Here is a 57,671-nt window from a genome sequence, read left to right as displayed (position 1 = left end):
AGCGGTGTTATTTGGTACCACGGCTATGCTAACTGCCTCAATGATTTTGAGCTTTTATGCCATCTTAGCTGGATGGTTAATAGGCTTTGGTGTTTCCCCAATTATGAAGTTGATTGGATTGCAGTCGTTATCGGAATGGTTGATTACTTTTGGAACGGGAAGAAATGTACTGCTGACGGTCATATTCATGTTGATGACAGTATTTGTAGTACGCCGTGGTGTTGCAGACGGTATTGAAAAGTGGTCATCACGATTGATGCCAGTGTTGTTCGCCCTATTCTTAGTGCTCATTATCTACATTTTCACCCAACATGGGGCGATGGATGGCTTAAAAATGTACCTTGTTCCTAATTGGGAGCATGTGAACGGTGGACTGGTAGTGAATGCAATGGGACAGGCGTTTTTCTCGTTGTCACTGGGAGTGGGTGCAATGATGGTGTACGGCTCTTACCTAAGTAAAGACGTCAATATTCCAAAGACGGCAGGTCAAGTGGCCATTATTGATACTGGGGTGGCGTTTTTTGCGGGCTTACTCATTCTTCCTGCGATGTTTGTTGCAAAAGCAAATGGTGTGCAGATCTTTAGTGAGACTGGTGAGTTAATCAGTTCAGGGAACCTTGTTTTCACTGTGTTACCAAGCCTGTTTGACTCTATGGGGCTGGTCGGAGAAATTGTCGGTGTCGCTTTCTTTGCGCTGATGGTAATTGCTGCACTAACTTCTTCAATTGCCATGCTAGAAGTACCAGTCTCCTGTTTGCAAGAAGAAATGAAGATCAAGCGAGAGAAGTCCGCGATCATTTTGGGTTTAGTGATATTGGTGTTCAGCGTGCTTATTGCAGCGAATTTTGACACCTTGTTTGATTGGGTTGCTACCGCGTCGACTATGTATATGCAGCCTTTGTTAGGGGTAGTTTGGGCGATCGTTATCGGTTGGGTCTGGAGTCGAAACGCTCTGCTTAAAGAAATTCAACAAGGTTACCCTGAAATAGAGAAGACGTGGTTTTGGCGGATCTGGCCAATTTACGTCAAAGTGGTGTGTCCTATTGCCATCATAATGGTGTTTGCTTACCCATTCTTATAATGAATGGGTGAATTATTGCTAACTAGAAGCTGCTCATTGAGCAGCTTTTGTGTATTATCCCTGCCCATTATTCCTTAGCGATAAGGTATCGTATGTTCGATATTCATTATGAAAATGACGATTTTGTGGTTATTAATAAATATCCAGGAGTGAGTGTCCATAAAGATGATGGTGATACCATGTTGGTGTCAGAGGTTGCACGTGCCATTAGCACCTCATCACTTCATCTAGTACACCGGCTCGACAAAATGACATCTGGATTACTTATTTTGGCCAAGCGAGCGGAGATTGCAGCGCAGTTTTCACGTCTGTTCGAACAGCGCCAGATAGACAAATACTACCTTGCAATCGGCAGTAAAAAACCGAAAAAGAAGCAAGGAACGATTGTCGGTGATATGGAGCGTTCAAGACGCTCGTCTTGGAAATTGGTCAACTCAAAGAATAACCCAGCAGTCACGCAGTTTTTTTCAGCTGCAGCGGAAAGTGGCGAGCGGCTCTTTTTATGCAAACCTTTGTCAGGCAAGACGCACCAAATTCGTGTTGCCTTGAAATCCATAGGTTCACCGATTAAAGGTGACGCTATCTACAACGTAAGTGATGATGCAGACCGAGGGTACTTGCATGCTTACGCACTGCGTTTTGAACTCTGCGGCGAGTTATTTCAATTTCGATGTGACCCAAGAGGGCGCGATCTTGGTGAGAAATGGCAAGCGGCAGAGGTTTCCGACGCTATCGATAAATGGTCGCAACCTTGGGAGTTAGCATGGCCGAAAAAATAGAACAACAAAACGGTGATAACGAGGCAATGCAAGCGAGTCAGCTAGCGGTTTTCTTCGAGCTAGTTTCAAAAGGGCTATCTCATTCTAATGTTGAAGTGAGGCGTCTTTTTCATGGTCGAGGCAAGTGCTGGCCTGGTTTGGAGCAACTGACGTGTGACTGGGTTGCCAGTCAATTGTTAGTGAACTTGTTCAAACCGGTCGATGAGACGTTTATGTGTACGCTCAAGCAGGGGCTTGAAGAGTTATCCACCAGCGACGTTTGGCGAAACGCTCAAGGCAAGGCCATTGTCTTACAGCACCGATACAGTGATGGCGCGCCAACAGAAGTCTTATGGGGGGAGCTTGATAGCAGGCCAGTTGTTTTAGAACTCGGATGTAAATATCAGCTGGATATTGGTCGTAACCAGAATTTTGGACTGTTTCTTGACATGCGAAATGGTCGAGAGTGGGTAAAAGAGCACGCGAGAGGGAAACGAGTATTAAACCTGTTTGCCTACACCTGTGGATTCTCCGTAGCGGCAATCGAAGGTGGAGCAGAACATGTGGTAAATGTTGATATGGCACGCGCCTCGTTAAACAAAGGGCGTGATAATCACCGATTGAATGACCATGATACGTCTAACGTTACTTTTATGGCACACGACATCTTTAAATCGTGGGGCAAAATTAAAAAGTATGGCCCTTATGACCTGATTATTATCGACCCACCTTCGTTCCAAAAAGGCAGTTTTGCGCTGACTAAGGATTACAAAAAAATCCTACGACGTTTACCTGAGTTGTTGAATGCGCAAGGAGAAGTGATGGCGTGTGTAAATTCACCGAGTGTTACACCGAGCTTTTTGATTGATAGCATGAGAGAAGAAGCGCCAACACTCACTTATATTGAGCGCTTGGCTAACCCATCAGAATTTGCAGACAAAGATGATGATGCGAGTTTGAAAGTCTTACTGTTTCGCTAGTCGATTCAAAACAAATAAAAACGGCACATCGCGTGCCGTTTTTGATTGGGATGCGTTGGGGTTAGTTCACCCAATCTTTCAATTCAAATGTTAGTGTGTGCTCAGCGCCTTTCAGTTCAAGACCGTTTTTAGTGACGGTAATAGCACTCCAATCTGACAATGTTTTTGACATTGTTTGTTCGATGTCCATCGCTGTACCAGCGCACATCTTCATGGTCATGCCCATTTTCTCAATGCGGAATTGACCATCCTTAAGCTCTGCTTGACCAGAGAAGTTATTACATCCAGCATTGCCGTTTGCTGTCATCTTCTCACCAATCTCTAAACGAGGGGCTTGGTTTTGTTCGTCAACTTGAATTGGGTTGCCGTCAATTTGAACTAAGTTCCAATTGTGATGTTGAAGATCTTGAGCGGTTACTGCTTTCATCGCTTCCTCTTGCGTATTGTTTGCGGCACAAGCCGTCATTAGAACTGGAAGTGCAACTGCGGCGAGTAACGTCTTAGAAAAAATCTTCATATAATTTGCTCCAACTGAATGAAATTATTGACAAGCTTAACTAATAAAACACTGTTTTTTGTCAGGGACAGGTTATCTTTAGTATAGTGGTTTTTTGATTGGATACGTGTAATCCCTTACGTAACAGTGAGTTTGGATTCGCAAAAGTGACATAAGTCAGACTATTCTTACTATACAAGCTTGTTTTCGCTTGATAAATGCAGTGCAACGATCTGAAAAAAGGATGTCGATGGAGCAACTAGAGTTTTTCACCGTACCAAGTCCATGCGTACGTGTCTGCACAGTTGATGAGAAGGGGTACTGTCAAGGGTGCATGCGTAAGCGTGATGAGCGATTTAATTGGTTGAACTTTACGACAGCACAACAGCTCCATATCATTAAATTATGTCGTCAACGCTATCGTCGCAAACTCATGCAAGGCAAAGTGCCGATAGTGAATGCAGTATTAGAAGAAGACGATAGCCCTCAACAAGATCTGTTCTAAAACCGTTTGTTTTAGCGAATTCTTTCATCAGCCCTTTATCGCTAATAATAACCGCGCTAGCAATAATTTAGCGCGTTATTGTCACGTTAAGCGTATGGCGTATCTAAATAAAATGTGATGTTAGTTCAAATTGATACTGGTATCCAAGATGGAATTCTGTTTATTATAGGTTAGTCAATTATCAATAATATTAATGGATTCATGCAGATACTTATTTGTGACGACTCAAAGGTAGCGAGAAGAAGCTTAGCGAGTTTTATTTCTAGCTCTTTTGGTGGTGAAACCGTATTTGCAGAGAATGGTCGTCAAGCGCTGGAAATAATTAAGCGGGATGAGATTGATATCTTATTCCTTGATTTAACCATGCCTGAGATGGATGGTTTTGAAGTACTAGTAGAACTTCAATCATTAAATCATCATCTAAAAGTTGTCGTTGTCTCTGGTGACATCCAAGAAATCGCACGTCAGCGCTGTTTAGATTTAGGTGCTTATGCGTTCGTTGAGAAACCACTAAAAGTTGAATCGGCAATACCATTATTTAATGACTTGCAGATCCCCATTGATGATAGCCGCCTCCCCAAACAATCATTTACCAGGCAGCAGATGTTTGAACGTTTTCAAGAAACGTCAAACATTGCTCTTGGAGCCGGTGCAGCGACAATATCTGCGCAGCTGAAAGAGTTTATTCTATTGCCTGTTCCTCGAGTTGGGGAGCTGACCTTTAGCGAAGTCACCATGATGATCCAAGATGCCCTCAGCCGTGATAATAGTTGCGCAGCAGCACAGCGGTTTGTTGGTAGTGGCTTACATGGAGAAGCCTTGGTCTGTATCGAAGGTGAGTCTGTCGCGCAAGTAGGACGGCGCTTGGGTTACGATGATGGCGAAATATCCCACGATGAAATTGTTGTAAACTTGGTCAATGTCCTGGTGTCTTCTTTTTTGGTCTCGCTCTCCGAACAACTTGGTTTGGAGTTCTCTTTACGAGAGCCATTGCGTATTGAAGACTTTAGCCCAGAGTATTCTATGCTCAATACAAATGAGCACGTATTTACTATTGAATATACTTACGACGCAGAAGCGTTGGATTTATTCTGTTCGGTATTATTCATGTTTGATGCGGAATCAGTGGCGATTATCCATCGGCAAATGGAGCTGTTGCAATGACGACGATGACTTTAGAGCTGTCCGACTTTCACTGGACAATGCAGTTACTGGATACCCTAGATGCAGGTTTAATTGTTGTCGACCGTCAATATAACGTCTGTGCCTGGAATAGTTTTATGCAACATTACAGCGGTATTAATGCAGAGAGCATTATGGGGCAATGTCTGTTTGAACGGTACCCAAACTTACCGGAAAAATGGTTGCGAGCAAAACTGGAATCCACAGGGACGCTAAAAACGCGAGGTTTTTCGAATTGGGAAGATCGACCAATTATCTTTGAATTTAAGAACTTCTCACCGGTTTCACAAGGTCTTCTAAACATGTATCAAAACATGGTCATAACGCCTTTGAAATCGCCGCAGGGGGAAGTGACGCATTTTGCCATTATGTTGCAAGATGTTTCGGACATTGCTAAGAGCAAGATGCACCTTAAACATTCCAATGAAAAGCTGACCGAACTAGGCCGAACTGATGGTTTGACTGGACTGTTCAATCGCGCGTATTGGGAGTCTCAATTTATTGATGAGTTCCATTCAGTGCAAACCACGGGTCGTACGTCAACTCTAGTGATGTTCGATATCGATCACTTTAAACAAGTCAATGATACCTATGGTCATGCTATTGGGGATAATGTAATCAAAACCACCGCGACGCAATTACTCAAAGCGGCGAGAGGGAGCGATATTTGTGGCCGTTATGGGGGCGAGGAGTTTGCTGTGTTACTCACAGATACGACCGCCGATCAGGCCTCGTACTTCGCAGAAAGGTTGCGTAAGCGTGTCGAGAGTCTGTGTCTGGAATTTGATGGACAATCACTTCAATACACTATCAGCTTAGGTATCACTGAGTGTCGCCCCTACGATAACAATCATGTCGACTGGCTAAAGCGAGCTGATAAAGCACTCTACCAATCGAAAGAGTTAGGTCGCAACGCCACATCTATTCTTTAGATAGCACAACCCACTTAACATTCAGTGGGCAGTATAAAAAAGCGAGCATCAATGATGCTCGCTCAGCGTCAGATAAATTAACGTCTAAATCAATTGATCGCTATCCTTGGGTTATTGATCATGCTGTACCAACGACGTCTCTGCTCTTTTAGCGTTAGATCGAGTTGTTCGATCTTAACTCGCAGCAAAGCTTGCTCATATTTCTCTTTGACATTGGATTTTGCCGACTTGATAAGCTGAGTTTTTAACTCGTCACATTCACTGAGCTTCGCTATCAAGTTTTGCAGTTCTTGTTCTAACACAGCATGAATTTGCTCTGCATTAGGAAGTTGGAAGATTTTCCCTTGCGCAGTTTGCATGGTTTGTAATATGCGTGCTTTTTCAATTCGATAACGTGATACTCGCTTTAATCCTTTCGCTAACCCTAGGTATGAGCATGAACGAATTAACCACTTAGTTGGATCGAACTGCCACCAACGAATCCCGTTACGATAATCGTGCTCAAAGATATGATGGAAATTATGATACCCCTCACCAAAGGTGAGAAAAGCCAAAATGCCATTATCGCGCGCTGTGTTTTTACTTGTGTACGGTTGGGTTCCCCAAACGTGAGCGAGAGAGTTGATAAAAAACGTCGTGTGATGACTCAGCACTAGTCTTAGTGCTCCCACAACCAAAACGAACCCGATGATGTCACTATATATTGCCCCTAGAAGGATTGGAATACCAAAGTTAGTGACAAGAGCTAGCGTGACATAGTGTTTATGTTGCCACATGACCACCTTATCTTTTTGCAGGTCGCGACAATTGCGATAATCGTCGTATCTAGCGGCTTGATATTCCCTCAACATCCAACCGATATGCGAATACCAAAAGCCTCGTTTGGCTGAGTAGGGATCCTTATCATTATTATCGACATGTTTATGGTGCACACGATGATCAGAGGACCAGTGTAGCGCACTGTTTTGCAAAGCAAACGCACCACCTATGGCAAAAAGGTATTTTAAGAAATTGTGCGCCTCGTATGTTTTATGTGACCACAAGCGATGATAGCCAGCCGTAATCGACATTCCACAGAACATAAAGGCAATCAGCAGCCAAACCCAGTGCGCTGACGTGTAGCCATATATGAATCCATACCAAGTGACGCCAACGGTCGCAAGGATAAACGTGCCAAGAAAAAAAGTAACGTTTAGCCAAATTATTGAGGGCTTGTGAGCCGTGTTCATACAATAACTCCATTTAAGCTTACATGTGTTCGCCAGAATATCAGCGAACACGTGTAAGTCAAAGAATAAGTTGTTACATAGTTTGACCCAAAAGGGCATCAGTATGAACTTGGCTTGAGTGGCAATGGTGTTTCTTGTCGTACAAGCAGACCATTTATCGTCGATAGGAAGTGGGAGAGAAAGCATATTACCTAATCGCTGCTATCATCATGCTATAGAATCTTCCGCGAAAGTTTCTGGTGGAAAAGTTTGATAGATAGCTTTGAATTTATCAATATTGTTAAGTAAAACTTCCACAATCATAGGATCAAACATCCCACCAGCTTGTTGTTGGATATAGTTTTGAGTATCTTCCATTGTCCAAGCATTTTTATAATGACGACGACTAAGCAGTGCGTCGAAGACGTCAGCGATAGTGACGATTCGAGCTTCCAGAGGAATATTGTCACCGCTTAATTGACACGGATAGCCGCGACCATCGAACCGTTCGTGATGGCAGTAAATGATATTTTTCAGAAAGGTCACCTCTGCGCTAGAGTTACTCACGACGCTAATGTTATCTAATACATCGTCAATAATATCGATCCCATAATCAACGTGCTTATCCATAACCGCTTTTTCTTCGAGGGTATAGCGATTAGGGCTAAATAAGATATTGTCTGGGATCCTATATTTTCCGATGTCATGAAATGGCGAGTAAAGTTCTATCCACTGAATGAAACGATGGTCTATGGGTAACTTTACTGCGAGCAATTCTGCTAGCAGCTTGCTGTACAAACTCATTCGCTGTAGATGATCACTGGTTTCGGGGTCACGCTTGTGACTAATGCGAAGCGCCAATTTCAACGCTTGAAGAAACATCTGGTGTTTGCAGCTATCTTGGCGAAGGAGGTTAGTGATGACCTCCTTTATAAATAGTAGGTCTGCATGAAGAGTTTCATCACTAAAATAGCCTGGTTTGGTTGCGTTAAAGAACAATAGCGCGCCGCGCTGCTCGTCAATTTTCAATCCCATTGTGAAACTGCTGCGGTGACCTAATGTTCGTAGGCTATAATTTCTAGAATTTGCGCTGAGTTCATAGAGATCAGCCACCACTCTAATATCATGATTTTCAATGATTTCTTTTAAAGGATCACCGATGTCGGCGCGGACGGAGATGACGTCGAAGAATTCACTGGTATCTTGATGATCAATAACATGGAAATTCTCGAGATAGTTCCGGCTTGTTACGGATACACAAAGCCTCGACAAAAAAGGGTGTTTTTTTTTGAGACTTTTGAATACTTCATTAATGCCGCTTCGACAACTTAATGTTCGATTGGTGCTCGCAATACAGCTTGTGTAATCCATATATATTTATCATGAGTTTCAACATGGTATTTTAATAGTAGACATGACTGTTATCGTTATTCAAGTGACCAAACTCACGAATGGAGTTGTAAATATGCAAATGACAAAATATTCACTTAGTTACATACCTCTGTGATCGATTTATCAAGTTGGTTATTTAACCGGAGAAAACGTTTGCCTTGGTTTTTTTAACGGATTAGCATTCAAACAAATGTTTGTATATGCGGACAATTGTTTATGACTAAGCGTGAGCAGCAGATTTTAGAGTTAATCAAGCAAGACCCAATGATAGCCCAGCATACGCTTGCCGAGATGTTGGATTTAAGTCGGAGCGCCGTTGCGGGCCACATTATGAACTTGACTAAAAAAGGCTTCATCGAGGGCAAAGGCTATGTCATTGCGCCGGAGCGATTCAGTGCTGTCATCGGCGGAGCCAATATGGACCTTTGTGGCCGTTCCAGTTCGGACTTGGTGATGGGAGATTCGAATCCAGGTGTCTTAACATCAGGTGCGGGTGGTGTTGCACGAAACATTGCCGATAACTTATCTAGGCTGGGTAGTAAGGTACAGTTTATTGGTGCAATTGGTGATGACCTGTGGGGTGAACAGCTGTTAGATGCCTGTCGTAATGCAGGTGTTGGTGTGGATCATTGCCTGACCGTTGCAGGAAAAGCGACCAGCACTTATTTGTCGATTCACGACCAGAGTGGAGAGCTTCAGTTAGCGCTTAACGATATGGCATTAATTGATGATCTTAACGTTGAGCAGCTTTCCAAGCGCGCAGCGGTATTTAATCGCTCTTCTGTGATTGTGGTCGACGCAAACCTAAGTGAAGCGGCGCTCGATTATTTATTCCATGCTCATGCGGATAAAGCCATTTTTGTAGACCCTGTATCCTCGGTGAAAGCAGGTAAAATAAAGCCTTATTTAGGGTATGTACATACCTTAAAACCTAATCTTTCTGAAGCTGAACTCTTGGCAGATTGCAAAATAGAGCATCCTGACCAACTGCCAGAGGTCGCTAACAAACTGCACGCAATGGGTGTTAAGCGGCTGCTAATCAGCCTTGGCAAAGAAGGCGCTTACTCAAGTGTTGGTGGTCAGGGTGAGATTATCCCTGCTTCGAAAACACGAGTAAACAATATCACCGGAGCGGGTGATGCCCTGATGGCGGGGCTCGCTCATGGTTATCTACAAAACTGGGATTGGCAGCACAGCGTAGAATTTGCTCTTGGTGCAGCCAGATTAGCCCTTCAATCCAGTTCAACCATTAATTCAATTATGTCTGAAAAGGCAGTCTCTCGTTTAATAGAGGAATCAACATGTTAGAGAAGTATCTAGATATTCAACCTGAAGTTGCACAAGCATTGGCTGAAAATAAACCTGTGGTGGCACTGGAGTCAACGATCATTTCTCACGGCATGCCGTATCCACGCAACGTAGAGACCGCGCTTTTAGTTGAAGAAACGATTCGTGAATCAGGAGCGATTCCCGCGACTATCGCTATCATTAAAGGTCGCTTAAAAGTTGGCCTTGATAAAGAGCAGATCGAGTATTTAGGTAAAGCTGGTACTAGCGTGACTAAAGTCAGTCGTCGTGATATTCCTTTTATGGTGGCTGGCGAAAAAGATGGAGCGACGACAGTAGCGGCGACAATGATTCTGGCAGAAATGGCAGGGATCCGCGTATTTGCCACGGGTGGTATTGGTGGGGTTCACCGCGGTGCCCAGCAAACATTTGATATCTCAGCAGATCTTCAAGAACTTGCGAATACTAATGTTGCCGTCGTGTGCGCAGGTGCGAAATCAATTCTAGACCTAGCGCTTACTCGTGAATACTTGGAAACTCAAGGTGTACCAGTTATTGGTTATCAAACCGATAGCCTACCAGCTTTCTACACCCGTGAAAGTGAGCATGGCATTGACTACCGACTGGACAGCGCACAAGAAATTGCCATCGCACTAAAAGCCAAGTGGGAGATGCAACTTGCTGGTGGTGCGGTGATAGCTAACCCAATCCCTGTTGAATATGCGATGCCAGTCGAAGCGATTAACTCAGCGATTGAGCAAGCGTTGGCGGAAGCCGATGAACAAGGTATTGCCGGTAAAGAATCGACGCCGTTCTTATTGGCTCGCGTCTGTGAACTTACGGGTGGAAACAGCTTAGATTCCAATGTTCAGTTAGTATTGAACAATGCTCGCCTAGGAGCGGCTATTGCTAAATCTTACTGTGAAGCGTAATACTCGCTAATTTACGCTCTTTTTTAAAGCCCCGCTCTAGTTAGGCTCATTTCCTAGAGTGGGGCTTTTTTACGACTGTAGATAATTGGCTTCTCATTTAACGACAGTCTACATTGCAAATTTAGTTATTGGCATATGCTAATAATGCGAGTAATTTATCCATTAATATTTTGATGGAGACACTCTTATGATCGTTGCTATCCCTTTCAATAATGACTCGATCTCATCCCACTTTGCGAAAGCGCCGCAAATCATGTTGATTGATACCTTATTAAACACTCAACAGATGTTAGTTCTACCAAAATCTACTGATGGTGGCTGTGGAAATAAGAAACACTGATTAAATGTTATTAAACAGTATGAGGTTGATACAGTTGTAGTAAGAAACATTGGTAAGAAGATGCTTGGTGCGTTGTTTAGTTCAGGTGTGCATGTTAGGTCAGTGCCAGTGAGAACGCACATTGACGATATCGACTTTGACGCTCTAGAGCGGGTCGAGTCACTGGACTATGGAAAAGAGAATAAACCAAAACATAAGACATGTTGCTCTGAGCACGAACTAAAACGAAATAAACTCGCGCCCACTACGGTCTATGCTAATAAGATGAATTTTAAAGTCATTAAGTGACGGGGTAACATTAAGGAAGTGCTATTCGCTATTCTTGCATTCTTAACCGCAATTGCACTCATGGCTATAGGGGTGATGTTCAAAAGAAAGGCGATTCAAGGCAGTTGCGGCGGACTTGCTAGCGCTGGTATTGAAGGCGCGTGCGACTGCAAAGACAAATGTGAATCAACAGAGCGAACTTTGTATCAAATACCAGAACCGAGTAAACACTAATCTTTGTGTGGCTGTTTTTCGATAATCAACGCTTTGCCGTCAATTAGACATGTCGCTACCTTTGAGCGGGCAGACTTTACGATATTGGCAAAAGTCTGCCTAGATACCTGCATTTCTTTCGCTGCGTCAATTTGGTTCATCCTGTTCAGATCTGCTAGCTTTAAGACCTCTAATTCATCGGGCAATAGCGACACATTGTCGAGATCCGTGAAGGGAATGCCATTTGGTTTAAAACATTCGAACGGCGCTCTTGCACAGACGCGGCGCTGTTTTTTCGGTCTAGCCACAGTGGTTACATCCTACTTAGGCGTTGTAGTGGGGATTTTAGTACCACCGGCATCATATACAACATCATTAACCGCATCACATGATTTATCGCAACGAAAGCCGGCTCTAATCCCAATAATAGGGCGACAGCGGTCATGGCTTCGACACTTCCCGGTACCCAAGCCAGTAATAGTACCTCCCAATCGGTTCCTGTCATGTAGTTAAAGAGTAAAGCGTAGATGATGGTGACGGACACGCCTAAGGTGGTAACAATGAAACCTGCTCGTGAATACTCAAGGGCTTCCTTTAGCGAAGTGGGTGCTAAACGGGTACCAATCAGCACACCAAGAATTGCCGTTGCGATCATAATGAACAACTCGGGAACCATTAAGTGGAGGGCGGAAAATTGGGCGTTAAAAATGGCTGCGACCACCAAACTGGTTAATAAATAAGGCGCTGGAATACCTATTTTACCTACCACTTTTCCGAGCAATAAACTCAACGCGGCCAGCAATGCGAGATAGGGAAGTTGTACCAAAGAAACGGTCTGGCTAAGTTGTGACGTGCCTTCTCCTGTTGTTGCTACCACTCCTGCCAACACCACTAATAACAACAAGCGTATCGAATGTGAAAATATGATTTTTGGTGAAGGCTTTTCTTGCTCTTCGCTAATGACAAGAATGGCCGCCATCGCACCCGGAATGGCCCCTAGCAGCGATTCAAAGGGTGTCCATTGTTCACGTTTGTAGAGCCAGAAAAAGTTAACCGTGGTTTGCGATAGCATGCACAGTATCAGACCTAAAAAGAGTGGAAATGAAAAAGACTCCACCAGGTCGTGAGTGTGCGCCGTGATGCCAATGCTGAGGCCAAGGATAATTTGGATCGTTGTTAGTACCGCGCTCGGGAGTTTTATGTCCAACTTACTAACACGTAGATAAACCACGACAAACAGCGCAGCCCCGAAAAGTTCCCCAAGAGGGATAGGTAACAAGGCGCCAAGAAGGGAGCCGATAAAGCCGACAATAATAGTTTTTAAGACTTCCATGTACAACAAGACTCATTGACCGAATTGGTATGATTGTACTTGAAATTGCTCTGTCAATATATCGCTAGGGAAAATTATGAGGGTATCCCTTAGGGCCACGCGTGTTCTGTGCAGCTATAGTGGTAAAGGCAAGTGATGATTCCATCAGCAACACATCCTTTCCAATATAGGAATCTGCTATACTCGCCATCTTTTGTAGGTAAGTAGGGTCGTTAATGAACTTTAAAGCAGCTATTTTTGACATGGATGGATTGCTTCTTGATACCGAAAATGTCTGTAAGGTCATTTTTGAACAGGCATGTCACACGCTGGGTGTGCCTTTTTTAGAGCAGAGTTATCTGTCTATTATCGGATGCAATTCAAAGACTATTCACCACAAGTTAGGTGAGGCATACAAAGGGATTATTGATTATCAAGAGATCAATGATGAGTGGCGAAAAAGCTATGATTCCGTAGTATTTCATCAGGCTATTCCTAAAAAAGACGGTGTGGTAGAGCTACTCGATTTCTTAAAGTCCATCCATATTCCTCTCGCTGTGGCGACCTCTACTCATCGCCATGTTGCTGAAGTAAAACTCAAATTAGCGGGCTTGGATAAATACTTTGATTGTTTAGCGACGGGGTGTGAAGTTAAACACGGAAAGCCTGATCCTGAAATCTACTTACTCGCTGCTCATCGATTGGGTGTGGATGCGGCTCAATGTCTTGCGTTTGAAGATTCCAATAATGGGGTGAAAGCGGCAGTCGCTGCCTCGATGCAAACCTATCAAATTCCTGATCTGGTATCACCTTGTGATGATGTCAAAGCCTTGAATGCGAAAACTAGAACTTCGTTATTTGAGGTATACCGTGAACTTTCAGATAGTTATACTATTGTGTAGATGTTAAGAGAACTCGAATTGGAGTGATGTTTTGAAACAAACCCAACGCCATAGACAAATACTTGCCATGCTCTCAGAAAAAGGTTTTTCCAACACTGAAGAGTTTGTGGAAGAGTTTGGTGTCAGTCCACAAACGATTCGCCGCGATTTGAATGACTTGGCGAAACAGGGACTGGTTACTCGTCATCATGGGGGAGCATCACTTCATTCTAGTACTGAAAATGAAGCGTACTCTTCACGTAAGGTCCGATATCAAGATGAAAAAAATCGTATCGCCAAGGAGTTAGTAAAGCGTATTCCTAATTCCTCATCATTGTTTATCGATATTGGTACGACAACGGAAGCCGTAGCGACGGCACTGCTTGATCATAAAGATCTTAAAATCGTCACCAATAATATTAACGTGGCCAACATACTGCGGGTCAAAGACGATTTTACCGTTATCGTCGCAGGTGGGCAGATACGTAACAAAGATGGCGGCATCATAGGAGAAGCGGCGAAAGAGTTCATTGAACAGTTTCGATTGGATTACGGTATCATAGGTATCTCAGGGATACACGAAGATGGCAGTCTTTTAGACTTCGACTTTTCGGAAGTCCGTATTGCCCAAGCCATTATCGCGTGCTCGGGACAAACCATATTGGCGGCAGATAGCACTAAAATCAATCGTGGTGCGATGGTCAATCTAGGACACATCTCCCAAGTCGATGCGTTTTATACTGATGCTATGCCACCGCAAGATTTGGTCGATATTCTTGAGCACAATGAAGTGGATTTGCAGGTGTGCTGAGTTGTTAGAACCACTCATGCACAACCGCAAGTGTCAGTTTATTGCATTGTTAATGGCGTTGTCCCATCCGCAGAGACATAATACTGGTTGATAACGCGTCCGTATGGGTCTAGCGCGTTGTGAAACAAACGAGCAACGTCGGCATCGGTCTCTTTCACCACCGACGTTTGGCCTTTTTCAATATGCACTCGCGACCCTTGCCCTAGGTCCTCTGGGTGATAGACATAGAGATCACCTTCGGTCACAAAAGGGCTAGTTCGGCTCCACTCATAAGTAAGCAATCCTTTGGTACCATCAATATGTTGTACATTTGTCTGGAATGGTGCCATTGTCTGTTTGTTGCGTGGCGGCTCAGTTAGGTAGATTCTTTTCACTAACGTCTTATCTGTATAGTGGTAAGTGACGTCATACACCTGGTTAGTGACCACCTTATCAGAAGAAAGGTTGATTGGGTAACCATCTAAAAGACCACTAGTACGGTTAGCACTATCGACTAGGTGACATTGGAGTGTCGTCGGGTCTTTGTAGACCTTATCCAGGACAATGGCACTTTGTGTAGGTGAAGTCACGCTGATGTTATTCAAGTCTAAGATCACATCACTTATCGGCGTTAGACTCTCAAAGAAGCTCGGAGAGTTCCATTGCCACTCGCCGCTTGTGGGTACTTTGGCGCAATGTTGTGGAGATAAAAAGCCCGTAGCTTCAAATACCCACTGAAATGCCTCTCCTTCAACCCAGTTATAACCTTGTGGCGCAGTATTAAGCTTATACAACGCATAGAAAGATGTAGGGTAAGGGTGGTCATCACCAACAAACATGAGTTCGCCATTGACCATTTCAAACCAGGCTTGATCGCGAGAAACGCTTGCCGCGGTGCTTGCCTCAAAGGTAGACGTATAGCCAACCAAGTACTGTTTCTGTTGTGGGCGACTGTCTAACAGCACCAGGTCGTGATAACGCTGAAAACTAGGGTCTGTCTCTGCGGGTAGCACCGCGAAATAAGTGTTATACAGGTCTTTACGGTCGCTGCCAAACCAATGAGCATTCTCAGCCAGCAATGCGTCGAATTGCGCTTTGTCTCCTTTCAATAACGCCATTTGTTCAAGAAGTTGACGCGCGGTATTGAGCACAGTCAGCTCTTGAGCTATTGACTCCAAATCGGCATCATCAGGAATCAGCTGAGCACCTTCCCAAGAATTAGCGTACGCCAACTCCACATGATATGCCTTATGTGGGGCGTAAGTGATAACGACCTTCTCCAAGTAATAATCAAAGTCTAAGTTTGCCAAGACGCTATCAAGTTCGGTTAGGTTAGCTGAGAAATGCAGTGAGAATAAGTTACTGTTGTTCTCAAGATTCGTAGCTTGTAGTAGTGGCTGAATGACTTTGGTTAACTCTGATTGCGCCTTCTGAAGGCCAGCTTCAGTAAATTTGCTTCTGTGTTCAGAGAAGTTGTCATACACCTGAGCGGCATCAATGCCAGCCACGCGTCCAATAATAATCCGAGTGAGTGGCGACAAGTTGATCCTATCGGTTTTATTGTCCAGTAACAGCGAGTACTCAGAAACGGCCTCTATTCCGTGAATGCCCTCGATTTGTAACATAACAGGGTATTCAAGGTCATTGGCGCACCCGATGGTGAACGTTCCATTTTCATTGGTTGTGAATAGACTAGAGCGAGCGGGGGTAAATGTGCGATTTTGTTGGCCCTGATTCAACGAGACATAACCTTTCAGACCACCCCCAGAGGAGGCCACACCGTTAACAGAGTGATGTAATTTGTCTAGGTGGTCTGAGTCGGAGTTTGAATCGCATCCGTAAAGTAATGTGGTCGCCACGACCAACGTGAAGATAGTATTGAATTTAATGCTGTACATAAACCGAAATAGCGCTAGCTTATGGTGCCTAAAGGCGTAATCCAGTGAAGCAACGATCGAGGGAGCGTGAAAAATGTTGCAGGAGTCTACATCAACGCTAACTTTCTATTCCAATTAATAAATTCATTCTTAACAACAACATTTCGTTGTTGATTTTATGCCAAAATATCGAATTATCAATATGTTAGTCATATCTTGCTAGGCTTAAGTCAGGCAGTTCGATACTACCGTCAGACGCTATCAATTCGGTTAAAATATCCGCCGAACCACATGCCATTGTCCACCCTAATGTTCCGTGTCCTGTATTCGTATAAAGATTATGGATAGAGGTTTTTCCAATAATCGGTGTACCATCTGGTGTCATCGGTCTAAATCCAGTCCAATATTCAGCTTGAGTCAGGTCGGTGCCTTTGGGAAACAGGTTACTGACAACATGGTTTAATGTTGCGAGCCTCTTGTCTGGAAGCTGCGGATCAAAACCTGCAAGTTCGGCTGTGCCTGCGACGCGGATCCGCTCATCAAATCGGGTAACGGCGACCTTGTAGGTTTCATCCATAATGGTAGAGGTAGGGGCGTGCTGCTGATCAACCACCGGAAGGGTTAATGAATAGCCTTTCACCGGATAAATCGGTAGCTCAATGCCAAGAGGTGCTAGCAAAGATTTGGAGTAGCTCCCTAATGCGACGACGAATCGATCACCTGCTATTGCACCTTGTGATGTGCTAACGCTTTTAATGTGCTGTTTTTTCACCTCTAGTGCATCGATATCGGTATCAAAGAGGAATTTGACACCTGCTTGTTCCGCCAAAGCCTGCAATTGTTGGCAAAATAAATAGCAGTCACCTGTTTCATCGTCAGGCAAATATAGGCCGCCAACCAGAGAACCTCTCATGTTTGCTAACCCTGGCTCTTGTTGTAAGCATTGCTGACGGTCGAGTAGTTGAAACTGAGTGCCACTTTCACTTAGTAGCGCCATATCTTTTTCGACAGACCTTAGTTGGTTATGATGTCGAAAGATTTGCAGTGTGCCTTGTCTACGTCCTTGGTATTGCAGTTGGTATTGTCTATTAAGCTGGGCTAAACAGTCTCTAGTGCGATTCGCAATGGTCAACATGCGAGCTTTGTTAGTCTTGTAATGACCTAATTGGCAATTCAACAACATTTGGCTCGCCCAGTGAATCAATTCAGGGCTTAAGCTAGGCTTTATTTTTAACGGTGCGTGCTGCTCAAAAAGCCATTTGAGGGCTTTTGTGGGAATCCCTGGCGCTGCCCATGGAGAGGAGTAGCCGTAGGAAATCTGTCCCGCATTGGCGAAGCTTGTCTCTTCCGCAGATCTGGATTGACGGTCGATGACTGTCACCTCAAAGCCAGCTTGAGACAGATACCATGCACTGGTTAGTCCAATGACTCCACTTCCTAATACGACGATTTTCACATTCAACTCTCACATTTTTTATTTTCAGTAACAATGAGCGATTTACATCTGCTTAACAATCGATATAAATTGATAATAGATTTTAGTAAAACTAAAGGGTGAGTATGAAATCGGCGCTACTTCATGGTATCAATCTAATTTGTATTGTGGCGCGCCACACCAGTATTACCAGTGCGGCAAAGGAGCTGAATTTGACGGTCGGTGCGGTGAGTCAGCAGCTACATCAGATTGAACAACGCTTAGGTTTTACTGTATTTGAACGCCACGCTCGGGGAATTCGGCTTACCGAACGTGGCAACAAACTGGTAGAAGCGGCGGGTCATCATCTATTGTCCATTGAAGAGGCGGTGTTTCAACTAACACGAGTATCTGAGCGTAAACAGATACGATTAAAACTCACCCCGTCGTTTGCCTTTAAGTGGTTAGTACCTCGCTTGGAGGACTTCTATCGCCGTTATCCTGATGTTCAGATACACACGTTCGCTGAAGGCGCACTCGTTGATAGTGACAGCCGCGATTTTGATGTTGCGATAGATTATGGACCGATTCCATATAAACGCTCCGATGCAGAATTACTGTTAGAAGAATCACTGATTCCGGTAATGAGTCATGACTACTGGCAGCGTCACCCAGATTTGGCAACCAGCTCTAGAGCGTGGGAACAAGTGACACTATTGCATGATCTTATGCCGTGGGAAGGTGCACCTAAAGATTATGAGTGGCTGTATTGGGCATCTCAACAGAGTCTGGATTTTGACACTAACCAAGGGCATTTCTTCAATCGTACCGATATGGCGATGTCGGCTGCCGAGGCCGGAGTTGGTATTGCTCTGGCTCGGACAGCCTTGCTAGGTGAAGAAGTCGCGCAAGGGAGGCTAGTTGCACCATTTGATAAGATGGCGGCGAATACCGGATATTTTGTCATCACCCATACTGACAATCCTTATACGCGACTGTTTAAGCGTTGGCTGCAAGAACAAGTACAGTAAAGTGAGATAAAAAGCTCACCTCATCGTGCGCGGTTGAGGTGAGTGTTGGCAATGATAAGTATGATTCCCCATGGTGATCAGTTTGCTAAGAATGTGCTCACCATCGGCACGCAGTCCATTGTGTTCGTATTCATTGGTAATCCAAGCTTTCGCATTAGGCATCAGAGCAAGGGTCTCGCGGCTGATATCCATTTCTACGAACATATCATCGGCGTAAACCGCGCAACTTACTGGAACTGAGTTATTGGCGAGTGTTTCGGCGTCATACAGTTTGCCCCAATCAGATTTCTCAGCCAGCAAGTTGGCAGCTTCTTTCAATGGCTTAAGGCATTCGTATTGTTCAAACATCCAAGGGAATACCATTTCGCCAGTAAAATAGAATTCGCTTTCTTCGCCCAAATAGTTGAATTCACTATGCTCTTGACGTACTCGATGTGCAGACCAATTAGAGCTAAAGCCTTGGCAATAAATGGATTCGTGCAGCAAGGCGTAGATAGGGTTAGTTTGAAAACCCTGTTGCATCAACATTTCATTTAGGAACTCATAACGCATAATAGTCTCACCGTTGACCTCAATCAGAGCGTTTTCTAAGTGGTAATAAGTCGGTAGGAAGGTATCACTCATACCAAAATTAATGCCAATCTGTTGAAATTGCTCAACAGTAAAACGCTGGCCATTAGGCAAGTAAACGTCATTGTTCATTAGGTGATTGGCAATGTTCTTACAGAGTGCTTGTGCATGAGGGAACTGACGAAAGAATGCCTGATTTTTCTCTCTGGTACGCTTAAATGTCGCTTGATAAACGTCATCTGGGTGACGCGAAATAGAGGGTACACCGCCAGTGATAAATAAACGCGATAAGCTTTCTGGGAATAAAGAGAGGTAGGTTAGTGAACAAAAGCCACCAAAGCTTTGACCGAGAATGGCCCATTGTTTAACACCAAATTGTTTACGAATCGATTCTGCATCGCGAACAATATTGTCCGCTCTAAAATGGCTGAGGTAATCGGCTTGCTGCTGTGGTGTTTGATTTGCCAAGGTTTGATGGCTGATTAAGGTGCTGTTCCCGGTGCCTCTTTGGTCCAGTAGAAGTACTTTATAATCCTGTAACGCGCGTTTTAACCAACCATTATTGCCATTCAGACGGGGTGATGGGAACCCGGGGCCTCCTTGAAAGTAGACTAGCCAAGGCTTGTCTGCCGTGTCATCGACAAGTGATACTTCTCGCGCAAAGACATTGATGTTGCCTTTATCTGGGTGCTGATAATCCAATGGAACAATAAAGTTGTGAGGGGTAAAACGTAAACCTGAGTCGATGAAAGAGGCGGTGTTGACTGTCATATTCGAACTTCCGTGATGAATAGGGAAACTGCTATTTCTGCAATGTCAGAAAATGAGGTATTCGCTATGCGAAGAAACAGCAGTGAAGTAGCACCGACGTTAACGTTTTTGCAATGAAAACGCCAGTGACAATCGAACAAATACAAAGTATGGACGCACAGGTATTAGTTTTCGGTACTTAAACGTGGTGAGCGCTTATTTTGTAATCTCAGGCCATCGCGAATATTTAATCCCATAAGCGTTAAGTTGATAAAACCTGCGACAAACTCTATGCCTTGAATCCAATAAAAGGTGTGGTCAAATTGGCCTTTAGAGGCAAGAGTGTGAAGATAGATCGCACAAGGTAGCAGCACCAACATGCCATTCGCTGCAATAAATGGCATCCGCTTTTTCTTTGTTCCAAGTACTCCCTTATTGGCTTTTGGCGCGAGCTTTGAACCCGTAATGCCAGCAATTGCCATACAAGGGATCAAAACCCATACGGCAAAGAAAATGGCAGTTTTCACTGTAGTCACAGCTTGCTCACTTCCGAACAGCTCGACTAAAACGCTGCTGGTGAAGAATGACAAAATCAAAACAAAAGCAATGATCGCTGCGGTTCGGTGAAGTAGAGAGAGGGTCGTGCGCATAATAAAACCTTTTGGGCTGATTTGTTTACGTGATTTAGTTTACATAACAATAGTTGCAACTGCAACTATTGTTATTGGTTTTATATGGTGCGGATTTATAAGAGGCAGTTTGGGGATCTAATTAGCTTGGATAGCAGACAATATTTTGAAATACCGCCCTCTCGGTTACGGCTTTATAACCGTGTGGCTGATCACTATAAAAGCGTAAACTTTCACCCTGTGCGACAGCATGCCACTTACCTTCAAACAGAATCTCGACGTCACCTTCCAACACAATGATGTACTCAATCAAGTCCACTCTATGAGTTGTTGGGGAGTAGGCAATGCTACTGCGATAACGCAATGTCAAAGATTTCCATTTTAGTGTCGTTGGTATAACGGAATACGGTATTGACCAGCATATTAGCCAGTTTTGCCTTGTTGGGAGCGTCATTGAGTTGTTTACACTCTGCATCTATGACAGAAAAGTAGTGAGAGGTGACATTACGCGTCGCATCTAATAAAAAAACCGCACTCGTTTTTTTCGAGTGCGGGTTTAATAAGTTTATGAAGAACTATACCTTAGTGTGATTTAGTTCGTTTGATCGCGTCTAACCAACCGGCGTACAACGCTTCTCTTTCATTTCGCTCGATTTGAGCACTAAAGATACGCTCGATTTCTTTCTTATCAGCAAGCTCTTCTTGGTTTTGCCAAAAACCAACCGCGAGACCGGCTAGCATTGCCGCACCTAAAGCGGTTGATTCTCTGACAACCGGACGAACGACTTTGCTGCCCATAATGTCAGACTGGAACTGCATCAGGAAATCGTTAGCAACGGCGCCGCCGTCAACGCGAATTTGGCTTAGCTTAATACCTGAGTCCTCCTCCATGGCAAGTAAGACATCCCGACTTTGATAAGCGATAGACTCAAGAGCGGCGCGGATAATATGATTGCGGTTCGTGCCGCGTGTTAATCCCGTTAAAGTGCCACGTGCGTGAGGATCCCAATAAGGCGCGCCTAGACCAACAAATGCAGGGACAAGATACACGCCGTTGGAGTCATCGACTTTCTCTGCAAAGTATTGAGTATCTTGAGCATCTTGAATGAGTCCTAGCTCATCGCGCAGCCACTGAATTGTTGCCCCCCCCATGAACACACTACCTTCGAGCGCATAAGTAACCTCATTGCCAACTTTATATCCAACGGTAGTGAGCAAACCGCGTTTCGAAGCAATGGGCTTATCGCCTGTGTTCATCAGTAAGAAACAGCCAGTGCCATAGGTGTTTTTGACCATGCCTTTCTTAAAGCACTGCTGACCAAATAGGGCGGCTTGTTGGTCTCCTGCGATACCACTGATAGGAATGTCTTCCGTCCCGCCGCCAATATGGGCGTAACCATAGACTTCGCTGCTCGATTTAACGTCAGGTAACATGGATTTTGGAATGTTGAAGATATTGAGTAGTTTTTCATCCCATTCAAGGGTATGGATATTGAACAACATACTGCGTGATGCGTTACTTACGTCTGTGACGTGAGACTTACCGTGGGTCAGTTTCCAGATTAACCAAGTATCCACAGTGCCGAATAGTAATTCGCCTTTCTCTGCGCGCTCTCGTGCACCTTCAACGTTGTCGAGAATCCACGCAATCTTAGAACCAGAAAAATAAGCATCAACCACTAAACCCGTTGTGTCACGAATGTAGTCTTCATGGCCGTCGGCTTTTAACTTTTCACAAAAATCGGCGGTACGGCGGCACTGCCAAACAATAGCATTGTAGATAGGATGGCCGGTGTCTTTTTCCCACACAATGGTGGTCTCACGTTGGTTGGTGATACCAATCGCCGCAACTTCTTCGTTAGCAATATCAGACTGAGCCAATACTTCAGTGAGGGAAGAGCGCTGTGTGGCCCAGATTTCCATCGGGTCATGTTCGACCCAACCGGGTTTAGGATAAATTTGAGTGAATTCGCGCTGAGCAGCACTGATCGTATGTGCGTCATGATCAAAAATGATAGCTCGGGAGCTAGTGGTTCCTTGATCTAATGCGACGACGACTTTCTTCTTACTTTCCATATCTTTCTCGTTATTTCTTTATACTTTTTCGCTGTCATCGCGAAATGTTCGTTTTCGCACACTGTAGTGTACGAGATGTCAAATGTACGTAAATTTAATGTTAATGAACTTTGGGGCGCATTGCAAAGGCTCAGTTCTCATTCTCTGATTTATATCGGCTGAATGAAACTTTCGTCGTGGGTGTAAAAAAATACTCGATTTTTTCGTTTTTGACGACTATATTGTACCAAAACGAACACAAACGCGCATTTGCGAGCAAGAGATCTAGACGGAGAAAGTATGAATGTAACGAGTAAAGTGTACGATTTAGTCGTAATAGGAGGCGGCATTAACGGTGTGGCTGTTGCAGCAGATGCAGCAGGACGTGGTTTGAAGGTAGCACTTTATGAAATGAACGATTTGGCTTCAGCGACATCATCGGCGAGCAGTAAATTGATCCACGGTGGGCTTCGATATCTCGAGCACTATGAGTTTCGTTTAGTTTCGGAAGCGCTTGCAGAGCGAGAGGTGTTACTCAAAAATGCGCCCCATCTTGTGTCTCCGCTTCGTTTCCAGTTACCTCACCGACCTCATCTGAGACCGGCTTGGATGATCAGAACCGGCTTATTCTTATACGATAATCTCGGCAAACGAGTGTCTCTTCCTGGCAGTCACAGCGTTAAGTTCTCGGGTGAGAAGGGCCCATTGTCGCCAGAAATGAAAGTGGGTTTTGAATACTCAGATTGTGCTGTAGACGATGCGCGTTTAGTCATCACGAATGCAAAACTGGCTCAAGAGAAAGGGGCAGATATTTTTACCCGTTCGAAATGTGTTAAAGCCGAACGATCTGGTGAAGGGTGGCGTGTCGATATTGAAAATACGTTAACAGGCGAAGTAAACGTTATTCAAACCAAAGTTTTGGTGAATGCGGCCGGGCCTTGGGTTGACCGTTTCTTTGGTAGTCAGTTGGCCATGCCATCACCAAGAGGCATTCGATTAGTGAAGGGCAGTCATATCGTCGTTCCGAAAATGTACGAAGGTGACCACGCGTTCATCCTACAAAACGAAGATAAACGCATCGTCTTTGTCATTCCTTATATGGATAACTACTCTGTCGTTGGAACCACAGACGTTGAGTATCAAGGCGATCCAAGTAAAGTTAAGATAGATGATAACGAAATCGCGTACTTATGCGATATCGTTAATCAACACTTTACGACTAAGATTTCGCCTCAGGATGTCATTTCTGATTGGTCTGGTGTTCGTCCATTGTGCGATGATGAGTCCAATGATCCTCAGGCGGTAACGCGTGATTATACTATCGAACTTGATGAGCAAATGGATGATGCCCCTTTGCTATCGATTTTCGGTGGTAAGCTAACTACTTACCGTAAGCTTGGTCAGGCAGCTGTCGACAAACTTGCTCCTTTTTTCCCTCATATGGGACAAGAATGGACTCGAGACGCGATTCTGCCAGGTGGAAATTTCTCAAGTCGAGATAATCTAGAACAACAGCTGGCGGCTCAGTATACTTGGCTCGATAAGCCGCTGCTCAAGCGTTGGGTTAGAGCGTACGGTACGCGCGTATCGCTATTCTTAGAGGGTAAGACAAGCATCGAGGAGCTAGGAACCGCATTTGGTCATGGCCTATATCAAGCTGAGGTCGATTATTTGGTGCAGCAAGAGTGGGCAGTGTCTGTAGACGATATACTTTGGAGACGAAGTAAACTTGGTCTTGAATTTGATGCTGAACAAGTGGAGCAGCTTGGTCGTTATCTTGATGCATTACTCGCAAAAAACAACGTTGTGAATCTTAAACGTGTTAGCTAGTCCTTTATAAGATTCACGGCCATTGACTGTAAATAAACAGCGCCCTCTGGAGGGCGCTGTTTGTGTTATTGGCTTAATCGTTTTGCTCTTCGTATCGAAACCACTGAGCTCAAACGGTAGAAGATCAAAGAGGCAAGCAGTAACAAACAACCAAAAATCTTGTTAATCGGCATGGATTCTGCGTAAAACAAGACACTTAAAATGAGTGTCCAAACTGGTTCGAGTAGCATCAACAAGGCTGCATTCGTTGGGTTGGCCAATTTTTGCCCCGTTGTTTGCATTAAGTAGCGAAGACTGGTCGCTAACAAAACACTCAGTGCCAACCACTTCCAGGTAATCAATGACACATGGTCAGGCCATGTTTCAAAACTGAGTGATAAAATGACACCTAAACAACCGGTTGCGAAAAGTTGTAGGGTCGTCAGCAGCATCGGAGAAAGTTGCGCGGAATACTTACTATTGAAATTAAAATGCAGCGCTAAACCAACCGCGGATACCAAAAACCAAATCTGACTGGGGTCAGTTTGCCAACTTCCTTTCCACGACAGTAGAAATAAGCCAGCAGCGGCAATGGGTAGTGAGAACCAAAATGCGCGTATCGGTTTCGTTTTAAATAGTATCCAAGCGACAATTGGAACAAATAGCATTGAAAGGCTCATAATAAATGCCCCTTCGCCTAAGGTGTCGCTAATGGAAATGGCGTGAATCCAACAAAAAATGGCGCTTCCTAAGAAACAGCCTACGCTCATTGCTTTTAGACAATCACCCAGTGATGCGGCCTTAAGAGCACGCATACAAAAGGGTAGCAAGATCAAAGAAGCGAAGATAAACCGCAGTCCAATAAAACCAAATGGCGGAAGCCCTTGAATGGCTTCTTTAGAAAACACCCATCCGGCGCCTGCAAGCAAAGTGGTAAAAACCAAAATAATTTCAGCGCGATATTTAACGTGCATAAAAGTTGACTCGTTTTTTTGCTCATTCTGCGTTATTTTGCCGAGATAAACCATACCAGAACGTGGTTGGATTATTGATATATCTGATAAAGACAATTACACATACAGAGGTAGTGTCTGTTAACACTATGATTAGCGGATTAAGTTTGATTGGCTATGCAGGGAGAGACTAGTGTCATTTATCACCTATAGCAATGGGACCCATACCGTGATTGACGTTGATGCGCCACATTTTGATGCTAAGACCGTACCGCGATTTAGGCAATGTATCGATAGTCTTGATGACTCGATTGATCGATGCATGTTGTTAGATTTAGTTAATTACAGAGCGCATCCCTGTACTTCAATTGCTAAAAGTTACCTAAGTAGATCAGTTAGTTACTGTTTATTCCGACCTAGAGCAAGCCATATCGGCAAATTAGCCATCATTTTACCTACAGAACGCATAAAAATAAGCCAAATCGAGGGTGCAACATACTGTTTTTGTTGACGCGAATCCGCTTGTCATACACACTTACTGTCAACATTTCGTGACACTTTCTATAGGAAGACAAAGTGCGTTTAGAGGTTTTTTGCGAAGATAGACTGGGACTCACGCGCGAGCTATTGGACATTCTGGCGTCCAACAGTATCGACTTGCGTGGCATTGAAATTGATATTTCTGGGATTATCTACTTAAACTGTCCAGACATTGATTTCGAGACATTTAGAAACCTGATGACAGAAATTCGCCGAATTTCTGGTGTAAAAGACGTTCGAAAGATCCAGTTTATGCCTAGCGAACGACACAATACCGAGCTTGTGTCACTGCTCACCAACTTGCCTTACCCAGTGTTATCAATCGATCTCAAAGGTGCGATTGATATGGCGAACCATGCCGCATTAAAGCTTTTAGCCAAGAGCGAAGAAGAAGCCATTGGGCAGTTAATCTCTCATTTACTGCCAAGTTTTAATTTCACTAAGTGGATAGAGGGTGAGATTTCTCGTCAAAAACAAGCCATTGTTATTGATGGTTTGGACTACACCATGGAAATATTGCCGGTTTATATTACCGGTGAGTCAAATGAGACGCTGTTAGCCAGTGCGGTAATGAGTATTCATCCAACAGCGACGTCCACTGCGCCAGATGTACTTGCCGATAGCAACACATTAGGTTTTGAGCATTTTGTTGGAGTGTCTAATCGTCACAAAGCGCTTATGAGCCAAGCGAAAAAGCTCGCTATGTTGGATCAACCGCTATTGATCGAAGGCGAAACTGGCACGGGCAAAGAAATGCTGGCGAAAGCATGTCATAACCGCTCGAATCGAGCGTCTCATCCATTTTTGGTATTAAGTTGTGCTTCTATGCCAGATGACGTTGCCGAAACGGAACTGTTTGGTCATGCTCCTGGTTCGTTTAATCATGAACACGGGCATAAAGGTATTTTTGAGCAAGCGAACGGCGGTACGGTGCTACTCGATGAAATCGGTGAGATGAGTCCTCATTTACAAATCAAACTGCTGCGTTTCTTACAAGATGGCACCTTTAGACGAGTAGGGGAAGAGCATGAGGTTCACGTTGATGTGCGTATTATCGCTTCCACTCGCTACAATCTAGCGGATTTGGCGGAGCAAGGCGCATTTCGCGAAGATCTCTATTATCGCCTAAACGTGCTGACGCTTACGATCCCGCCATTACGCGAAAGAGCAAGCGATATTGCGCCTTTATTAGAGCTGTTTGTGGCTAAACACAGTAACAAGTTAGGGATTGCGAGACCGGAGAGTGGTGAGGAGTTAGTTAAATCTCTCAGTCACTACCCTTGGCCGGGGAATATGCGTCAGTTGGACAATATGGTGCTGCGCGCACTCACTCAAGTGACAGGGTCGACGCTTCAACTTGCAGATTTCAATTTACCTAAGCTGGAAGGGGTAAATTCTGGTGCAGTGAATTTGAATATCGATGGTTCATTAGATGACATCATGAAAGATTACGAGTCCCGTGTCCTGGAAAAGCTCTATCAATCCTTCCCATCGAGTCGCAAACTTGCCAAGCGTCTTAATGTGTCACACACCTCTATTGCGAATAAGCTGCGTGACTACAATATCAGGAAGAATTAATGGAAGATCTTAGCTCGGCGGTGCAGCTGCATCGTCGTGAAGGGAATGTTTTGGTAAGAACGGCTAAACCATCCGACGCTTACACGATTGCCCAGTATTTTCGAGAGAATAAAGCCTTTCTCGAACCTTGGGAGCCTAAGCGAGATGCAGATTTCTATAAAGTGGAATCGTGGGCGGCGAAGTTGGTTAAATTAGAGGAGCTGCACCGTTTAGGGTTGGCGTATTACTGCCTGATATTCGACGCGCAGACCAATGAAATGCAGGGGACGATCTCGTTTAGCAGTTTAATTCGTTTTCCATTTCACTCATGTAACCTTGGATACTCATTAGCAGAAAGTGCACAAGGTCATGGTTACATGCGTAAAGCATTACAGTTAGCGATACCCTATATGTTCGAGGTTCAGAATATGCATCGTATTGCTGCTTCTTATATGCCAAGGAATGTTCGTAGTGAAGCGGTGTTGCAATCGATGGGTTTTGAGAGAGAAGGCTTTGCTAAAAACTATCTGTTAATCAACGATAAGTGGGAAGATCATGTGTTAACGTCGCTTATTAATTCCAGTTGGAAAGCGTCATCATGAGCAGGCTTGATCAACAACTCAACTTATTGATGGAACTAGACAAGCTCAAGTCGGTATTACGCCGTACTCGTATTCGATGTGCAAACGGGCGGTTTGAAAACAGTGCCGAGCACAGTTGGCATGTCGCTATGATGGCCTTGCTGTTGCAAGAGCACGCGAACGAACCGGTCGATATCACTAAAGTAGTGAAAATGCTTCTGCTACACGATATGGTTGAAATTGATGCCGGTGATACTTTTGTGTATGACACGGCGGCCTATGAGACGCAGCAGCAAACGGAACTTGAAGCGGCAAAGCGTTTGTTTGGCATGCTACCCGATGACCAAAGTGAGGCTTTGTTTTGTGTCTGGTGTGAGTTTGAGGCGGCAGAATCTTCAGAAGCTAAATTCGCAAAAGCCTTGGACCGACTTATCCCTATGTTATTGAATTACCATAATAATGGTCAAAGCTGGATAGAAAACAATGTCAGCGTGCAACAAGTAATGCAAGTGAACCAACGCATAGAAAAAGGTTCACAAGTGCTGTGGGATAAAGCAAAATTGCTGATAGAAGAAGCCACAGAAAATGGCTGGTTAAGAAATTAGGAGACTAAATGTCTTACATAACTTTGGATGAATACCAAAGAAAATGGATTTTTACGCATCAATCAATGCCGGTACCTGAGCAAGATTGGCCACAGATTAAACCCATGACTCAAGCGCGTGCGGCGCAGTTTTGGAAAGAGAATATCAGTGCTCAGAGTCCAGATGCAGAGCGTTTAAGCTCTCAAGATTGGCCGATGAAAGACAGCAATTGGCAAGATGACGTTGATTGGATGGCGGCTTGGGAAGCTGACGAGAATGACTTACCACAAGCGGTGGGGCAGTTTATCGATTGGCAAGATGATGTCACTGTGTATTTCTGTTATGAGAAGTACAATGTGATTGAAACCAAATGGTCGGTGTTTAAACAGTACTGGAAGAACTTCCTGTTTTACGATGATGGCCCTATCTTACTTGGTCGTCGTCGCTCGGAAGCACTTTGGTTCTCGACTCAGGGAACCGTGCGATTAGGCCATCGCAAATAGAATGACTCAAAAGCCAGACCATGCAACGTCTGGCTTTTCTATATTTACTTGAAAGTTGTAGACACTATACGTTCGCTTTCCATTGCGCTAACACGTTAATATGCTCTGGTCCAATCCCACAACACCCACCAATAATCGTCGCTCCATGCTGTTGCCACTGTTTGGCAAATCGCAAATAGTCTTGTGGAGAGACTTCTCTTAACTCCTGTACGGCATCATTCGCTTTGTGCCCAGACCGAATTGGCGTAAAGCTATTGGCAAAGGCTCCCAAATGAATTGAAGCGTGGTGATGTTTCAAAACTCTTGCCGTGACTTCTAACGCTGATTCAATCACCTCGGGTATCGAGCAGTTGAATAAGATGCCATCTGGGTTGTGCTTTAACAAAGACTGCACTGCATCTTCTACCGTTTCACCTGAGCGCAGTTTACCTAGCTGATTTACATCATCTAACAAGGTATAGGCGTAATATTTAGGTTTTGGGGACTGAGCTAACACATGGGAGACCACCTGAGCTTCTTCAATACTAGACAGAGTTTCAACTAGCCAAACATCGACATTGTGCTCTTGCGCTTGCAGTAAATCGTGCCACACCTGTGCGGCTTGCTCTGCTAAGAACAGATCGGGACGATAGGAGCCAAACACGGGAGGCAGGGAGCCTGCAATCGTTACATGACGTTGGCTGTGCAACACAGCGTTTTTTGCCAATTGCGCCGCTAAATGGGCAAGCTCTATGCCTCGCTCTTGATAGAGTTTATCGCCCAAGTGGAAAGGCACACACGCATAGCTGTTGGTTGTAATGATATCGGCACCAGCATCAATAAATTGCTGATGAGCGTGTTCTACAAAATGTGGTGCTTCTATTAATGCTTGTGCGCTCCAGTAAGGTTGAGAAAATGGTGCTCCCATGCGCTTGAGCTCTCGACCCATACCGCCATCAAGAATAGTGAGTGGATTCATTATCAGGTTACCTACAGCTAAACCGTTGTCGTATGATTTATATAAGTGCAATCATTGTTGTCTGTAACAATAGCAAATTGTTACCCAATTCACACTCCAAGAAACTTCATGATAAATATGCAAAAACTTTGATCCTACGCTAAGTCGGTCTATGCATAGCAGCGTGATACTGCTCACAGTAAAATATTTCTCAGGACGAGCAGTACCATGCAAAAGTTTTTAAAGTATATCATTCCGATATCTATCCCATTAATCGTTTTGCTTATGCCACTTTCGGCATTCCCCTTCGAAGGATTGACCATTGTTCAACAGCGTGTCATCGCAATTTTCCTTCTCGCGGCCCTATGTTGGGTATTCGAGCCTATCCCTATTTACGCGACATCCGTCGTGATTATTGTGCTAGAGCTGTTACTGGTTTCCAACAAAGGTTTGTATCTATTTAGGTTGAGTGAAGGGCAGCCGCATTTTGGTCAATTGCTGAGTTATAACGAAATCATGGCGACGTTTGCGAGCCCCATCATTATGTTGTTTCTTGGTGGTTTCTTTTTGGCGATGGCTGCGACTAAATATCGCCTCGATGTTAACCTCGCGCGGGTGTTGTTAAAGCCTTTTGGCACTGACCCTAAATACGTGATGCTGGGTTTAATGCTGATCACTGGCATCTTCTCTATGTTTATGTCGAATACTGCTACCACGGCAATGATGCTCTCTATTTTAACGCCGGTCATTGCGGTGTTTGGCCCCAAAGACCCAGGACGTATTGCTTTTGCGTTATGTATTCCCGTTGCAGCTAACATTGGTGGTATGGGAACCCCAATTGGCACACCACCTAATGCGATTGCGCTGAAATATCTGGTAGGGGATAACTACATCAGTTTTGGTGAATGGATGGCGTTTGGTGTGCCGTTCGTGGTAGTGATGATGGCATTGGCTTGGATGCTGATAAATTTTCTGTTCAGTGCTGACCAAAAGAAGATAGAACTGTCTATTAAAGGTAAGTTCTTAAAAACACCGAAAGCGATCATGGTTTACGTGACATTTGCATTGACCATCGTACTTTGGTTGATGGGCTCGAGTCACGGGATGAACTCTTACACCGTTGCCTTGATTCCTGTTGCGATCTTCTCGCTAACTGGAATTATCAACAAAGAAGATCTCAAGAAAATCTCATGGGATGTTCTTTGGTTAGTCTCTGGTGGTATTGCTCTTGGATTAGCGTTAGACAAAACAGGACTCGCGAAGCTTGTCGTTCATAGTATTCCGTTCGATGCGTTCTCTCCATATGCGGTACTGTTTGGTGCAGCCTTCTTATGTTTAGTCATGGCAAACTTTATGTCGCACACCGCAACGGCGAACTTATTGATGCCAATTATGGCGGCGTTGGGCACCTCGATGGCCTCTCTCGCTCCGCTGGGAGGCGAAATTACGCTCATCCTTGTTGTCACGTTCGCCGCATCACTGGGTATGTCGTTGCCAATTAGTACCCCGCCTAACGCTTTAGCTCATGCAACAGGACATGTGAAAAGTAACCAAATGGCCAAAGTAGGCGTGATTCTTGGTGTAGTCGGTGTGCTGCTAAGCTTCGTATTGGTTTGGCTGTTGCATGCTGTCGGGCATGTTGGGTAGGGATGTATGGAGCAATTAGTACGACACTATTTTTCGCAAAGTGATCGGCAGGTAACCTTATCTGCCGATGAAGTCGTGCTGCGTCAAAACGGTCAAAATTATCGCCTTTACCTAGTATTGAAAGGCGAGTTGGAGGGCTATTTTGAAAGTGACGAAGACGGTAAATTAACCAAACTCTTTACGGCGTCAGCCGGAGCGTTTATCGGTGTGCATAGTTTTTTTTCTGGGACCTGGATCGCCTCGTCGACGGTAATTGCTAAAACTGAAGTGACATTGGCGTGGATTGACCGACATACACCAGCGGTTTCTCCGCAAACGTTGGGACCACTTAACGCGCAATTTATGCCAGTAATGGTCAATGAACTTTCAAGGCGTCAGCGACGTGCGACTCAAGAAGCGCTGGCAAAAGAGAAAGCCTTGCAGCGTTTGCACACTGCTGAACAAATGACAACACTTGGACAACTTGCTGCTGGTATTGCTCATGAACTCAACAACGCGATTGGCGTGGTGAGCAGCAAAACAGAACGGTTGCAACAAGACTTGATTCAACTTCTCGAAGAGGTGCATCCTGAGGCGAGTCAGTTTTTTGATGTTGGCTTGATGCAAGGTCAAAGCGCGTCATCAAGTGAAGTTAGACAAATTGCCAAGCAAATACAGTCAGACTATCGGTTAGAGCGAAACCTAGCAAAACGCCTAGCAAGGGCCACGGCTAGCAATACGATTCCCGATAGTTGGTTGGCCGATCCAGAGCAGGCATTAAAGTACTGGGGTATGGGACGCGATCTCCACGACTTACGCGTTGCCGCCAAACACACGGTAGGTATCGTGAAATCGGTGAAACAGTTGGGACGCACTGACGGAGAGCCTGATGAACTGCTTGATATCAATGACACCATAAACAAAGCACTTGCGTTGTTGCAAAGTGACCTACGCCGTGTGTCGGTTCGATTGCGTCCGGCAACATTGCCGCTAATCAAAGGGGCATCCACTGAATATGTACAGGTATGGAGTAACATCGTCAAAAACGCTTGTGATGCTATGTTGCAAACGGAATCGCCTCAAATCGACATTCAGACCAAGTTATCAAATCAAAGAATTTTGGTCACTATCGCCAATAATGGGCCAGAGATTGATGAGCCTACCCGCCGTAAAATATTCCAGCCTAATTTCACGACTAAAAAGGGCGGTTTGTCCTTCGGTTTAGGGCTAGGGTTATCCATCGTTAAACGAATTATCAGTGAAAATGGTGGTTCTATTGTCGTTAAAAGCGATAAAGAGAGCACCATCTTCCGAGTCAAATTACCTTTAGGAGAAGCATATGGAGAAGCTTAATGTCATTTGTGTCGATGATCAGCGAGAAGTCTTGAGCGCGGTTATTCAGGATTTAGAACCTTTAGCCTGTTGGCTCAACATTGAAGATTGCGAGTCTGGTGAAGAAGTCCTCGAACTTATGGAAGATTTGGATGCAGAAGGTGAATGCATTGCGGTTATTGTCTCTGACCATGTAATGCCGGGAATGACAGGGGTAGAGTTGCTAACAGAAGTCTCAAGAGATAGCCGATTTAAAGAGACCAAAAAAGTGCTTTTAACCGGACAGGCGACGCACACCGATACCATTACAGCCATTAATACGGCAGGCGTAAGCCATTATTTTGAGAAGCCTTGGAGCGCCGATGAGCTTGTAGGGTGTGTACGAACTCTGGTGACCCACTATATTTTTGATAAAGGCTTTGATTATCAGCCTTATCATGAACAACTTGACCAAACGGTTGTGCTTGAAAGGCTGCGTTAGTGTTTTGAGTATTTGGTTTGGTATTTATTAGGAGGAGTTATGAAGAAACTACTGCCATTATCCGTGCTCTGTGTTGCCTTAATCACTGGCAACGTAATGGCATCTGAGCGTGCAGAACAAGGATGGCAAATGATCGAGCAAGGAGCGCTGCTGGTGGATGTACGTACCCCAGCTGAATTTGCGGATGGTCATTTGGCCAGCGCTAAGAACTACCCGTTATCGGATATCGATAAGTACTTTGCTCATATTGATAAGTCTACACCCATTGTTGTTTATTGCCGGAGCGGAAACCGTTCAGGCAAAGCGTTGGACTACTTAACCTCCATCGGTTTTAGTCATGTCCATAACGCGGGTGGATTCGAAGAAATGCGCGAACAAAAAAGCGCACAATAACAGCAGAACCCCACTATCATTCGTATCGTCACCCAAGCAAACTGTCCATTGATGTGTATCTATTGTGCAAGGGGTGACCATACCGAATGTTGGAGCCGCTATGACATTTTGTAGTGAATCATCCCGCTTTAACACAGATTATTTAATCCGGATTTCCTTGGATGAAAAGTGTGATCCTGAAACGAATAATTGCACTTTATTACTTGAATTTAATTCTATCTGATATATCGTCAGTAAAAACATAACTTATGATTCGGTATTTTCGAGTTTCTTAATTTGATAATATTTTTCTCGGTAAGATGAATATTCCGTCAGTAGAAGTTTTTGATCGATGATCATGCAAACTCCATTTATTAACCTGTTGAATTAAAAGAACAAGGCATGCCACCTCATTGTGGGCGATTCATGCGTCCATCTCTGTTAGTCTGACACCATTAGTTACAATCTGTCATCCAATTAAAACGCTTTTAATAAATATATTCGTAATTAGGCTTTCTTATACATTCGGAAATTGGAATTTCCAATAATCAACGAATTTTTACAATTGTATTCTGGAACTAAAATGCTCGCCAAGGATAGAATTTATATCGTTTAGGATGTAAAGATTATTTAATAAGTCATTTCAATGGTTGTTCTGATATTAAATTAGTCATATACGTGGCTACAAAAATCCCCCATCAAAAACAAGCACTACTTCGGGTATATGGAACTAATTGAATAAGGTTGCTGCAATGGTAAGTGACCGTTTTGCTATTTCTGCAATTTGGTATTTATCGTGAATTCACTTAGATATAGTAGATAAAGGTGAGTATTAACTTGAACATCGAAAAGGCTGCATTGACGTCCAATAAACTCGGCAAACAAGGTGAGCGTGTAAACCTGCAAAGCTCACAGCTATTCGCGTTGTTTGCTGTGTTTCCTCTGTCGATATTTCTTTCAATCTTATACTTGTATAGCCCTGAAGGCGTGGCGTGGACTGCATCGTGGGTTCCAAGCTTAGGCTTAGATCTCAGCTTTAGGCTCGACGGTTTATCATTTCTATTTGCCTGTTTGATTAGCGGTATAGGTACTTTAGTGCAAATATACGCGTTGGCTTATTTGCGTGAATATCCGAACCGTCTCAAATTTCACTTTTACTTAACGGCATTTATGTTAGCGATGCTGGGAGTAGTGCTCAGTAATAACGTGTTGTTACTATTTGTTTTTTGGGAACTAACAACCATTACGTCTTATTTGCTGATTGGTTTTAACCACGAGAACCCAACTACTAGAAAGAATGCACTGCAATCTTTACTTATTACTGGCGCTGGTGGTTTAGCGATGCTAGCGGGTCTGATTCTTTTAGGGAACATGGCCGAAAGCTATCAATTGACGACTATTTTACAGCAGGCGTCGGTCATTCATGACCACGCACTGTTTGTACCATCATTGTTACTCATTATATTGGGTGCATTTACCAAGTCAGCGCAGTTCCCGTTTCATTTCTGGTTACCTAATGCGATGGCGGCACCAACGCCTGTGAGTGCTTATCTGCATTCGGCAACGATGGTGAAAGCCGGGATCTTTTTATTAGCTCTGCTTTCGCCCATTTACGCCCACAGCGAGGTTTGGTTTTATACCCTAACAACAGTGGGTGGTTTCACGGCGCTTTGGTGTGCTGTTCTAGCTTTAAAACAGACCGACCTAAAACTAATGCTTGCCTACAGTACAACAGTCGTTCTCGGCAAGCTGACGTTTTTGTTAGGTATTGGTACCGATTTGGCGCTTAAGTCTGCATTAATGTTGATCGTTGCTCACTCGATGTATAAAGCGGGCTTGTTCATGGTGATTGGCAACATCGATAAGGCGACAGGGACTCGTGAGGTTGGGGTGCTTCGTGGATTACGTCCGGTATTACAAATTAGCTTTGTGGCTGCATTTATCGCGGCGCTATCTACATCGGGCGTTCCGCCACTACCAGGTTTTTTGAGTAAAGAGTACATGTACAAAGCTGGTTTGGAAGTGAGCTCGTTAGCGGTACTGTTAATGCTGGTGGTCAATGCACTGACCGTTACGTTGGTGCTTGCTCTTCTAATAAAGCCCTTCTCACGGAAATACCAGGGTGAACCAACACCAGCCAAACCTATTGAGGTAAATAAGGGGCTGTGGCTTCCTCCAATTACGCTTGCGCTAGTTAGTGTACTCGCGACGGTACTTGGGCTTGGCTGGCTTAATGAACAAGTTATTTTGCCCGGCGTGACCTCGATTGCTCCGATATCTGAGCCAGAGCCACTCAAGTTATGGCATGGCATTAATCTGCCTCTGGTGTTAAGTGCGGTGACGCTCTTGCTAGGTGTCTCAGTGTATAAGATTTACCCTTGGTTACTCGCTCAGTGGACACGGTTATCTATCACTTTGCCTAATGCGAACAAGGTGTTTGATGGTTTGCTAAAAGGAATGATGGCATTTGCGTCTTGGCAAACTAATCTGATGCAGCGAAAGCGCATGAGTTTTTATGGGTTGATTTCATTTTCAGCGTTGGCAGTACTGCTGGTATCTCAAGTTCATATTTCTTCGAACGTTATGTTTAGTCAACTTGTTGACGCTAAGTTCTACGAGTTTGCAGTAGCACTACTGCTTATTGTCTCAACGGTTGTCGTCATTGTTTCTAAAACGAAACTTCTTGCGGTTGCGGCGTTAGGAATGATCGGCTTCATGACAACTTTGGTGTTTATGATCTACAGCGCTCCTGATGTGGCTAAGACGCAACTTTTGGTAGAAACGCTAATGGTGGTGTTTTTGGTCTTGCTGATGCGTCATGTGCCTAAGCTGGCCACGGTTCGTCAACATTCAATAAAAAGAAAAACGCTCCACGCAGTGGTTGCTAGTGTGATTGGTTTTGCCATCACTATGCTGCTTATCAACATTACTTCACAGCCGATGGATACCAGTGTGGCAGAGTTCTTTTCTAACAACAGCGTTCCTGGCGGTCACGGGCGCAATATTGTGAACGTAATTCTAGTGGACTTCCGTGCGTTCGATACCTTTGGTGAAGTGGTTGTGGTGGTAATGGCTGGGCTATGTGCGGTCAGTCTACTGAAGCCGGGTAGTGTGACCTACAAGAACATTCAGTCGCTGATCTTTGGTACTGCTTCGCATATCGTTGCTGCTTTGATGTTGGTGTTCTCACTCTATCTCCTGATGCGAGGACACAACTCGCCTGGTGGTGGCTTTATCGGTGCGCTTATCGCAGTGATTGGTTTATCACTACTGATGTTTGCAGAGTCTCCCAAGTATGTGCGTGAGCGATTGCACTTCGCGCCATTCAGTATTGCTATGTTTGGCGTATTGCTGAGCTTTATCGCAGGCGTTATCAGCTTGTTATTCAACTTACCTTTCTTGACTGGGTTGTGGTGGAAAGATGTCCTTCCGCTCGGCACACCATTGATCTTTGATATTGGTATTTATCTGGGTGTTATTGGTGGTGTTATGGGAATGGTACTGCACGTCAGTGAGGAGCTTAACTAATGGAAATTTTATGGAGTGTGGTCGTAGGGGTGTTTGTTGCCGCTGGGATCTATTTGATGCTCGAGCGCCATTTGTTACGCGTTCTATTTGGCTTAATTATGCTGAGTAGTGCTGTCAATATGGCGATCTTTACAGCGGGTAGGCTGACAGTAGGTGAGCCACCATTGATTGATGCTAATGCAGTTGTGCCGCCTATAGGTGCTGCAAACCCATTACCTCAAGCATTGATTTTAACGGCCATTGTGATTGGGTTTGGTTTATTGGTGTTCACGTTGGTGCTGTTTTATCGAGCCTACCAAGAGTCCTTAACAGCGGATATTGATCAAATGACGTATTCAGAGGAGGAGCAGTAATGTCGCTTTGGTTAACGTTACCTGTCGTTCTCTCAGTGCTTACTTCGGCTTTAGTTTTCTTTAGTCGCAATCATGTGAGATACGTTGAGTGGATTAGTGGTGTTAGTGCGCTAATTACCTTGCTCGCCAGCGTAATGCTGTTTGCCGATGTCACTACTTTGGGCCCACAAGCGGTCGCGTTTGGTCAGTGGGCGGCGCCATTTGGTATCGTATTTGTCGCCGATATGCTGAGTGCAGGCATGGTAGTCATGACTGCTTTCATTGGGGTAATCATCGTATTCTATGTCATGGCAGATTTACGACCTAAACCGTCGTATAGCTTGTTCCATTCATTAATCCATATTCTATTGGCAGGTGTTTACGGGGCGTTCTTAACGGGGGATATATTCAACCTATATGTCTGGTTTGAAGTGATGCTGATTGCCTCGTTCGGATTAATGGTACTGGATGCCACTCGTGAACAGGTAGATGGAGCCGTTAAGTACGTAATGTTGAATTTGATCTCAACGCTAATGTTCTTGCTGGCGATTGGTTTGCTTTATGGGGCAACGGGCACTTTGAATCTTGCTGACTTGCATGGGAAAGTCGCATCCATTCACTCGCAAACTCAGTCAACGGTGGCGGTGCTATTCTTGTTTGCGTTCGCCATTAAGTCGGCATTATTTCCACTGTTTGCCTGGTTACCAGCGTCATACCATACGTTACCAAGTGGTGTTGTTGCTCTGTTTGCTGCACTACTGACTAAAGTTGGCATCTATGCGCTTATGCGGATGTTCACCCTTGTGTTTCCTTTGTCGGACAGTGGTTGGCAACCATTAATGTTATGGATTGCTGGGTTAACTATGTTGGCTGGCGTTTTAGGTGCGGCGAGTCAGTTCAACGTAAAGAAGATCTTGTCGTTCCACAGTATTAGCCAGCTTGGTTATATGGCAATGGGTCTAGCCATTGCGACACCGTTAGCGCTTGCTGGAACGATCTTCTACATCGTCCACCATATTATCGTGAAGTCGAACCTGTTTCTGATTGGTGGGGTATTAGAACGCAAGTATGGCACGAGTGAATTGCGCCACTTAGGCGGGGTATACAAATCGACACCATTGCTGGCGTTTCTGTTCCTTATCCCAGCGTTTTCACTTGCAGGCTTTCCTCCTCTGTCAGGTTTCTGGGGTAAGTTTCTGGTTATTCGAGACAGTCTACACGTTGAGTATTATTGGCTAGCGGGTACAGCTCTATTTGTTGGGCTACTGACACTGTTTTCGATGACCAAAATTTGGAGCGAAGCGTTTTGGAAGCCACAACCAGAAAATAAGCCAGCGAAAAAACTGTGTAAGAAAACCAAGGTGTTGTATTACGCACCTATCATCAGCCTGACATCAATGGCGCTGTTGTTTGGATTCATTGCAGAGCCTTTTTTCCAGCTAGCCATGGGAGCAGCAGAGCAGTTACTAGACCCGAGTGCCTACATCAATGCGGTCTTAGGAGGTGGAGCATGAACTACTTTTTCCTCAATGTTTTCCTAGCAGGTGCTTGGATGCTGATCAACGGCGAATACAGTGGTCTAAATTTCGTGGTTGGGTTTACGGTTGGCTTCTTTGCTTTGAGACTAAGTCAGCCATTTGGAATGAAATCCACTTATTTCACACGCTTCAGTGCGGTGATTAAGCTGTTTCTGTGTTTCTGCTATGAGATGGTGATTTCCGCAGCTCAAGTGGTTTGGGATGTGGTGACGCCAACACACTTGAGTGACCCGGATATTGTTTATGTGCCTCTGGACGTGACGACAGACTTAGAAATTACGCTACTGGCTAATATGGTGTCATTAACGCCAGGCAGTCTAAGTTTGGATGTCACAGAAGATAAAAAACACTTGGTCGTTCACGCTATGTTCGCACCTAAACATGAAGAGGTTATTCAAACTATTAAGCAAGGGATGGAAAAGCGTATTTTGGAGGTGACTCGTGGATAGTTGGTTACAGTTTACTATTACCATTTCTTACGCTGGATTATTATTTAGCTTGGTGATGGTTTTGATCAGGTTAATATTAGGACCGACCTTGGCGGATAGAGTGGTTGCACTCGATTTGATTGCATTCATTACCGTTGGATTTATTGCAGTACATACTTTAGATAGTGGGCAAAAATCATTATTAGACGTTGCGATAACGCTAGGTCTGGTAGCATTTTTGGGCACGATTGCTTTCTCAAGCTTTATAGCGAAGAGAACATTAGAGGAGGAAGAGTAATGGAAATCATAACGGGAATTTTGCTCTGTATCGGAACCTTTTTTGTTATCGTTGCTAGTATTGGTGTGGTAAGAATGCCGGATCTTTATACCCGAATGCATGCATCAACCAAAGCTAATACTATGGGATTAACAGCGTTGTTGGCTGCTGTAGCGGTGGGGATTCCGGATATTACAGTAACCTCACGTGTACTAGGCACCATGTTATTTATTTTGCTGACGGCACCGGTTGCGACGCACTTGTTGGGAAAAAGTATGCACGCTAGTGGTTATAAGATGTGGCGAAGAGAAAAATAACCTGTAACGATCATCGTCCATTGAGTCTACTTTTCATGGAAAGGAGAGTATTTCGACATATTTCGTTTTGTAATTCAGCGTTATATTTGATTGTGAATTGTATTTTTTGTGGTATGGCTTTAACTATCGAGATAAATTTATATTTGATGTTATTTTCATATTTACCTTAATTAGAGTGGAAGGTAATATAGTTTATAGAGTCAATGCTCCTCTTTTTGATAGCTCATTAAATTATAAGTTCCATTTTAAGTGTTCTGAAGTTTAGTCGTTCGTTAAAAATCGAAGGAGAATAATATATGCGTAAAAAAGAAATGATATTGCTTATTATTACTAGTACTTTATTTCTAGTGAGTCTAGTAATAGGGAAATAAGCTTAACTGTTCATCTTATAATGTAGAACGACATATTCCACAAGTAGGTCCTGTGACTAGTCGTGCTTCATAAATAGGTGTCAATAAGTTTGAGTATGTGGCGCGAACATAATAGCGTCGTGCCACTTCCAACTTGGTTATTGGTGTGCAATCTTCGCATCTAACTGCTGAAGCACTGATTCCACAAACTCCTGAGCAGGTAAACTCTCCCATTGTTCCGTTAAAGCCACCTCTGATAATGACTGCCGTTTGCTGACCATCACTCCCCGTAATAGATAGCTATGAATGCGGCAAGCGCACTGATAGCAATCTTTGCTGTCCGGATAATGTTTGTTAAACCAAGTAAGACACTCGTGCATTGCTTGCAACAAAAGAGATGGTTCAATGCTGGGAAATATGCGATTAAACGATTCACCGAATAACGTTATCGCCCAATCGCCGGCCATTGCAATGTCGAGTAGGAACCAATGCCTGGGGTCATTATTATGGTCAAACGAAACGTAGTCTTTCTTTAAGGTGCGACCCGTATTGAAATTAATAGCGTAGTGCAGCGATTGTGCTGTGCGCAGTTGGGCTTTGTGATATACCACGAACTCCAATTTGGTTGCTGGGCAGGGTAGGTGAGAGTGCGATAACGCCTCTATGATAGCCTGCTTTTGAGCGTCGCAAAGGGGTTGCGCTACCACCATTTGGACGTCTAAATCACTTTCACCCGCAACATAACTCCCCTGACTTGCTGAGCCAAGTAAGTAGATACCAACGATATTAGTACTTGCGACTAACTGAAGCACGTCGCACAAGCGATTTATGTATTCTCGTTCAGCAGAGGGTAGGGCAAAAAGACGTGAGTGCATGATGATAGTGTGGATCCGTGTCGATGATTGTCGATGCTACCATAAGCGATTAGTTCAAATCAGTGAAACGTCTGGCAACCTCAACAAGTTATCAGTTTGACTTAAATACTTTTGTTCAAAGCACACTCTGCTGAAGACTATTTCTGCAAATAGCTAAATTATTGCCGTTACTTCATCAAGCAAAACTGTGATAATGGCGACCCACAGTGACTATTGCCTTATTGGCGATAGAGCATCTTGGTCAAGTTATTCGTTATATTCATTAAGTAGGATTTTACATCTATGCGCGCCTTTGTACTTCGAGCTCGTTCCGCCCCTACCGAAAGCCAGCAACTTCTCGCTTCCGTTGGTCAGGAGGCTCACACTGAAATTTTAGCTCACACGTTGATGAACACGATCTTTGTCGCGCAGTCTCATCGTGAAGATGTGGTGGTTTACCTCGTCTTGGAAAGTACTAAAGATTACTCGCGCACGATACGTTTTAGTTCCAACGACATTACAAATGTTGGTGGCTTTCATGAGAAAGTGCTACTCGATAAAGTGGCGAGAGCATTAGACATCTCACAAGGCATGGGTAAAGAGCAAGAGCGTCAAGTTGAAGCGGGTATTACGGTACGAACCATTAGTTTCGAAAAACTGGTTCAAGAACTGGCCGAAGATTACCAGCTTTATATGATGGATAAGAAAGGAACTTTCATTCGAGAGCAGCAGTTTGTGGGCAACTCATGTTTCTTACTTACCGACCATATTCCGATGCCGAAAAAGAGCTTTAATAGTTTGAAACGCTTAGGGACTGAGAAAATTAGTCTTGGTCCTAAGATGTTATTCGCTTCTCAATGTGTGACTCTAATTCACAACGAGCTAGATTTGAACGAATAGGGTTTGAACCCTATCACTAGCCAATAAAAATCATCATTAGAACGCCATCCCTAATCGAGGAATGGCTTTTTTTTTGGCTAAGTTATGGGTATCTGAGTCAAGACATCAATATACCTGAGATGGAAATACTGGCTGCAAATCCAACCGCTGAATCTTTACCAATCAAGGGATTGAAAGTGGCCGTTGACGGTGTGGATTATCACGTTTCCTATCCCGATGGCTTGTACGCGGGCAAAACCACAACCGCTGAGCTTGTGAATCACTAATAACCACATCCAATTTTTCAGGCCTTATAATTCTGGTCCTTAGGGTCTGAAAAATTGCTCTTTATTTGTACTTACTGGTGATTACATCGCTTGGACGCGATGTCGTAGCGGAGATGGAACCATTTTAAAGGCGATCAATCAAAAGCTATATTGCGATATCAGTAGTGATGAGTTGACGGTGGTCAGAAAGGTATGTGATAAGCTTTTAAATCATCAATGATCGTTTAGCCTATGATGACGACGTGAACCAAAGTGCCACGGTGGAAACGCTAGGTTTCTCAGCGAGACTTAGGATAAAATAGCGTAACCAACCTAACAATGAAAAGATGACAAACCGAATGACTGAATTTGATAAAATGCTTGCTGGCGAAGAGTTTGATGGCGGTGCTGATTGTGTCAACCTTATTCGCCAGAACGCTTCAGATTTATTGCAAAGCATCAACCAAAATACCGATGATTCTCAGCGCAGCGAATTGTTTCAGCAGTTAATGGGCGCGATTTCATCATCGAGTATCATTCGATCTCCGTTTTACTGCGAGTTTGGTAAAACCATCTCAATAGGTGAAAAGACGTTTATCAACATGAACGTTACCATGTTGGATGGTGCTAAAATTACCATTGGTAACAACGTGTTAATAGGGCCAAATACGCAGCTTTATTGTGCTAGTCATGATTTGGATTATCGTAAGCGTAGACACTGGGAAACGGTGTGTGAACCCATAACCATTGAAGATGATGTGTGGATTGGTGGGAATGTTGTTATCAATCAAGGGGTGACTATTGGCGCTCGTTCAGTCATTGCGGCCAATTCCGTTGTCAATAAAGATGTTCCAGCGGATTCACTCTATGGTGGAACGCCAGCTAAGTTAATTCGAAAGATTAACGAGAATCAATAAGATAACGACACCAACCTGCCGTGACCACATAAGCCGGTCATAGGGAAGACGTCGCTAAGATTACGTTCAGTTAATAAGAGCGAAAAGGGCCTGCATTGGATGCAGGCCCTTATCATGAGTTATCGTCAATCTACCCCAATGGGTCGATTATTCGTAATCTGAAGCGTACGTTTCTTCATAAGTGTGTGAGTACAGTTCGAAAAGGTTGCCAAACGGGTCTTCTAGGTAAACCATTTTGGCAGGCTTAGTGTCATCTTCTGGGTGGTAACGCATGATATCCATTCTGACTTTACCGCCGTATTGTTCCGTGCGAGCAATAGCACCTTCAAAATCATCCGTTTGTAGACAGAAGTGAAAGATACCCAGACGAGAGAAGTCAACGTTGTGACGTTCTTGGCGCTGTTTCATTTCAAACAGCTCAACACCAATGCCATCGGTTGTCACTAAGTGTGCGATATTGAAGCCTTTAAAGCCCTCACCAAATACGGCGATACACATGCAGCCAATCGCGGTTTCACGTTCTTCAATCACTTTGGTATTGTTCATTACGATTTTAAGTCCAAGCGCTTTGGTGTAGAACTCAACCGCTTGGTCCATATCGCCTACCATGATGCCTACGTGATTCATTTTCATAATTTGCTCCGAATACTGTGTGATGTTTGTTTCGATGAGGAAAGTATAGAGAGCTATGATAATAGATTTAAATTATCATAAATTATAATTTCAATAACATTTTGTTATTGCATAAATGAATTACTGAGCTGTATTTGTGTGGTTGATACGTCGGTTCCATGAAAGTTGGTAATCGTCTGCGGCTTTAACAATTTCCAATCTTTACTTTTTTCAAGAGGTTCAGATGCGATGCACACGCTTTGGTCTTCTACTTTAATAAACACCGTTGGTGGTTCGCCATCACTGCTATAGCGCACTACCCAAAACTGCTCGCCATCGGACAAGCAAATGGAGGCTTTAAAGGGAAGTTGAACGCTTCGTTCGATTTTGGCGTGTTCAATATCTTGGATAGTCTGTTTTATGGCAGTACTCACATCGTTTGATAAGCCATTTTTCATCAGCAACAAGAAGATAAGCTCACTGTCTGTAGTACCTTTACGATAGTGATAAAGTGATTCGGGTAATAAACGCTCTAATTGGAAACGCAATTTTTCAAATTCGTCAATTTGCCCGTTGTGCATAAACATCCAATTGTCGACGACGAAAGGATGGCAGTTAGAGCGCGAGACGCTAGTCCCGGTGGAGGAACGCACGTGGGCCATAAATCGATGGGAGTGAATATGATGGGTTAAGGATCGAAGATTATCATCGCTCCACGCGGGCATCACTTCGTGGAACTGACCAGGAACACTACGTTGGGTATACCAACCTAGACCAAAACCATCTGCATTGACCCGAGTGGCGCCTTTTCTTGCCTCTAAGCTTTGGTTTATCAGCGAGTGCTCGGGCACATAAATTAGTTCATCTAAATAGATAGCTGTTCCTTGGTATGCAAGCCAGCGACACATAAAAGGCTCCTTTTTGACCATATGTGGAAATGAGTGCTGTTCCTAACCTAACCACTTTCATGCTACTGAGCAAGCACCCATGCCAACCGTTAAATAGAGCAGGGAGGTTATTCAACCAAAATACTGGACAGATCTACTCGAATAAGCGGCTTAGTTGCGCATTGCTACAAAAGCAATGATTGGGTGTAGTGCGTTTTAGTAGAAGCTAATAGGCAGATAAAAATCGAGCTCAAATGCTTCGTCAGCGGCTAAAAAATGATTGCGATGATAATGGACGTACGCAGGAGTAGCGCTGGCCTTGAAACCGGATTGAGGCAACCATTTTTCTTGAATTCGACTGATTTGTGGAAGCAGTTCGCCATAGATCCCGGACAAGCGAAATACAGCGTGCAAACCTCCGGGAATGGTCATTTGGTTTACTGTACCGCGAAGTTTGATCGGAGTATCGATTTCTAGACAAGCAACATATCGACATTGGTCTAGTTCGACCCAAGCTGGGTTGGAATGATGCAACCCAAATTGATTTGAGAATGCTCTGCCTTCGGCATTCGCCCAAGCTCTGAGCACTTGCCAAGCACCTTGAATCGAGCGGTTGTAGCCAATATGTCTAATGTAGGCTACTCGTCGGGGAGGAGTGTCGACAATTTTGGGCGTTGGCATAACTCGGTCTACCGCGCGAGCGTAGCCTGCGGCGACATCGGGGTCGGCTAAGTAAGGTTTATTAGATACTTGAAGATCATGTTTACGCCATTCGCCGGGAGAAAACTTAAATACATCTTTGAACGCTCGTGAGAAAGAGGATACTGAGCTAAAGCCACTTTTGTTGGCGATTTGCTGAATACTAGATTGAGTATCAAACATTAACTGGTTAGCGGCGTATTCCATTCGTGTTCGGCGAATATACTGATGTAAAGATTCACCGACCACTTCTTTAAACACTCGATGAAAGTGTTGTTCAGAGTAGGCCCCGATAGCAGCCAATTCTTTACCAGTGAGATCTTTACTAATGTCGCTATGAATATAGAACAAGACATCATTGATTCGACTTAAGTGGCGCGCGTTCATAAACTAAAATCGCATAAATGGACATGTTTATAAGCATAAATGGACAACATAAGACTGGCAATAGGGTGTAAGCTGGATTTTCGCTGTCACGCGCAGCCTAATTGTCTTCATAAACGCCGTGAATAGTCTTTAATATAAAATTATGCCCTGTTAGTGGCTGTGTTCGTAAGGAAATATATGGAAATTGCTCGCTCTCTTCAAAACGTCCCGTCGTCTTATATTCGTGAAATTCTTAGTGCGGCAAGCGATCCAAGTGTGATTTCTCTAGCGGGTGGACTGCCAGACCCAAACACGTTCCCGATTGAGCTTATGCGACCTACGTTTGAGGCGATGTGCGACAAACCAGAGGTGTTTCAATATGGCACAACCGCAGGCTACGCACCGCTTGTTAACTTTTTAATGGACTACTACCAACTTCTTCAAAATCACAGTGCGGTAATTTGTACTGGTTCTCAGCAAGGACTCGATTTGGTCGCAAGAGCTTACATTAACCCTGGAGACACGGTGGTAATGGAAGCGCCGAGTTACCTTGGTGCGATGCAAGTATTTGGTTTGGTGAGTGCCAGTATAGTGACGGTGTCACAAGTTGACTCGGGGCCAAACTTGGAACAGCTCGAAGCGTGTTTTAAAGCCCACTCGCCAAAAATGTTTTACGCGGTACCTGATTTTCATAATCCCACTGGGGTTTGTTGGAGTTTGGAAACCCGTAAAAAAGTGGCGGAATTGTGTATTGAATATGACGTCGCCTTTATCGAAGACGCACCGTATAGAGAGCTGCGTTTTACAGGCGAAGTATTACCACTGGTTTCGACGTTTTGCCCAGATCATTCTATTGTATTTCGCTCTTTCTCGAAAATTGCCTCACCGGGCCTGCGTATTGGGGTAGTGACGGGTAAAAAGAGCTACATCGACCCGATCATTAAAATTAAACAGGGCGCCGACTTACATTCGAGTATTCCAATGCAAGCTGCGCTTTTAGGACTACTAAAACACCCAGATTTCGATGAACATTTAACCAATGTTAAAGCGATTTATAAAGCAAGGTATCAAACACTGCACGATGCGCTCAACGATCAACTGCCTGCCAGCTGTACTTTGAATGCGGTTGATGGTGGCATGTTTATTTGGGTGGGCATCCCTCAGTGCGATACGTTTGAACTGGCGAGAGAGTTACTTTCGAAAGGCGTAGCTGTGGTTCCAAGCCCAGTATTCTATCCGGACGCTGAAGGACAACCTTCAGCCTTGCGATTGAATTTTACTAACTCATCGCCTGAAGAGCTGGTAAGGGCGGTAGAAATCTTGAGTAAAGAGCTCAATCGTTATTGTTAATCTCAATACCCTAACAAAGCGCCGACAAGCCTTGAGTGTAGTCGGCGTTTTGTTTTCATTAAGCATTAACTGTTGTTAGTCTCAGTACTGCTCATTTCAGCGCTCTGTTCACCATCTTTGGATAACTCACTTTGCTCTTCATAGTTAATCCAGAACAAGAATAATTCATACCAGATAGCAAGGACGATGGCACCAAGGAACAAACCAATGATGCCAGCGAATAACATACCACCTATAGCACCGATGAGTATGACTGGCATGGGCACATCAACGCCCCGTCCCATTAGCATAGGCTTGAGAATGTTATCGGACAAACCACCGGCTAATGCCCAAATGGTAAACAGTGTCGTGCTGGTTCCATCTCCTGTGGAATAGAGGTAGAAAATCACCGGAGCGACGATATTTCGTATCTGTACTCGTTTCTAAGCTTAGTAATCAATAGGTTAATTTTTAGATGAGTTTGCATGATGACGAGTGTTTTAATTGATGTAATTAGTATAACAGTGGTGACCGCAGTCGAAGTTTGAGGGAAGCTTATATGCAAATGGGATCGGTGAAGCGTTGGTAAGGCTGATCGTTGCCTTGGACGAAAAGTTGGCCTTGTGGTTCATAATTCCTTATGTAGCTCATACCAATTCATAAAAAACTAAAGGCACTATATGAGGTTTTGCGTGGTAATGTTGATGATAACTATCTTAAACGAAAGAAAAAAAGCGCTGCTGAGCAGCGCTTTGACGTTTACTAAGTTGTATTAACCAAATAGGTAGCTGTAGAGGTAGCCCGCGCTAATCGCCATACCTAAGATTACGGCTAGGAAAGCGGCAATCATTTGGTTCTTGAAGATAGACTTTAGCAAGATAACTTCTGTTAAGCTGGCACCAGCACTACCGATGATCAATGCCATTACAGAGCCCAACGCCATACCTTTTTGAACCAAAGCGGCACTCAGTGGAATAACGGCTTCAGCTCGAATGTAAAGTGGGATACCAATAACGGCAGCGATTGGAATTGCATACCACACACCTTCACCAGCATATTCTGCGATAAGGTTAGTTGGGATGAACCCGTAGATAAATGACCCTAGTAAGATACCAATCATCAAATATGGGAAGACTTGTTTGAAGTCGCTCCAAGTTGATTTCCAAATACGTAGCCAACGACTATCTTCTTTTGTTACCGCTGAAGTGGTGCCACAGCAAGCACTACCATCAGTGTTGATGTCGGTAATGGCCGGCTCTTCGTTTGAGCAGCAACTTGTTTTTGCTGCTACTGGCGCACAGCACGACGCCTCTTTTTTCGGAGTAGTAACAGGTGCAGCTGAAGTTCCACAACTGCTAGACGATGTCGCACAAGCAGATGTTTCTACTTTTGCAGGTTTACTATCACCGCACGAAGTACCACACGAACTCGCCGCCGAACTTGTTTGATACGCTTCAGGTTTTACATATCGTTCAAAGCCGAGTTTTTCCAACACGTAGCCTGCTACAACCGCAACGAACATAGCGATGGAAAAGTAGAACACGGCAACTTGAATACCAAATGTGACGACGAACAAACCGATGATCACTGGGTTCAACAATGGACTAGCAAACAAGAAAACCATCATAGGTCCAAAGCCGGCTCTTGCTCTCAATAGTCCTTTCAAAAAAGGAATGGTTGAACATGAACAAAAAGGTGTAATTGAGCCTAATAACGCGGCAACGAAATAACCTTTGCCATTTTTCGAAGTTAAAATAGATTGGATTTTTTCAGGTGTTAAGAATTCCTGCAATACACCAACAATGTAACTTATTGCTAAGAAGAGGATGATCAGTTCAGTCGTGAGAAAGGCAAACATGTTTGCAGTTTCTTTCGCCATTTCTAAAAATTCAGGATTCATAGTAGTCATTTCCAATTATTCGATATATTTAGAATTATAAAAATATTTGGTCTGAGATCAATATTTATTTCGACAATTGTCGAAATGATTTTTAAATGCCTGAAATCAATAATAAAAAAGCGGCCCTGTTAGAGCCGCTCGCGAGAGTGTTTGGTTGGTTATTATGTGTTTGCCCGCGTAAGCTCGGGTTGCTTGTTTTTCAGTAGTCGACTAGTAATGGTACCTGCTGTCATTGCACCAGAGACATTAAGCGCCGTTCGCGCCATATCTATCAATGGTTCGATGGAAATAAGCAACGCGGCGATAGTAACGGGTAACCCCATTGCAGGAAGTACGATAAGGGCAGCAAACGTGGCGCCGCCGCCGACACCCGCGATACCAAAAGAGCTAATAGCAATAATGGCAACTAGCGACAGAATAAAATTAATGTCCATCGGATCGATACCAACGGTAGGAGCAACCATAACTGCCAACATTGCAGGGTAAATACCGGCACAACCATTTTGTCCAATTGTCGCGCCAAATGATGCTGACAAGTTAGCGATAGCTGGTGGTACGTTGAGTTTGGTAACCTGTGCTTCTACGTTCAATGGGATGGTCGCAGCAGAGCTTCGAGATGAGAACGCAAAAGTTAGTACTGGCCAAATCTTCTGGAAATATTCTTTCGGACTTACGCCAACAAGTGAGACCAAGAAACCGTGAATTAAGAACATTAAGAAAATGGCTAAGTAAGAGGCGACGATAAAACCAAGTAGATTTAAGATGTCACCGGCACTTGACGTCGCGACAACTTTCGCCATTAGAGCCGCAATGCCATAAGGCGTTAACGCCATAATCATTTTTACTAGGCGCATAACAACAGATTGAGTTGCATCGACAAAAGTGCGGATCGGTGACTCAAGCTCTTCTTTTTCGGCCATCACTTTTCGTGCAGCGATACCGGTAAGGACACCAAAAATAACGACAGCGATAATAGAAGTAGAGCGGGCACCGGTTAGGTCGACAAATGGATTGGTTGGAATAAAGCTGACAAGCATTTGTGGAATAGTGAGATCGCTTACACGGTCTACACGACTCTCTAGTACAGCGATGCGTGCGGTTTCACGCGCGCCTTCTGTGAGTCCTTCGGCACTTAAACCAAACGCTTGAGTCACGGCAATACCGATAAGTGCTGATACCGCAGTGGTAGCAAGCAGCACTGAAATTGTTAGGCCGCTGATTTTGCCTAAAGAGCCGCCTTTTTCTAGTTTTACCACAGCGGCGATCATAGACACTAATACCAAAGGCATGATGATCATTTTAAGAAGACCAACGTAGCCACGTCCCACAACGTTAACCCATTCAAGGGTTTCAGAAACGGCCGCATGACCTTCACCAAGTAGTAGTTGTAATCCTAGTCCGAATGCACTACCTAGAACCAAACCGAACAACACAAGGCGCGACAGAGTGTGCTTCTTTTGTTGTTGCCCATACAAAAAATAGAGTATGCCTAAAAATATCGCTAGCGCTGCGACAACCGCAATTGACATTGACGTATCCTTTTATCCATCTGACGTGTAACCCTTATTTAGAATAAGGGAATTAGAAGTGTAGATGGCTAAAGTACCGATCTGTTGTAATCGTTAACAATAAATTAATGTCATTAGTTAGAGCAATTTGTTATATGCTGTTTAATATATAACCGAGCTACGTTTGATAACTAGAAAGCATATCCAACATGTTTGCAGAATTTAATACGACGCGATTCGCATCATGATGTTCAATTACGCTATAGAGCATCGCTTGAGCAACAGACTCTGCGGGGATAGGAGCGTAGGATCTAAGCGGGCCGAGCATGAGAGGTGATAAGAAGCTGGATATCTTTTGCACAACTACTTCATCTGATCGGATCTGTTTTTCTCTGCCTGCGAGTGGTCCAGGTCGAACAAAGACAACGTGGTCGAACCCCATGCTCTCGATACGTCGCTCAACTCGTCCTTTGCATTTTAGGTAATGTGAAAGAGAGCGTGGCGAGGCTCCCAAACTTGACACAACAGCAATACGCGTTACACCAATCATCTTCATGGTTTGGGCTACGTCACAGACAAGATCGTAATCTACTTTTTCTAGCGCTGCTTTGCTGCCGGCTTGTTTACGGGTCGTGCCGAGGCAGATAAAGCCAAGAGTAGGGGTAGGCGAGGAGTCTTCCCACTTTGTCACTCTTAGTGCCCCATCCATTAACTGGATCGTTTTTGAGGAGTGTGTATCTAAGGGGGAACGACACAATGCGTAAACGGTTTCAATATGCTTGGTTTGCTCTAATAGTGTCAGCAGTTTGCTTCCTACTAATCCAGATGCGCCCGCAATGATGGCATTGTAACTTATTGACATAAAGAAAAGTCCCATGAACCTAATGGTAAATGGGACTATAGTAAATGTTGAGCTAACATGCTGTGATAGAAGCGAAATTAATCAATTTCTGCTCGAGTTAGATTTTGTCGTTTCAGTTTATCTCGAAGCGTTTCCGTGGCACTTTTTTGTATCTGACGTACGCGCTCGCGAGTAACGCCGACAATTTCACCCACTTCTTCTAACGTCTTTGGATCATCGTCAAGCAACCCAAAGCGGTGATGTAGAATGACGCGCTGCTTATCAGGTAAACTATCGACTAAACCAATGAGCGCTTTATTCAGGTTTTGAGTCACAATATCTTGCTCCGGAAGCTCAAACACATCGTCATCATCGATGGTTTGCAAGTGATCTTTCTGATCACCGTCCTCATCCCAACCGTTATCCAATGATAAGGATTGTTCAGACAGCTTCAGCAATTTACTGACCTCATCCGGTGCTCGCCCCGTGCGCTCTGCTATCTCGGCGGAGGTGGGTTCGTGATTTCCCTCTTTTCGCAGTTCATGTGCGGCTTTGCTGCATTCGCGTATCTGTTTGGTCACGTGAACGGGTACACGAATAGTTCGTCCCTGGTTCATTATCGCACGGTCGATCGCTTGTTGAATCCACCAGACCGCGTATGTAGAAAAGCGATAGCCTAACTCTGGGTCAAATTTGTCGACGGCTTGAATCAGCCCAATGTTACCCTCATTGATAAGATCATAGAAATCAAGGCCCCTATTTGAATAGCGTTTTGCAGTCCTAATCACCAACCTAAGGTTGGAGTTGATGAGATGTTGCCTCGCCAACGTATCACCCGAGCGGGCTTTTCTTGCAATATGTCGTTCGTCCTCCGCGCTTAAAAGGTTGTGTCCTGCAACCTCTTTGAAATAAGTGACACCAATATTTAGGGATACATCTTTACTTGACGCTGTATGGACGCTTTTTTCCTTAACTACTCTCATATCTATCCCTTTCCAACTGTTTGTAATGAATAAGTATTTTTAGTGGTTATTTTTATTTTCTATGAAATTGGTATTTTCATCATAAATTACTATAATTTGCAACAGGGAAGAGGTATTTACGCAATATGATGTTAACAAATGAGAGGCTTAATTTCTTTGATAAATTTGTTACACGTCTTTGTTTGTGGGTAAACAACTTGTTGTCAGAATTTTCTTGACGGGATAGGTTGAAATTGGCTTCTTAACGTTATGATTATTATTGGGAATTGATGTTTATTTAAAACCTAATTTCACTTGAAGTACATGCGTTGTTAGATGCCCCTAGCAAGACAAATCGGACGCAAAGTTCTTAATCTAGCCGTCTCCCGTTATTTCACATGCATTGCTGTTAATTAAACTTTTTATAGTGGTTTATTTGTCGTTCTTGCAGGTTTGAGATACGAGTATGACTCGAAAAGATTACATTTTCATTGTGCGAGTTAATGATGGATTTGTAATTTGTGGGTGTGATAAATTTATCAATCTAGGTGAGTAAAGAATATCTAGTCTAATATAAAGATAAAACTTTAATATTTAGACAGATAAAGTACGTTAGAGCTAGGATAATAATATGGATCAAGAATTGAAACAGAAGATAGAAGAGCTTCTTGTGCTTGCGAAGTTGCAAGGAGTTTCGATTGTTGGATTAGCCGACCTATCTAATGAGGACACGTGCCACATCTTTAGAACTGTTGAGCACGATTGTAAACAAGGTACTCGTAATCTAGAGGACATTTTGATACGCCAATCGTGTGATGGAAATCGGAGTAACTGTGCCACTTGTCATAAAACCAAACCAATGTTTTCAGACGATGGTTTGGCACAGCTGTTCGCGGAGCTTCAGCTCTCAGTTGACACTCAAGAAGTCTAAATTACATCACAAAGCTACCGATGTATAAAAGCCCTCTATCGCATGGTAAAGGGCTTTGTTGTTTGACTAGAGTTAAGTAATTTGGTCACGTTAGTGCTAAAGGGACATTACGACGTTTCTTGTTACTATTTTGTTGTCTTTTTTTAGACGGAGCTCTTTGATTGGTAAACATTACTCTCTCCTCACTTCATTGTGATGTTGTCTTACGTATCACCCAGCATGATTTAACTCAACCCCCCCTCTTTTCAATATACGGTTATCGATAACATCTTGGCTTGATAAGGTGTCCTTCAGGCTTTGCTTCCAAGATTTGGTCGAGATCTATAGTTGGTTTGTGATCCCCTAATAAGTACACTAGGTGAAATCTAAGTATAGCTCATTGGCTTCAGTGCAACTTTTTTTATATTTTGGCAACGAGTTAGAGTCAATGGAATCATAAATTAAGGACATTATGTTAGTGAATACTTTTGACCGGTCTATTCAAAACCGAATAGACCAAAAGACTAAGCCTGTAGGGGCATTAGGAAAGCTTGAGACGTTAGCTTTTCAGTTGGCGAAGATTCAAAGTGTCGCTTCAGGTCAGTTAGCTACCCATATCGATGTATCGAATCCGATAGTGATTGTATTTGCCGGCGATCATGGTGTGGCTGCACAAGGTGTGAGCATTGCACCAAGTGCGGTGACGCAACAAATGGTAATGAATTTTCTTGCAGGTGGTGCTGCCATTAACTGTTTTTGCCGTGCGAACGATATCGCTTTCAATGTTGTCGACTGCGGAATGTTAGAGTCAGTTTCAGATAGCTCTGGGACCCTATTGTCGAGTCGTTTAGGGGATGGCACGGACGATTTCTCCTCACAACCAGCGATGACGTTAGAGCAAGTCACTAAAGGTATCGACGCGGGGCGAAACATTATTGCGTCAAAGATTGAAAGTGGGGTGAATTTACTCATGTTTGGTGAAATGGGTATCGGTAATACCAGTTCAGCAGCAGCGCTTCTCTCGGCGATTACTGAGCTGCCAGTAGAACAAAGTGTAGGACTTGGCACTGGAATCAACGCTGATCAGCTTGCATTGAAGTTGGCCTTGGTTCAACGAGGGGTCGATAGAGCACAGGGTAAATCAGTAACCGAAATCCTGTCTCATGTGGGCGGTTTCGAAATTGTCCATATGGTGGGCGGTTTCCTAGAAGCGTCAAAGCGACAAATTCCTGTATTGGTCGATGGTTTCATCGTTTCTGTCGCAGCGCTTATTGCCGCTAAATTAGACCCAAGCGTAGACGATGTTTTACTGTTTTCTCATACTTCTCAGGAATCGGCACACCATTATGTCTTGGAGCAGTTTGATGCAAAGCCGCTCTTAGATTTATCGCTACGATTGGGCGAAGGTACAGGCGCTGCACTGGCTTATCCAATCATTAAATGCGCGGCTGAGTTTTACAACTCGATGGCAAGTTTTGACAGTGCAGGAGTCACCGTGTGAGTGATATCACTTCTCGCTCATGGTGGCGGTGTCAATGGCAATTGTTTTGTCTTGCATTGAGTTTCTTTTCAAGGCTACCAATACCCCAGAGCACACCCTATTCCACGGAGCGAATGAATCGAGCTGGCCGTTATTTTGCTTTGGTAGGAATGGTTATCGGTGGGCTTTGTGCGCTCAGCTATTCTGTCGTGAGCATGGTGCTGCCAGTGCCTGTTGCCGTTGTTGTTACTATGGGCTTTAGCTTATTGTTGACGGGGGCTTTTCACGAGGATGGTCTGGCGGACATGGCTGACGGCATCGGCGGTGGAATGACTGTCGAGAAACGATTGCTTATCATGAAGGATAGCCGACTTGGTACCTATGGTGTCAGTACCCTAGTGATGGCATTACTGCTTAAATTTGTTGCTCTGGTTGAACTGGCTAATCACAGTCATTTTGTTGCGGCTATCATCTTGGCTTATGTTTTCAGTCGCGGCGTCGCCGCTTCTTTGATCTCAACAATGCCGTATGTGTCTGACCCTGAGGGGAGCAAAAGCAAACCGCTAGCCAATCAACAGACCCCAAAAGAGCTGATTTTTCTTGCTGTGTGCGCGCTGATTCCCGCGCTTTATTGGGGGGGACAAATCACCGTGACTTTAGTGATTTGGGCAGTGTTATTCCGAATAGGGTTTAAGCGCTGGCTCATGGCGAGATTGGGAGGGTTTACCGGTGATTGTCTGGGTGCAGCCCAACAACTTATGGAACTTTCGGTCTATCTCATCTTAATAGCATACATCGCGTCATAGGAGGGGAGGAGTGTCTGTAGAATTAATATTAGGTGGTGCTCGCTCTGGTAAATCAAGCTTTGCAGAACATCGAGTCGCTGAGTTAATAAACAATAGTGAGAATCTGACTAAACATTATGTAGCAACCTCCGAGGCGATTGATGAAGAAATGAGCGCCCGGATTGCGCATCACCGAAGTCAACGTGGCCTTGGCTGGCAAGAGTGGGAGTGCCCTCTGGAGCTGGCAACGTTACTATCGACGTTCTCAAGGTCGGATATAGTACTTATTGATTGTCTAACTTTGTGGCTAAATAACCACATTTTCTATTTGACTGACGACTGTGATGACCTGCGTTTGATGGAAGAGATTAACGTTTTGGTGAAGGCTTTAGACCAATGTCAAGCACGTGTGATAGTGGTGTCTAATGAGGTTGGCTTGGGCATTGTACCTATGGGGCAAGTGTCTCGCCTTTTTGTGGATAATGGTGGTCGTATGAATCAACAAATCGCAAAGATCGCAGAAAAAGTGGTGTTTGTCGCGGCGGGCTTGCCGCTGATTTTAAAGTAACGACAAAGAGAGTTAACAAAGGAACGTCATGCAGAATATTTTACTGATGCGTCACGGCAAGGTATCGGGAGCCCCCGCCTTGTATGGCGTTACTGATGTCGAAGTCGCTAAAAATGTTCATCTGGAGATTGTTTCAGCTTTAGTCGCAACCCAAATTGATATTCATACCATCTGCGCTTCTCCTCTTAAGCGCTGTGCCAAACTTGCGCGAATGGTAAGTCAAACGATGGGCATTGATACCACTTATGTTGATGAATTGGCAGAAATGAACTTTGGCGCTTTTGATGGTGTCCCATTTGATAGTATGAGTCGAGAGGATTGGATGACTGTCGAGCCGTTTTGGAATGACCCAATGAATCATTGTTTTCCAAACGCAGAACCATTAGCTCAGTTTAGAGAACGCGTACTAGCCTATTGGCAGCGCTTCCTAACGGAGCTAACAGAGCCGAATCAGACAACCTTAGTTGTTGCTCATGGGGGGGTGATTCGACTGATCTTGGCGGAAACTCTCGGTTTAGATTGGCGCAATCCAAAGCTTTACTCGACACTGGATATTGGCAACGCGTCCGTTACTCATTTGCAGCTGAATGCCAAGTTCCCAGAGCATATAAAAGTAAAAACAGTCGGAGCCTCTCTCCATTCTTTTAAGCTATAACAGTACATTAGGTCTACGAACCTGATAGATGACTGTAAGAATCAGTTAACTAGCTATCGCGAAATCGTTGCAATACAAGTTTCGCGAAACACGACTACAAGGAAACACGTATGAACCCCCCTGTGTCAGGATAGTTGTCGCCCTTAATCCTCAATAAAAGTAAAACAGGGAGCGGTAAGTTTAATTAAGTGAAGCGTTATTCAGAAGAGCATAAGAAGGCAACTATTCGCAGGTTTGTTGAAAGTGGTTTATCCTTGCGGGAGTTTGCAGATAATGAAGGTATGCATATCTCTACTCTGCACGATTGGAAGAATAAGTATTTAGAA

At 44.1% G+C, this 57,671-nt stretch carries 58 protein-coding genes and 1 pseudogene (1 of these 59 running past the window's edge); 37 read left to right on the top strand and 22 right to left on the bottom strand.

Translation table 11 applies throughout. The annotated features are described in order from the left end of the window. The 3 genes from VTH8203_RS06435 to VTH8203_RS06425 form a co-directional block, all read left to right on the top strand. Nucleotides 1-1,081, top strand: partial view of a sodium-dependent transporter gene (locus tag VTH8203_RS06435; RefSeq protein ID WP_096992915.1) — the 3' portion only. Its footprint begins 263 nt before the window's first position; 1,081 of the gene's 1,344 nt are visible here — the last part of the coding sequence; its start codon lies off the left edge, out of view; its stop codon occupies nt 1,079-1,081. 92 nt (nt 1,082-1,173) lie between these two features. Beyond that, the gene (locus VTH8203_RS06430) at nt 1,174-1,860 is read left to right on the top strand and encodes a TIGR01621 family pseudouridine synthase (protein ID WP_096992914.1); all 687 of its coding nucleotides are present in this window, start codon (nt 1,174-1,176) and stop codon (nt 1,858-1,860) included. A 26-nt stretch (nt 1,861-1,886) separates the two neighbouring features. Further along, nucleotides 1,887-2,819 carry a class I SAM-dependent methyltransferase gene (locus VTH8203_RS06425; protein WP_096992968.1) on the top strand — a complete coding sequence of 311 codons (933 nt, stop codon included), beginning with the start codon at nt 1,887-1,889 and terminating at the stop codon, nt 2,817-2,819. A gap of 61 nt (nt 2,820-2,880) precedes the next feature. Here the strand turns inward: VTH8203_RS06425 and VTH8203_RS06420 are convergent, their stop codons facing one another. Further along, complete coding sequence (locus VTH8203_RS06420) at nt 2,881-3,336, bottom strand: META domain-containing protein (protein WP_096992913.1); 456 nt, start codon at nt 3,334-3,336, stop codon at nt 2,881-2,883. A gap of 229 nt (nt 3,337-3,565) precedes the next feature. Between VTH8203_RS06420 and VTH8203_RS06415 the strand changes: the two genes are divergently transcribed. From VTH8203_RS06415 to VTH8203_RS06405, 3 genes are all read left to right on the top strand, one after another. Beyond that, nucleotides 3,566-3,820 carry a DUF1289 domain-containing protein gene (locus tag VTH8203_RS06415; protein WP_096992912.1) on the top strand — a complete coding sequence of 85 codons (255 nt, stop codon included), beginning with the start codon at nt 3,566-3,568 and terminating at the stop codon, nt 3,818-3,820. A 201-nt stretch (nt 3,821-4,021) separates the two neighbouring features. After that, a complete protein-coding gene (locus VTH8203_RS06410; RefSeq protein ID WP_096992911.1) occupies nt 4,022-4,984 on the top strand; it encodes a response regulator in 963 nt (320 codons plus the stop codon). Next, nucleotides 4,981-5,934: a sensor domain-containing diguanylate cyclase gene (locus VTH8203_RS06405; RefSeq protein WP_096992910.1), complete on the top strand. Its 954-nt coding sequence runs from the start codon at nt 4,981-4,983 to the stop codon at nt 5,932-5,934. The genes VTH8203_RS06410 and VTH8203_RS06405 overlap by 4 nt, the downstream gene beginning before the upstream one ends. An 89-nt stretch (nt 5,935-6,023) precedes the next feature. On the opposite strand, the gene VTH8203_RS06400 is transcribed toward VTH8203_RS06405, so the two are convergent. Continuing rightward, complete coding sequence (locus VTH8203_RS06400) at nt 6,024-7,163, bottom strand: acyl-CoA desaturase (protein WP_096992967.1); 1,140 nt, start codon at nt 7,161-7,163, stop codon at nt 6,024-6,026. 207 nt (nt 7,164-7,370) lie between these two features. After that, the gene (locus tag VTH8203_RS06395; RefSeq protein WP_158296065.1) at nt 7,371-8,177 is read right to left on the bottom strand and encodes an HD-GYP domain-containing protein; all 807 of its coding nucleotides are present in this window, start codon (nt 8,175-8,177) and stop codon (nt 7,371-7,373) included. A gap of 573 nt (nt 8,178-8,750) precedes the next feature. Between VTH8203_RS06395 and VTH8203_RS06390 the strand changes: the two genes are divergently transcribed. From VTH8203_RS06390 to nqrM, 4 genes are all read left to right on the top strand, one after another. Next, a complete protein-coding gene (locus VTH8203_RS06390; RefSeq protein WP_096992908.1) occupies nt 8,751-9,842 on the top strand; it encodes a PfkB family carbohydrate kinase in 1,092 nt (363 codons plus the stop codon). Continuing rightward, the gene (locus tag VTH8203_RS06385; RefSeq protein WP_096992907.1) at nt 9,836-10,753 is read left to right on the top strand and encodes a pseudouridine-5'-phosphate glycosidase; all 918 of its coding nucleotides are present in this window, start codon (nt 9,836-9,838) and stop codon (nt 10,751-10,753) included. The genes VTH8203_RS06390 and VTH8203_RS06385 overlap by 7 nt, the downstream gene beginning before the upstream one ends. Before the next feature lie 187 nt (nt 10,754-10,940). After that, nucleotides 10,941-11,093 carry a NifB/NifX family molybdenum-iron cluster-binding protein gene (locus VTH8203_RS24435; RefSeq protein ID WP_158296064.1) on the top strand — a complete coding sequence of 51 codons (153 nt, stop codon included), beginning with the start codon at nt 10,941-10,943 and terminating at the stop codon, nt 11,091-11,093. A gap of 348 nt (nt 11,094-11,441) precedes the next feature. Then, the gene (nqrM, locus tag VTH8203_RS06375; protein ID WP_096992966.1) at nt 11,442-11,594 is read left to right on the top strand and encodes a (Na+)-NQR maturation NqrM; all 153 of its coding nucleotides are present in this window, start codon (nt 11,442-11,444) and stop codon (nt 11,592-11,594) included. On the opposite strand, the gene VTH8203_RS06370 is transcribed toward nqrM, so the two are convergent. Together VTH8203_RS06370 and VTH8203_RS06365 are read right to left on the bottom strand one after the other, a co-directional pair. Further along, nucleotides 11,591-11,881, bottom strand: a complete 291-nt coding sequence (locus VTH8203_RS06370; protein ID WP_096992905.1) for a DUF134 domain-containing protein — start codon at nt 11,879-11,881, stop codon at nt 11,591-11,593. The two genes, nqrM and VTH8203_RS06370, sit on opposite strands and share 4 nt — an antisense overlap. A 5-nt stretch (nt 11,882-11,886) precedes the next feature. Then, complete coding sequence (locus VTH8203_RS06365; protein WP_096992904.1) at nt 11,887-12,906, bottom strand: AbrB family transcriptional regulator; 1,020 nt, start codon at nt 12,904-12,906, stop codon at nt 11,887-11,889. Between the two features lie 215 nt (nt 12,907-13,121). Between VTH8203_RS06365 and VTH8203_RS06360 the strand changes: the two genes are divergently transcribed. Together VTH8203_RS06360 and VTH8203_RS06355 are read left to right on the top strand one after the other, a co-directional pair. After that, complete coding sequence (locus VTH8203_RS06360; RefSeq protein WP_096992903.1) at nt 13,122-13,787, top strand: HAD family hydrolase; 666 nt, start codon at nt 13,122-13,124, stop codon at nt 13,785-13,787. A gap of 31 nt (nt 13,788-13,818) precedes the next feature. After that, nucleotides 13,819-14,577, top strand: coding sequence for a DeoR/GlpR family transcriptional regulator (locus VTH8203_RS06355; RefSeq protein ID WP_096992902.1), 759 nt, complete (start codon nt 13,819-13,821; stop codon nt 14,575-14,577). Nucleotides 14,578-14,615: 38 nt separating this feature from the next. On the opposite strand, the gene VTH8203_RS06350 is transcribed toward VTH8203_RS06355, so the two are convergent. Together VTH8203_RS06350 and VTH8203_RS06345 are read right to left on the bottom strand one after the other, a co-directional pair. Further along, nucleotides 14,616-16,454, bottom strand: coding sequence for a hypothetical protein (locus VTH8203_RS06350; protein ID WP_096992901.1), 1,839 nt, complete (start codon nt 16,452-16,454; stop codon nt 14,616-14,618). A gap of 184 nt (nt 16,455-16,638) precedes the next feature. Continuing rightward, complete coding sequence (locus tag VTH8203_RS06345; protein ID WP_096992900.1) at nt 16,639-17,889, bottom strand: D-amino acid dehydrogenase; 1,251 nt, start codon at nt 17,887-17,889, stop codon at nt 16,639-16,641. Between the two features lie 104 nt (nt 17,890-17,993). Here VTH8203_RS06345 and VTH8203_RS06340 point away from each other — a divergent pair, with 104 nt between their 5' ends. Beyond that, entirely contained in the window at nt 17,994-18,878 is an 885-nt protein-coding gene (locus tag VTH8203_RS06340) for a LysR substrate-binding domain-containing protein (RefSeq protein ID WP_096992899.1), read from the top strand. A gap of 15 nt (nt 18,879-18,893) precedes the next feature. Here the strand turns inward: VTH8203_RS06340 and VTH8203_RS06335 are convergent, their stop codons facing one another. The 4 genes from VTH8203_RS06335 to glpK form a co-directional block, all read right to left on the bottom strand. After that, the gene (locus tag VTH8203_RS06335) at nt 18,894-20,219 is read right to left on the bottom strand and encodes an alpha/beta fold hydrolase (RefSeq protein WP_096992898.1); all 1,326 of its coding nucleotides are present in this window, start codon (nt 20,217-20,219) and stop codon (nt 18,894-18,896) included. Between the two features lie 164 nt (nt 20,220-20,383). Beyond that, complete coding sequence (locus VTH8203_RS06330; RefSeq protein ID WP_096992897.1) at nt 20,384-20,848, bottom strand: hypothetical protein; 465 nt, start codon at nt 20,846-20,848, stop codon at nt 20,384-20,386. Between the two features lie 121 nt (nt 20,849-20,969). Continuing rightward, on the bottom strand, nt 20,970-21,197 hold the full coding sequence (locus VTH8203_RS06325) for a cupin domain-containing protein (protein WP_158296063.1): 228 nt from the start codon (nt 21,195-21,197) through the stop codon (nt 20,970-20,972). Between the two features lie 212 nt (nt 21,198-21,409). Then, a complete protein-coding gene (gene glpK, locus VTH8203_RS06320) occupies nt 21,410-22,903 on the bottom strand; it encodes a glycerol kinase GlpK (protein ID WP_096992895.1) in 1,494 nt (497 codons plus the stop codon). Between the two features lie 279 nt (nt 22,904-23,182). Between glpK and glpD the strand changes: the two genes are divergently transcribed. After that, nucleotides 23,183-24,712, top strand: coding sequence for a glycerol-3-phosphate dehydrogenase (gene glpD, locus VTH8203_RS06315; RefSeq protein WP_096992894.1), 1,530 nt, complete (start codon nt 23,183-23,185; stop codon nt 24,710-24,712). A 65-nt stretch (nt 24,713-24,777) separates the two neighbouring features. Here glpD and VTH8203_RS06310 read toward each other — a convergent pair whose 3' ends face one another. Then, nucleotides 24,778-25,665, bottom strand: coding sequence for a DMT family transporter (locus VTH8203_RS06310; protein ID WP_096992893.1), 888 nt, complete (start codon nt 25,663-25,665; stop codon nt 24,778-24,780). A gap of 555 nt (nt 25,666-26,220) precedes the next feature. Between VTH8203_RS06310 and tyrR the strand changes: the two genes are divergently transcribed. From tyrR to VTH8203_RS06290, 4 genes are read left to right on the top strand one after another with little or no spacing between them, the layout of a single operon-like run. Next, on the top strand, nt 26,221-27,762 hold the full coding sequence (gene tyrR / locus VTH8203_RS06305; RefSeq protein WP_096992892.1) for a transcriptional regulator TyrR: 1,542 nt from the start codon (nt 26,221-26,223) through the stop codon (nt 27,760-27,762). Next, nucleotides 27,762-28,343 (top strand): ribosomal protein S5-alanine N-acetyltransferase, encoded by a 582-nt coding sequence (rimJ, locus tag VTH8203_RS06300; protein ID WP_096992891.1) that lies wholly within the window; start codon nt 27,762-27,764, stop codon nt 28,341-28,343. Before tyrR ends, rimJ begins: the two co-directional genes overlap by 1 nt. Next, entirely contained in the window at nt 28,340-28,927 is a 588-nt protein-coding gene (locus VTH8203_RS06295) for an HD domain-containing protein (protein WP_096992890.1), read from the top strand. The genes rimJ and VTH8203_RS06295 overlap by 4 nt, the downstream gene beginning before the upstream one ends. An 8-nt stretch (nt 28,928-28,935) precedes the next feature. Continuing rightward, nucleotides 28,936-29,409 (top strand): DUF2947 domain-containing protein, encoded by a 474-nt coding sequence (locus VTH8203_RS06290; RefSeq protein WP_096992889.1) that lies wholly within the window; start codon nt 28,936-28,938, stop codon nt 29,407-29,409. A gap of 64 nt (nt 29,410-29,473) precedes the next feature. Here VTH8203_RS06290 and VTH8203_RS06285 read toward each other — a convergent pair whose 3' ends face one another. Beyond that, nucleotides 29,474-30,367 carry a homocysteine S-methyltransferase family protein gene (locus VTH8203_RS06285; protein ID WP_096992888.1) on the bottom strand — a complete coding sequence of 298 codons (894 nt, stop codon included), beginning with the start codon at nt 30,365-30,367 and terminating at the stop codon, nt 29,474-29,476. A 207-nt stretch (nt 30,368-30,574) separates the two neighbouring features. On the opposite strand from VTH8203_RS06285, the gene VTH8203_RS06280 reads away from it, so the two are divergent. From VTH8203_RS06280 to mnhG, 10 genes are all read left to right on the top strand, one after another. Continuing rightward, nucleotides 30,575-31,993, top strand: coding sequence for an SLC13 family permease (locus VTH8203_RS06280; RefSeq protein ID WP_096992887.1), 1,419 nt, complete (start codon nt 30,575-30,577; stop codon nt 31,991-31,993). Nucleotides 31,994-31,999: 6 nt separating this feature from the next. After that, nucleotides 32,000-33,325, top strand: a complete 1,326-nt coding sequence (locus VTH8203_RS06275; RefSeq protein WP_096992886.1) for an ATP-binding protein — start codon at nt 32,000-32,002, stop codon at nt 33,323-33,325. Beyond that, nucleotides 33,312-33,785, top strand: coding sequence for a response regulator (locus tag VTH8203_RS06270; protein ID WP_096992885.1), 474 nt, complete (start codon nt 33,312-33,314; stop codon nt 33,783-33,785). The genes VTH8203_RS06275 and VTH8203_RS06270 overlap by 14 nt, the downstream gene beginning before the upstream one ends. A 39-nt stretch (nt 33,786-33,824) precedes the next feature. Next, entirely contained in the window at nt 33,825-34,178 is a 354-nt protein-coding gene (locus VTH8203_RS06265; RefSeq protein ID WP_096992884.1) for a rhodanese-like domain-containing protein, read from the top strand. Nucleotides 34,179-35,057: 879 nt separating this feature from the next. Continuing rightward, nucleotides 35,058-37,685, top strand: coding sequence for a hydrogen gas-evolving membrane-bound hydrogenase subunit E (mbhE, locus tag VTH8203_RS06260; protein ID WP_167385793.1), 2,628 nt, complete (start codon nt 35,058-35,060; stop codon nt 37,683-37,685). Next, on the top strand, nt 37,685-38,038 hold the full coding sequence (locus VTH8203_RS06255) for a Na+/H+ antiporter subunit C (RefSeq protein WP_006072303.1): 354 nt from the start codon (nt 37,685-37,687) through the stop codon (nt 38,036-38,038). Before mbhE ends, VTH8203_RS06255 begins: the two co-directional genes overlap by 1 nt. Then, complete coding sequence (locus VTH8203_RS06250; RefSeq protein ID WP_096992882.1) at nt 38,038-39,531, top strand: proton-conducting transporter transmembrane domain-containing protein; 1,494 nt, start codon at nt 38,038-38,040, stop codon at nt 39,529-39,531. Before VTH8203_RS06255 ends, VTH8203_RS06250 begins: the two co-directional genes overlap by 1 nt. Next, a complete protein-coding gene (locus VTH8203_RS06245; RefSeq protein ID WP_006072307.1) occupies nt 39,528-40,004 on the top strand; it encodes a Na+/H+ antiporter subunit E in 477 nt (158 codons plus the stop codon). The genes VTH8203_RS06250 and VTH8203_RS06245 overlap by 4 nt, the downstream gene beginning before the upstream one ends. Next, nucleotides 39,997-40,281, top strand: a complete 285-nt coding sequence (locus VTH8203_RS06240; protein ID WP_038228278.1) for a cation:proton antiporter — start codon at nt 39,997-39,999, stop codon at nt 40,279-40,281. Before VTH8203_RS06245 ends, VTH8203_RS06240 begins: the two co-directional genes overlap by 8 nt. Further along, nucleotides 40,281-40,577: a monovalent cation/H(+) antiporter subunit G gene (gene mnhG / locus VTH8203_RS06235; protein WP_031494385.1), complete on the top strand. Its 297-nt coding sequence runs from the start codon at nt 40,281-40,283 to the stop codon at nt 40,575-40,577. The genes VTH8203_RS06240 and mnhG overlap by 1 nt, the downstream gene beginning before the upstream one ends. 508 nt (nt 40,578-41,085) lie before the next feature. Here mnhG and VTH8203_RS06230 read toward each other — a convergent pair. Next, nucleotides 41,086-41,802 carry a nucleotidyltransferase domain-containing protein gene (locus VTH8203_RS06230; RefSeq protein WP_096992881.1) on the bottom strand — a complete coding sequence of 239 codons (717 nt, stop codon included), beginning with the start codon at nt 41,800-41,802 and terminating at the stop codon, nt 41,086-41,088. Between the two features lie 282 nt (nt 41,803-42,084). Here VTH8203_RS06230 and trmY point away from each other — a divergent pair, with 282 nt between their 5' ends. Beyond that, nucleotides 42,085-42,681 (top strand): tRNA (pseudouridine(54)-N(1))-methyltransferase TrmY, encoded by a 597-nt coding sequence (gene trmY, locus VTH8203_RS06225; protein ID WP_096992880.1) that lies wholly within the window; start codon nt 42,085-42,087, stop codon nt 42,679-42,681. Between the two features lie 604 nt (nt 42,682-43,285). Further along, nucleotides 43,286-43,843, top strand: a complete 558-nt coding sequence (locus tag VTH8203_RS06220; protein ID WP_096992879.1) for a sugar O-acetyltransferase — start codon at nt 43,286-43,288, stop codon at nt 43,841-43,843. A 147-nt stretch (nt 43,844-43,990) separates the two neighbouring features. Here the strand turns inward: VTH8203_RS06220 and VTH8203_RS06215 are convergent, their stop codons facing one another. The 3 genes from VTH8203_RS06215 to VTH8203_RS06205 form a co-directional block, all read right to left on the bottom strand. Beyond that, complete coding sequence (locus VTH8203_RS06215; protein ID WP_096992878.1) at nt 43,991-44,476, bottom strand: VOC family protein; 486 nt, start codon at nt 44,474-44,476, stop codon at nt 43,991-43,993. A gap of 104 nt (nt 44,477-44,580) precedes the next feature. Then, a complete protein-coding gene (locus VTH8203_RS06210) occupies nt 44,581-45,363 on the bottom strand; it encodes a class II glutamine amidotransferase (RefSeq protein ID WP_096992877.1) in 783 nt (260 codons plus the stop codon). 195 nt (nt 45,364-45,558) lie between these two features. Continuing rightward, entirely contained in the window at nt 45,559-46,428 is an 870-nt protein-coding gene (locus VTH8203_RS06205) for an AraC family transcriptional regulator (protein WP_096992876.1), read from the bottom strand. Between the two features lie 177 nt (nt 46,429-46,605). Here VTH8203_RS06205 and VTH8203_RS06200 point away from each other — a divergent pair, with 177 nt between their 5' ends. Continuing rightward, nucleotides 46,606-47,757 carry an aminotransferase-like domain-containing protein gene (locus VTH8203_RS06200; protein WP_096992875.1) on the top strand — a complete coding sequence of 384 codons (1,152 nt, stop codon included), beginning with the start codon at nt 46,606-46,608 and terminating at the stop codon, nt 47,755-47,757. A 65-nt stretch (nt 47,758-47,822) separates the two neighbouring features. Here VTH8203_RS06200 and VTH8203_RS06195 read toward each other — a convergent pair. From VTH8203_RS06195 to VTH8203_RS06175, 5 genes and pseudogenes are all read right to left on the bottom strand, one after another. Beyond that, a pseudogene (locus VTH8203_RS06195) lies at nt 47,823-48,158 on the bottom strand (AI-2E family transporter); the annotation flags it as partial. 350 nt (nt 48,159-48,508) lie between these two features. Further along, a complete protein-coding gene (locus tag VTH8203_RS06190) occupies nt 48,509-49,636 on the bottom strand; it encodes a permease (RefSeq protein ID WP_096992874.1) in 1,128 nt (375 codons plus the stop codon). A 161-nt stretch (nt 49,637-49,797) separates the two neighbouring features. Then, nucleotides 49,798-51,165 (bottom strand): L-cystine transporter, encoded by a 1,368-nt coding sequence (locus VTH8203_RS06185; protein ID WP_096992873.1) that lies wholly within the window; start codon nt 51,163-51,165, stop codon nt 49,798-49,800. 157 nt (nt 51,166-51,322) lie between these two features. Then, nucleotides 51,323-52,006, bottom strand: coding sequence for an NAD(P)H-binding protein (locus tag VTH8203_RS06180; RefSeq protein WP_096992872.1), 684 nt, complete (start codon nt 52,004-52,006; stop codon nt 51,323-51,325). A 77-nt stretch (nt 52,007-52,083) separates the two neighbouring features. Then, entirely contained in the window at nt 52,084-52,968 is an 885-nt protein-coding gene (locus VTH8203_RS06175; protein WP_096992871.1) for a sigma-70 family RNA polymerase sigma factor, read from the bottom strand. A 610-nt stretch (nt 52,969-53,578) separates the two neighbouring features. On the opposite strand from VTH8203_RS06175, the gene VTH8203_RS06170 reads away from it, so the two are divergent. From VTH8203_RS06170 to VTH8203_RS25460, 6 genes are all read left to right on the top strand, one after another. Beyond that, nucleotides 53,579-53,878, top strand: a complete 300-nt coding sequence (locus VTH8203_RS06170) for a hypothetical protein (protein ID WP_096992870.1) — start codon at nt 53,579-53,581, stop codon at nt 53,876-53,878. 451 nt (nt 53,879-54,329) lie between these two features. Then, the gene (gene cobT, locus VTH8203_RS06165; RefSeq protein ID WP_096992869.1) at nt 54,330-55,358 is read left to right on the top strand and encodes a nicotinate-nucleotide--dimethylbenzimidazole phosphoribosyltransferase; all 1,029 of its coding nucleotides are present in this window, start codon (nt 54,330-54,332) and stop codon (nt 55,356-55,358) included. After that, a complete protein-coding gene (locus tag VTH8203_RS06160) occupies nt 55,355-56,143 on the top strand; it encodes an adenosylcobinamide-GDP ribazoletransferase (RefSeq protein WP_370739205.1) in 789 nt (262 codons plus the stop codon). The genes cobT and VTH8203_RS06160 overlap by 4 nt, the downstream gene beginning before the upstream one ends. Nucleotides 56,144-56,153: 10 nt before the next feature. Next, nucleotides 56,154-56,690, top strand: coding sequence for a bifunctional adenosylcobinamide kinase/adenosylcobinamide-phosphate guanylyltransferase (cobU, locus tag VTH8203_RS06155; RefSeq protein WP_096992868.1), 537 nt, complete (start codon nt 56,154-56,156; stop codon nt 56,688-56,690). Nucleotides 56,691-56,718: 28 nt separating this feature from the next. After that, a complete protein-coding gene (locus VTH8203_RS06150; protein WP_096992867.1) occupies nt 56,719-57,345 on the top strand; it encodes a histidine phosphatase family protein in 627 nt (208 codons plus the stop codon). A 188-nt stretch (nt 57,346-57,533) separates the two neighbouring features. After that, nucleotides 57,534-57,671, top strand: a 138-nt coding sequence (locus VTH8203_RS25460; RefSeq protein WP_158296062.1) for a transposase, incomplete at its 3' end; no start/stop codon positions are given.

The organism is Vibrio thalassae (assembly GCF_900089835.1).
GTDB lineage: Bacteria > Pseudomonadota > Gammaproteobacteria > Enterobacterales > Vibrionaceae > Vibrio > Vibrio thalassae.
This window is presented reverse-complemented; position numbering and strand designations above follow the sequence as displayed.

Bases quoted from the DNA above. Each gene is read 5' to 3' on its own strand.
- VTH8203_RS24435 (WP_158296064.1), top strand. From the start codon at position 10,941: ATGATCGTTGCTATCCCTTTCAATAATGACTCGATCTCATCCCACTTT.
- VTH8203_RS06330 (WP_096992897.1), bottom strand. From the start codon at position 20,848: ATGCGCACGACCCTCTCTCTACTTCACCGAACCGCAGCGATCATTGCT.
- VTH8203_RS06245 (WP_006072307.1), top strand. From the start codon at position 39,528: ATGAACTACTTTTTCCTCAATGTTTTCCTAGCAGGTGCTTGGATGCTG.
- VTH8203_RS06415 (WP_096992912.1), top strand. From the start codon at position 3,566: ATGGAGCAACTAGAGTTTTTCACCGTACCAAGTCCATGCGTACGTGTC.
- VTH8203_RS06400 (WP_096992967.1), bottom strand. From the start codon at position 7,163: ATGAACACGGCTCACAAGCCCTCAATAATTTGGCTAAACGTTACTTTT.
- VTH8203_RS06265 (WP_096992884.1), top strand. From the start codon at position 33,825: ATGAAGAAACTACTGCCATTATCCGTGCTCTGTGTTGCCTTAATCACT.
- VTH8203_RS06170 (WP_096992870.1), top strand. From the start codon at position 53,579: ATGGATCAAGAATTGAAACAGAAGATAGAAGAGCTTCTTGTGCTTGCG.
- VTH8203_RS06175 (WP_096992871.1), bottom strand. From the start codon at position 52,968: ATGAGAGTAGTTAAGGAAAAAAGCGTCCATACAGCGTCAAGTAAAGAT.
- VTH8203_RS06420 (WP_096992913.1), bottom strand. From the start codon at position 3,336: ATGAAGATTTTTTCTAAGACGTTACTCGCCGCAGTTGCACTTCCAGTT.
- VTH8203_RS06360 (WP_096992903.1), top strand. From the start codon at position 13,122: ATGAACTTTAAAGCAGCTATTTTTGACATGGATGGATTGCTTCTTGAT.
- trmY (WP_096992880.1), top strand. From the start codon at position 42,085: ATGCGCGCCTTTGTACTTCGAGCTCGTTCCGCCCCTACCGAAAGCCAG.
- VTH8203_RS06250 (WP_096992882.1), top strand. From the start codon at position 38,038: ATGTCGCTTTGGTTAACGTTACCTGTCGTTCTCTCAGTGCTTACTTCG.
- VTH8203_RS06285 (WP_096992888.1), bottom strand. From the start codon at position 30,367: ATGAATCCACTCACTATTCTTGATGGCGGTATGGGTCGAGAGCTCAAG.
- mnhG (WP_031494385.1), top strand. From the start codon at position 40,281: ATGGAAATCATAACGGGAATTTTGCTCTGTATCGGAACCTTTTTTGTT.
- VTH8203_RS06180 (WP_096992872.1), bottom strand. From the start codon at position 52,006: ATGTCAATAAGTTACAATGCCATCATTGCGGGCGCATCTGGATTAGTA.
- VTH8203_RS06295 (WP_096992890.1), top strand. From the start codon at position 28,340: ATGAGCAGGCTTGATCAACAACTCAACTTATTGATGGAACTAGACAAG.
- VTH8203_RS06340 (WP_096992899.1), top strand. From the start codon at position 17,994: ATGAAATCGGCGCTACTTCATGGTATCAATCTAATTTGTATTGTGGCG.
- VTH8203_RS06200 (WP_096992875.1), top strand. From the start codon at position 46,606: ATGGAAATTGCTCGCTCTCTTCAAAACGTCCCGTCGTCTTATATTCGT.
- VTH8203_RS06390 (WP_096992908.1), top strand. From the start codon at position 8,751: ATGACTAAGCGTGAGCAGCAGATTTTAGAGTTAATCAAGCAAGACCCA.
- VTH8203_RS06275 (WP_096992886.1), top strand. From the start codon at position 32,000: ATGGAGCAATTAGTACGACACTATTTTTCGCAAAGTGATCGGCAGGTA.
- VTH8203_RS06350 (WP_096992901.1), bottom strand. From the start codon at position 16,454: ATGTACAGCATTAAATTCAATACTATCTTCACGTTGGTCGTGGCGACC.
- VTH8203_RS06190 (WP_096992874.1), bottom strand. From the start codon at position 49,636: ATGAATCCTGAATTTTTAGAAATGGCGAAAGAAACTGCAAACATGTTT.
- VTH8203_RS06430 (WP_096992914.1), top strand. From the start codon at position 1,174: ATGTTCGATATTCATTATGAAAATGACGATTTTGTGGTTATTAATAAA.
- VTH8203_RS06425 (WP_096992968.1), top strand. From the start codon at position 1,887: ATGCAAGCGAGTCAGCTAGCGGTTTTCTTCGAGCTAGTTTCAAAAGGG.
- VTH8203_RS06220 (WP_096992879.1), top strand. From the start codon at position 43,286: ATGACTGAATTTGATAAAATGCTTGCTGGCGAAGAGTTTGATGGCGGT.
- VTH8203_RS06270 (WP_096992885.1), top strand. From the start codon at position 33,312: ATGGAGAAGCTTAATGTCATTTGTGTCGATGATCAGCGAGAAGTCTTG.
- VTH8203_RS06365 (WP_096992904.1), bottom strand. From the start codon at position 12,906: ATGGAAGTCTTAAAAACTATTATTGTCGGCTTTATCGGCTCCCTTCTT.
- rimJ (WP_096992891.1), top strand. From the start codon at position 27,762: ATGGAAGATCTTAGCTCGGCGGTGCAGCTGCATCGTCGTGAAGGGAAT.
- glpK (WP_096992895.1), bottom strand. From the start codon at position 22,903: ATGGAAAGTAAGAAGAAAGTCGTCGTCGCATTAGATCAAGGAACCACT.
- VTH8203_RS06210 (WP_096992877.1), bottom strand. From the start codon at position 45,363: ATGTGTCGCTGGCTTGCATACCAAGGAACAGCTATCTATTTAGATGAA.
- VTH8203_RS06405 (WP_096992910.1), top strand. From the start codon at position 4,981: ATGACGACGATGACTTTAGAGCTGTCCGACTTTCACTGGACAATGCAG.
- VTH8203_RS06410 (WP_096992911.1), top strand. From the start codon at position 4,022: ATGCAGATACTTATTTGTGACGACTCAAAGGTAGCGAGAAGAAGCTTA.
- VTH8203_RS06395 (WP_158296065.1), bottom strand. From the start codon at position 8,177: ATGGGATTGAAAATTGACGAGCAGCGCGGCGCGCTATTGTTCTTTAAC.
- VTH8203_RS06335 (WP_096992898.1), bottom strand. From the start codon at position 20,219: ATGACAGTCAACACCGCCTCTTTCATCGACTCAGGTTTACGTTTTACC.
- VTH8203_RS06205 (WP_096992876.1), bottom strand. From the start codon at position 46,428: ATGAACGCGCGCCACTTAAGTCGAATCAATGATGTCTTGTTCTATATT.
- VTH8203_RS06150 (WP_096992867.1), top strand. From the start codon at position 56,719: ATGCAGAATATTTTACTGATGCGTCACGGCAAGGTATCGGGAGCCCCC.
- VTH8203_RS06290 (WP_096992889.1), top strand. From the start codon at position 28,936: ATGTCTTACATAACTTTGGATGAATACCAAAGAAAATGGATTTTTACG.
- cobT (WP_096992869.1), top strand. From the start codon at position 54,330: ATGTTAGTGAATACTTTTGACCGGTCTATTCAAAACCGAATAGACCAA.
- VTH8203_RS06310 (WP_096992893.1), bottom strand. From the start codon at position 25,665: ATGCACGTTAAATATCGCGCTGAAATTATTTTGGTTTTTACCACTTTG.
- VTH8203_RS06215 (WP_096992878.1), bottom strand. From the start codon at position 44,476: ATGAAAATGAATCACGTAGGCATCATGGTAGGCGATATGGACCAAGCG.
- VTH8203_RS06385 (WP_096992907.1), top strand. From the start codon at position 9,836: ATGTTAGAGAAGTATCTAGATATTCAACCTGAAGTTGCACAAGCATTG.
- nqrM (WP_096992966.1), top strand. From the start codon at position 11,442: ATGGCTATAGGGGTGATGTTCAAAAGAAAGGCGATTCAAGGCAGTTGC.
- glpD (WP_096992894.1), top strand. From the start codon at position 23,183: ATGAATGTAACGAGTAAAGTGTACGATTTAGTCGTAATAGGAGGCGGC.
- VTH8203_RS06255 (WP_006072303.1), top strand. From the start codon at position 37,685: ATGGAAATTTTATGGAGTGTGGTCGTAGGGGTGTTTGTTGCCGCTGGG.
- VTH8203_RS06280 (WP_096992887.1), top strand. From the start codon at position 30,575: ATGCAAAAGTTTTTAAAGTATATCATTCCGATATCTATCCCATTAATC.
- VTH8203_RS06230 (WP_096992881.1), bottom strand. From the start codon at position 41,802: ATGCACTCACGTCTTTTTGCCCTACCCTCTGCTGAACGAGAATACATA.
- VTH8203_RS06185 (WP_096992873.1), bottom strand. From the start codon at position 51,165: ATGTCAATTGCGGTTGTCGCAGCGCTAGCGATATTTTTAGGCATACTC.